Consider the following 53,955-nt stretch of genomic DNA (forward strand, 5'->3'; position numbering starts at 1 on the left):
AACCGTGCATTGGCCTCGGCCAGCCGCAAATAGGTCAGCGGCGAGGCGCTGCCGCCCGCCTGATCGCCGACCCCGGCGGCATAGCGCGCCTCGGCAACCTCGTTCATGCCCGCCGCATCGGCGATCAGTGCGCCGTGATAGCTGGCAAAGAGGGCATACCAGTCCGGCCCGTCCAGCGCATCGATCAGCGCCAGCGCGCCTTCCGTGTCGCCCGAACCGTGCAGCGCCCAGGCGCGCATGATGCCCGACATGAGCGTTTCGAGGTCGTTGCTGGCGCCCGACGACAGCAGCGCGTTCGCGTCCAGATAGCGGCTTTCGCGGACCGCATCGACCCCGAGCAGGAGCCGTGCGAGCCGCGCCGCGCCCGTATCGTCCTTGAGCGCTTCGCCATGCGGCACGGCCGCCTCGATCTGCCCGTCGGTGACGAGCGCGATCATCAGGTCGCGGCGCAGGCCCTGGTTGCCGGGATCGAAGCGCAACGCCTCGTCGAAGAAGCGCGCCGCCGCCGTGAAATCGTAGCGGTCGCGCGCGGCGTTCGCGGCAAGGAAGGCGCCGGCGAACGTGCGGGTCGGAGCATGAAAGCCGTTGGTGGCGGCGCTGGCCGGGTTCGGCAGCGTGGTGATCGTCATCGTGCCGGCGAGGGCGGCCGCGGCAAGGATGCGGGAAAGTCGTATCGCGGATGTCGTTTGGGGCAATATCAGGTCCATTGGCAGCGATTCACCCGCCAGCATGGCGCTTTTGTGGCTCTGCGGCAATCGCCGCTTACGGCAAAACCGCTAAGGGTTCGTGACCGCCGGCGCGCGGGCCGGTCAATTCAGCCGCGAGATACAGAAGTCGACGACCTCCAGAAGCGCCGTCTTCTGCGGGCCGGCCGGCATCGGCGCCAGCGCGTCGCGGGCGATCGCGCCGAAATGGCGGGCCCGCCCGATCGTGTCGGCAAGCGCGCCGTGACGGGACATCAGGCCGCGCGCCCGTTCGAGGCGTTCGTCGCCATTGTCGCCGTCCTCGAGGCTCTCGCGCCAGAAGATGCGCTCCTCGTCCGAGCCGCGACGGTAGGCCAGAAGGACCGGCAGGGTGATCTTGCCCTCGCGGAAGTCGTCGCCGACGTTCTTGCCCAGATCGTTGGCGTTGCCGCCATAGTCGAGCACGTCGTCCACGAGCTGGAAGGCAAGGCCGAGATTGAGCCCGTAGGACCGCAGCGCGGCACGCTCGTCGGCACCCATGCCGGCGACGATCGGCCCGACCTCGCAGGCGGCCAGGAACAGTGCGGCGGTCTTGGCCTTGATGACGGCCAGATAGTCGTCCTCGGTGGTCGACAGTTTCTTGGCCGCCGAAAGCTGCATCACCTCGCCTTCGGCGATGATCGCCGAGGCCGTCGAAAGCACGTCGAGCGCGTCCATTTCGCCGACATCGACCATCATACGGAAGGCCTGGCCGAGCAGGAAGTCGCCGACCAGCACGCTCGCCTGATTGCCCCAGATCATCCGGGCGGTCGGCTTGGAACGGCGTCGGTCGCTCTCGTCGACCACATCGTCGTGAAGCAGCGTCGCGGTGTGCATGAACTCGACGCTGGCGGCCAGCTTGATGTGCCCGTCGCCCTCGTAGCCGAACATCTCGGCGCTGGCGATCGTCAACATCGGCCGCAGCCGCTTGCCACCGGAATTGATCAGGTGGTTGGCGACCTCGGGGATCATCTTCACGTCCGAGCCGGCCTTGTCGAGGATGAGCTGGTTCACCCGTTCCATGCCGGGCCGCGCGAGCCCGATCAGACCGTCGATTCCGTTGTTTCTGGGCTGCTCGTCAAGCGAGACAACGACACCCATGGGACCCCTCCATTTTGGCCGGCACCCTATGGACTGGGCGACCGGCCGGCAAGCGGCGAATTGGCACGGGGCATGCCGCGATCGTCGCAGGGATGCTTGCCGCGCGGCGGTCATGGGCGTAACCAGAGCCGATGAAAGAACTGATGCGGTCCAACGACGTCGTCACGCTCTCCTTCGTCGAGGCCCTGATGCGCGACGCCGGAATCGGCGTAATGATCGCCGATCAGGCGATGTCGATCATGGAGGGCTCGATCGGCGCGATTCCGCGCCGCGTGCTCGTTGAAAGCGACCGCATCGAGCAGGCGCGGCGAGTCATGCGCGACGCGGGCTTGGGCCATGAGCTCTCCGGCTGACCGGTCGTTCCCGACGACGATCGACGCGTTCCACCGCGGCCGTTTCATGATCGTGCAGCCGGCCGAAGGGCATCATCGCGCCGGTCTCGACGCGATGCTGCTCGCGGCCACCGTGCCGGACGGCTTTGCGGGCCATCTCGCCGATCTGGGCGCGGGCGCGGGGGCGGCCGGCCTTGCGGTCCTGAGCCGCTGCGTCGATGCCACGGCCACGCTGGTCGATAACGACCCGGCAATGATCGCTTGCGCCCGTGAAACGCTCGCCCATCGGGACAATGCGGACTTCGGCGGGCGCGCGGCGATCCTCGACGCCGACGTCACGCTTGCGGGACGCGTCCGGACGGCGGCCGGACTTGGGCCCGACATGGCCGACCACGCGATCGCCAACCCGCCGTTCAACGATGCACGCGACCGGCAAACGCCGAAGGCCGGACGCGCGGCGGCGCATGTGATCGACGCGGGAACCCTGGCCGGCTGGATCAGGACCGCCGCCGCGATCGTCCGCCCGGGCGGACGGTTCGGCCTGATCGCCCGACCCACGATGCTCGGCGACATGCTCGGGGCGATGGAGGGCCGGTTCGGTGGCCTCGCCCTCAGGCCGGTCCATCCCCGGCCCGATGCGACCGCGATCAGGGTCCTTGTCGAAGGCGTCAAGGGCAGTCGGGCGCGGCTTGCGATGCTGCCGCCCGTCGTCCTGCATCCGCCCGGATCGGACACCGGTTTCACCGATGAGGCCGACGCGCTGATCAATGGTCGCGCGCACCTTCGGATGCGACCGTGATCATTCCTCGCGTTCGAGCGCGCGCCAGCCGATGTCGGAACGGCAGAACCCTTCCGGCCAGTCGATGGCCGCGACCGCTTGGTAGGCACGCGCTTGCGCTTCCCGCACCGAATTTCCCAGGGCCGTGACATTGAGAACCCGGCCGCCATTGGCGATCAGATCGGCGCCCTTGCGCGCCGTGCCGGCATGGAAGACGAGGACCGCGTCCATCGACGCGGCCTTGCCGAGACCGCCGATCACCGAGCCTTTCTCGGGTCTTTCGGGATAGCCGGGCGCGCACATGACGACGGTGAGCGCGGCCTTGTCGGTCCACTGCGCGTCCATCCCCGACAGATCGCCGTCCGCCGCCGCTTTCAGGAGCGGCAGCAGGTCGGAGGTCAAGCGGGGCATCAGGACCTGGCATTCGGGGTCGCCGAAGCGGACATTGTATTCGATCAGCTTGGGCCCCTCGGCGGTCACCATCAGCCCGGCATAGAGGACGCCCGTGAACGGACAGCCCATCTCGGCCATGCCGGCCAGCGTTGGCTCGATGATCTCGGCCATCACGCGGCGCTGCATCGCCTCATCGAAGATCGGCGCGGGCGAATAGGCGCCCATGCCGCCCGTGTTGGGGCCGGTGTCACGGTCGCCCACGCGCTTGTGGTCCTGCGCCGAGGTCAGCGGCAGCGCGGTCTTACCGTCGCACAGGCAGAAGAAGCTGACTTCCTCGCCCTCGAGGAATTCCTCGATCACCAACTCGGCGCCGGCATCGCCGAAAGCGCCCTCGAAGCAATCGTCGATCGCCGCCATCGCCTCTTCGGTCGTCATGGCTACGGTCACGCCCTTGCCGGCGGCGAGCCCGTCCGCCTTGATGACGATCGGCGCGCCCTGCGCACGGGCATACATCTTCGCCTTTGGTGCGTTGTTGAAGCGCTGATAGGCAGCGGTCGGGATCGAAAAGCGCGCACACAGATCCTTGGTGAAGCCCTTCGAGCCCTCAAGTTGCGCGGCCGCCGCCGAGGGCCCGAACACCGAAATCCCCGCCGCGCGAAGATCATCGCCGTGGCCGGCGACGAGCGGCGCCTCGGGGCCGATTATCACCAGATCGACTGACTGCAGCCGGCAGAAATCGATCACCGCGCGATGGTCGGCCACGTCGATCACCGCGTTGGTGGCGATCTCTTCTGTGCCCGGATTGCCCGGCGCGCAGATCAGCGCCGTGAGCGCCGGCGATGTCGCAAGCTTCCAGGCCAGCGCATGCTCGCGTCCGCCGCCGCCGATCAACAGAACGCGCATGTCGGTTCGTCTCCGCTCGATAGCCGTGGCCCGGCGCTACGCGGCGCTGTGGCACGGGTCAAGATCGGCGCACGGCGCTTGATTTTTGCCCACAGGGTTGCCACGAGGCGGCAATGGAAGATGTTCAGTCCAAGGGACGTCAGGGACGCGTTGCCGACGCGCCGTCGGGGCACTGGGTCTATGCCGCCCTGCCGCGCGTCGCCTGGCCCTATGCGCAGCTTGCCCGGTGGGACCGGCCGATCGGCTGGTGGCTGCTGCTGTGGCCGTGCTGGTGGGCGGCCGCGCTCGCCCCGTTCGGTCACGGCACCGCGACGCTGCCCGTGGCTGCGCAACTGCCCGATCCGTGGCACATGGCCCTCTTTCTGGTCGGCGCGATCGCCATGCGCGGCGCCGGCTGCACCTACAACGATCTGGTCGACCGCAACATCGACGATCAGGTCGCACGCACGCGCTCGCGGCCACTGCCCTCCGGCCAGGTCACGCCGTTTCAGGCCAAGGCGTTCCTCGTCGCCCAGGCGCTGGTCGGCTTCCTGGTGCTGATCCAGTTCAACGTCACGGCGATCTGGGTCGGCATCGCCTCGCTCGCGGTCGTGGCAATCTATCCGTTCGCCAAGCGCTTCACCGACTGGCCGCAGCTCTTCCTGGGTCTTGCCTTCTCCTGGGGCGCCTTCATGGGCTGGGTCGCCGTGCACGCCTCGCTCGGCGTGACGCCCTTCCTGCTCTATGCCGGCTGCATCCTGTGGACGATCGGCTATGACACGATCTACGCGCATCAGGACAAGGAGGACGACGCGCTCGTCGGCGTGCGCTCGACGGCGCGCCTGTTCGGCGACAAGACCAAGCCGGCGCTCCTGATCCTCTATGGCGGGATGGTGATCCTGCTGGCGGCGAGTTTCGCCAGCACGCAGGTGCCGATCATCGCCTATACCGGCCTGATCGCAGCCGGGCTGCACATGGCCAACCAGATCCGCGTTCTCGACATCGACGACGCGGACCAGTGCCTGGCCCTGTTCAAATCCAACACGGTCGTCGGCTGGCTGATCTTCGGCGGCCTCGTCGCCGGCTCGCTCTGGATGCTGGCGACCTGACCGTCAGATCGTCGGGTCGCGGGCGATGATCTCCTCGCCGTGCACCATCAGCCGGCAGCCCAGATTGCCCAGCCGCCGCCGCGCCAGAAAGCGCGGACGCCGTTCGGCGAACATCGAATGATGCCGACGCGGCTGCGGTTCATCGGACACGAGACCGCGGGCGCTTTCCTCGAGCGTGCGGGCGACGCCGTCCGCCTCGATCATCATCATCGGCAGGCCGAGAAGTTCCGACCAGACCTGCCAGTCCTTGGCGATGCCCGGCAGGTCGTAGCCGACGCTCAGCGGCACGCACAGTTCGGCATCTTCATGCAGCAGTTCGAGCGTGACGAGCGCATGTTCGGGGCCCGTCTCGGTGGCCCGGACCGCGACGCCCCGGAAGGCGCGCGCGGGAAGGGCGACATGCAGCGGAAGGCCGGACTGCTTGAGCGTCCGCTTCATCGTTGCGCCGCGCCGGTTGACGGTGATCGTCGTTTCGTCCCGGTCGTCGCGCGCCGCGTAGGACAGTTCCTGCGGAAGCCGGGCCGGGTCGAGCCGAAACTCGTGACCTGCCCAGGCCGGTTGTGCACCCATGCTCATGGTTGACGCCTCACCTGCTTGTCCTGAGAGCCGCCGGGCCTTTTTTGGCCTCTTGCGATCTCGGTCCCTGTTTGCCGGACGGCTTGTTTCTCCGTCTCGACTGCGGCCAGACTAGCCCAGCCCGGCCAAGCAAGCGCTAACAAGCGCGGTTAAGAAAAGATCGACGCGTCCGATGGTTAGCGGAATCCCACCGTCGTTCACCGGCTGGAAGGATTTGGCACAGCTTGACCGTTCCGGTCGCCCGTGCGAGGGCAGCAGCGTCTTCTCCGCACCCTGCCCCGACATGCCATGACCGCCCATACGACGATCGATGCGCAGCATCCGACCCGCTCCTTCCAGGGGCTGATCCTGACCCTGCACGACTACTGGGCCCGCCAGGGCTGCGCGATCCTGCAGCCCTACGACATGGAGGTCGGCGCCGGCACCTTCCATCCGGCGACGACCCTGCGCTCGCTCGGTCCGAAACCGTGGAAGGCGGCCTATGTGCAGCCCTCGCGGAGACCGACCGACGGCCGCTATGGCGAGAACCCCAACCGGCTGCAGCACTACTACCAGTATCAGGTGCTGCTGAAGCCATCGCCGCCTGACCTGCAGGAGCTTTATCTCGGTTCGCTCAAGGCGATCGGCATCGACCCGCTCCTGCACGACATCCGTTTCGTCGAGGACGACTGGGAAAGCCCGACGCTCGGCGCATGGGGCCTCGGCTGGGAGTGCTGGTGCGACGGCATGGAAGTGTCCCAGTTCACCTACTTCCAGCAGGTCTGCGGCATCGAATGCGCGCCGGTCTCGGGCGAACTGACCTACGGGCTCGAGCGGCTCGCCATGTACGTGCAGAACGTCGACAACGTCTACGATCTGAACTTCAACGGCGGCGAGGGTGACGACAGGATCACCTATGGCGATGTGTTCCTGCAGGCCGAGCAGGAATATTCGAGGCACAATTTCGAATATGCCGACACCGCCATGCTGATGCGCCATTTCGAGGACGCCGAAAAGGAGTGCCTGGCGCTGCTCGCCGCCGGCGCGCCCGGCGAAGGGTCCAACGATCGCCTGCACAAATGCGTGCTGCCGGCCTACGACCAGACCATCAAGGCCAGCCACGTCTTCAACCTGCTCGATGCGCGGGGCGTGATCTCGGTGACCGAGCGTCAGAGCTACATCTTGCGGGTGCGCGATCTGGCCAAGGCGTGCGGCGAGGCGTTCCTGAAGACAAGGGCCGGCGGCGCAAGCTGAGCCTCGCCTACGCCCGATTTCCCGATCGGATCACCAACAAAGGTGTGAACCGATGTGATCGGGCCGCGATCATCCGTCCCGACCCGCCTTCGTAAACGCTCGCATCGGCACGGGCTCGCCGCGCCGTCGCGATCACACACGGAGGACTACACCATGCGCAAGGTTCTGATTGGCGCCGCCGTTTCCATGGGCCTTCTGGCCGCACCGGCCCAGGCCGACAACATCGTCGAGGTCGCCCAGGGCGCCGGCACCTTCAACACGCTGCTCGCCGCCGCCGAAGCGGCAGGTCTTGCCGGCGCGTTGGTCGAAGGCGACAATCTGACCGTCTTCGCGCCCACCGACGACGCGTTCGCCGCGCTTCCCGAGGGCACCGTCGAAAGCCTGCTTCAGCCCGAGAACAAGGACCAACTCGCCGCGATCCTCAGCTATCACGTGCTGCCGCGCGAACTGGCCTCCAACCAGCTTCCGGGCCGCCAGATTCACATCCGCACGATCAAGTCCGGCGGCGACCGCCTCCTGGCGATCGAAAAGGACGCGCACACCGGCGCGGTCGTCGTCGATGGCGCCAACGTGGTCTCCGCCGACATCCGCGCCGACAACGGCATCATCCACGTCATCGACAAGGTGATGCTCCCGTCGAGCTGATTGCCTCTAGCATCCGCCGCATGACGCCCCGTCCGGTTCGCCGGGCGGGGTTTGTCGTGCACAAGCGGCGTGACTTGGACGCCGGCTTTGGCTAGTTTGCCCTCCAAATCGGGGCGAACCACCGGGGAGGCGCGCCATGTTCGGCGGCGGCACCATCACCGCAATCATCATCGTTGCGGTCGCTATCTATGCGATCGTCATCTACAACGCGCTCGTGCGGGCGCGGCAGATGGTCCAAGAGGCCTGGAGCGGCATCGACGTCCAGCTCAAGCGCCGGGCGGACCTGATCCCGAACCTGGTCGAGACGGTCAAGGGCTATGCCGGCCACGAAAAAGAGACGCTCGAGCGCGTCACCGAAATGCGCACCCGCGCCCAGAACGTGCCCTCCGACGACGTCGCCGGCCGCGCGGCTGCCGAGGGGCTGCTGAGCCAGGCGCTCGGCCGGCTGTTCGCGGTCGCCGAGAGCTACCCGGACCTGAAGGCCAACCAGAACTTCGCCGAGCTGCAGGAAGCGCTGGAGACGGTCGAGCGCGAAATCCAGATGGCGCGCCGCTACTACAACGGCTCGGCCCGGGAGCTGAACGTCAAGGTCGAGAGCTTTCCCTCCAACCTGGTGGCCAAATCGTTCAACTTCGTCCAGGCCGACTATTTCGAGCTTGAAGACCCGGGCGACCGCGCCGTGCCGCAGGTTGCCTTCGGCAACTGACAGATGGCCGTCGCGCCATTCGCTCCGGGACGTGCCGCCGCGCGCCTGTTCGCCGCGCTCGTCCTGTGGCTGTCGCTGGTGTGCGTTGCCGCGGCGCAGGAACGTATCCTTCTTTATGCGAGCGACGTGACGATCAACGCCGACGGCTCGCTCGATGTCACCGAGACGATCCGCGTCAACGCCGAGGGCAACCAGATCCGGCGCGGCATCTTTCGCGACTTCCCTTTGCGGGTCGAGGATCCGGACGGCCGCGAGGTGCTGGTCGGCTTCGAGGTGACCGGTGTCACGCGCAATGGTCGGCCCGAGCCCTACCGCGTCGAGCGCAGCGGGCGCGTCGCGCGCACCTATATCGGCCAGTCCGAAGTGTGGCTGGAGCCAGGCGTTCACACCTATGAGCTCAGCTACCGCACCGACCGGCAACTCCGCTTCTTTGAGGACTATGACGAGCTGTTCTGGAACGTGACGGGCAATGCCTGGGCGTTCCCGATCGAGCGCGCCCGAGCCACCGTGCGCCTGCCCGGCGACGCACAGATCGAGGATATCATCTGGTTCACCGGACCCTTCGGCGCCACCGAACGCAACGCGCGCGGTGCGGTCGTCGGCGACGGTTCGGTCGCCGAATTCGAGACCACCGCCCCGCTCGGCCGCTATGAAGGGCTGACCGTGGGCGTCGCCTTCGACAAGGGTGTCGTGCCCGAGCCGGCCGCCGGCGCCTACTTCTTTCGCGACTACGCCGGCGAAGTGATCGCCGTCATCGGCCTTGCCGGCGTGCTCGGCTTCCTCTTGTGGGCCTGGAACCGCGTCGGTCGCGATCCGCCGCGCGATATCGTCGTTCCGCGGTGGGACCTGCCCGACGACGTCTCGCCGGCGCTGACCCACTATATCGCCAACCGGGGCCTGCGCGGGCAGGGCTTCACCGCACTTTCGGCGGCCGCGCTCAATCTCGGCGTGAAGGGCTATCTCGAACTCGACAATGTCGACGGCACCATGACGATGCGGCGCACCGACCGGCCGCTGATGGGATCGCGCCTGCCGGTCGGCGAGCGGGCGCTGGCCGAACGCGTCTCGGCCGAGGGCGGCGCGCTGACCATCGACAGGGACAATGGCGAACGGGTCAAGACCATGGCCGACCGGTTCCGCAGCGCGATCGAGGGCGAGCACCGTTCGGTCTTCTATCGCGCCAATGTCGGCTATGTGATCGGCGGCATCGTCCTGTCCGTGATCGTCATCTTCGCGGCGCTGGCGATGAGCGGGCTGCCCGAGCCGGTGATCGCATCGCTGATCCCGGTCGCCTTCGTCGGTGTCGTGCTGACCATTCTTGGCGCGCAGGCCGCGCGCAGCTCCAGCCGCGGCGTATCCGGCCGGATCGCGCTCGCCGTTTTCGGGTTCGTCGCCATCGCGGTCACGGGCAATATCGGCGTGACGCTCGCCGCCGACCTCGGCTCGTTCATCACGCGTCCGCTTCTGGTGGGCGCGCTGGCGACGATCGTGATGGCCAACGTGCTGTTCTTCTTCCTGATGGGCGCGCCGACCGAACTGGGCCAGAAGCGGTCCGCCGAGGTCGAGGGGCTCAAGCGCTATCTGTCGGTGGCCGAGGAGGACCGGATGAACATGCTCGGCTCGCCCGACATGTCGCCGCAGCACTACGAGACGCTGCTGCCCTATGCGGTGGCGCTCGGTGTGGAAAAGCCCTGGTCGCGCGCGTTCCAGAAATGGCTGGCAACGGCCGCGGCGGCGGGCGTTGCCTCGGCCGTCGCCTACAGCGGACCGCGCTGGTATCGCGGCGATACCTTCCGCGCCGACCGGATCGGCGACCAGATGAGTTCGATCGCCGGCGATCTGTCCAGTTCGATGACCGCCGCGATGCCCGCGCCGAAATCCTCCTCGTCCGGCTTTTCCGGTGGCGGCGGCTTCTCCGGCGGTGGCGGCGGCGGTGGTGGTGGCGGCGGCTGGTGACAAGGCCGGTGCGGCTTGCTAATGCGCCGCACACAAACCGATCCGCAAAGCCTCACCCATGCCCGATCTTCTGCTCGAACTGTTCTGCGAGGAAATTCCCGCGCGCATGCAGCGCCGCGCCGCCACCCATCTGCGCGAGGCGGTCACCGGGGCGCTCGTCGATGCCGGGCTGACCTATGAGGGGGCACGGGAATACTGGACGCCGCGCCGGCTGACGCTGGACGTGCGCGGGCTGACCGCGCGGTCGGCCGACCAGACCGAGGAGCGCAAGGGTCCGCGCGTCGATGCGCCCGAAAAGGCGATCGCCGGCTTCCTGCGCGGGGCGGGACTGGCCTCGGTCGACGAGGCCGAGGTGCGCTCGGACCCCAAGAAGGGCGACTTTTACGTCGCCGTCATCCGTAAGCCGGGCCGCGACGCCGAGGCGATCATCGCCGAGGCGATGCCGAAGATCATCCGCGATTTTCCCTGGCCCAAATCGATGCGCTGGGGCGCGGCCTCCGCCGAGCCGGGCTCGCTCCGCTGGGTGCGGCCGCTGCAGTCGATCCTGTGCACCTTCGGCCCCGAGACCGAGGAGCCGACCGTCATCGACTTCGCCGTTGACGGGCTGCGCGCCGGCAATCTCACGCGCGGCCACCGGTTCCATGCGGGTGAAGCCTTCGCCGTGCGCCGGTTCGACGACTATGCCGCCGAACTCGAAAAGCGCTTCGTCATCCTCGATGCCGAACGGCGCAAGCAGATCATCGCCACCGACGCGCAGAACCTTGCCTTCGCCAACGGCATCGAACTGGTCGAGGACGACGCGCTGCTCGACGAGGTGGCCGGGCTTGTCGAATGGCCGGTGGTGCTGATGGGCGAGTTCGAGGAGGAGTTCCTCGAGATCCCCGACGAGGTGGTCCGCCTGACGATCAAGGCCAACCAGAAGTGCTTCGTGTGCCGCGACCCTTCGAGGCTCGCTTCGCTCGCACCTCAGGGTGAGGGAGAGAGCCTGCCTCATCCTGTGGTGCGGCCGCAGGCCGCCTCGAAGGGCGAGGCGGGTCTGACCAACAAGTTCATCCTCGTCGCCAACATCGCCGCCAGCGATGGCGGCGCCGAGATCGCGCGCGGCAACGGCAAGGTCGTGCGCGCGCGCCTGTCGGACGCGCTGCACTTCTGGTGCACCGACCAGACGAACCTGCCCGACCTCGAAAAGTACCGGCCTTCGGCCGAGACGTTCGGGCTCGACCTTGCAAAGCCGCTCGACCAGCGCATGGCCAAGCTCGACCATCTCGGCGTGACCTTCCATGCCGAACTGGGCACGCAGGGCGAGCGCGTGGCCCGCATCGCCGCGCTGGCCGAGGAACTGGTCGACGTGGTGGTGAGCCAGCACCCTCACCCTGAGGTGCGCGGCGACCTTCACCCTGACCCTTCGAGGCTCGCTGCGCTCGCACCTCAGGATGAGGCTGAAGGTCGGCAAGCCTCGAAGGGCGAGGGTGCGGCCCTGCATTCCCGCCATCTCGCCCGCCGCGCCGCGCATCTGGCGAAGGCCGACCTGACCACCGAGATCGTCGGCGAGTTTCCCGAGGTGCAGGGCGCGATGGGCGCGATCTATGCCGAACGCCAGGGCGAGCATCCCTCCGTCTGCATTGCCATCGAGGATCACTACAAGCCGCTCGGCCCGACCGACACGGTGCCGACCGATCCGGTCGCGATCGCCGTCGCGCTGGCCGACAAGCTCGACACGCTCACCGGTTTCTGGGCGATCGACGAAAAGCCGACCGGCTCCAAGGATCCCTACGCGCTCAGACGTGCGGCGCTGGGCGTGATCCGGATCGTGCTGGAAAACGGGATCAGGCTGCGGCTGCAACCAATCGGTCGCCGCGCCGCTTTTCGGCATGAGGAAAACATGGAGGGCATAGTTGGCCCAGGCCGCAATGCAATCGGCGACCTCCTCTCCTTCTTCCATGACCGGCTCAAGGTTTGGCTGCGCGATCAGGGCGCCCGGCACGATCTGATCGACGCGGTGCTGGCCGCGGGCGTTTCCCTCCCCCTTGAGGGGAGGGTCGCTGCGAGCGAAGCGAAGCAGCGGGGTGGGGGTGCCGGCGCTGTTCCCCCCACCCGGCCCGACGCTGACGCGCCGGTCCACCCTCCCCACGAGGGGGAGGGAGAAACGGCCGCCAACGACGACCTTCTCATCATCGTGCGCAAGGTCGAGGCGTTGCAGAGGCTGCTCGACAGCGAGACCGGCGCGAACCTGCGCGTCGGCACTGAACGGGCGCTCAACATCCTCGCCGCCGAGGAGAAGAAGGACGGGGCAGGGGCGTTCGATGGCCCGGTCGACCGGTCGCTTCTGTCAGAGCCGGCCGAAAGGGAGCTGGCCCATGTGATCGAAGCGGTCGGCGGCCATGTCGACGACCACGTCGCCCGCGAGGATTACGAGGGCGCCTTCGCCGCGCTCGCCGAGCTGCGGCCGGCGGTCGATGCCTTCTTCGATGATGTGATGGTCAACGCCGACGATGCGGCCGTGCGCGCCAATCGGCTGGCCCTGCTCGCCGGCCTTCGCGCGGTCACCCGCAAGCTCGCCGACTTTTCTAAGATCGCCGGATAAGGAAACGCCCGGCGGGCGAACTGGCCGGGCGCGATCGCGTCGGGTCGGTGTCGTTCAGCGCAGTTCGATGTCGCGGAAAATCTCTTCGCGTACCGCGTCCTCGACGAGGTTCTGCGGTGTCGGCGCCAGATCGAGTTCGCCGGACCGGGTCTCCTCTTCTTCCTGGCGGCCTTCCTCCATGCGCTGGTCGGACATGGCGGGCGGCCCGGAAAGGCCGAAATCGGCGCCCGGCCCGGTGATGACGACCGGTGCAGGGGCAGCCGCCGCGGTTTCCTCGGGCATTTCGCCTTCCGGCGGCGCGTCGAACTCGACGAACAGGACCGACGGAAGCGCGCTGTCCACATAGACGGTGTAGCCGGCGGTGGCCGGAGCGGCCGCGAAGGCGCACAATACGGTCCCGGCGACGAGAGCACAAAGACGGTTTTTCATGGAGCGCGATCCCGGTTTTCGTGTATCACCCGGCCGCAGACTATGAGCATGTGGTTGAGATGGTGTTGCCCCGCGTGGCTAACGAAGCGTTAATGAACTGGCCGCCCACCTCCGTTTCCGCGCCGATCGTGCCCGCCGATGCCGATGGCATTGCCAGCGCGGCGCGGCTCCTGGCGCGCGGCGGGCTCGTCGCCCTGCCGACCGAGACGGTCTATGGCCTCGCCGCCGACGCGACCAATGGTGAGGCAGTCGCGGCGATCTTCGAGGCCAAGGGCCGTCCACGCTTCAATCCGCTGATCTGTCACGTCGACGGACGCGCCATGGCGCGCACGATCGGCCTTTTCACGCCGCTGGCCGAACGGCTCGCCGAAGCATTCTGGCCCGGCCCGCTGACGCTGGTGCTGCCGCTCGCCGCCGAGGCGCGCATCCATCCGCTGGTCACCGCCGGGCTCGACACGGTCGCCGTTCGCATGCCCGCCGGGATCGCGCGCGACGTGATCGCCGCGCTCGGTCGGCCGCTCGCGGCCCCGAGCGCCAACCGGTCGGGCCGGATCAGCCCGACGACGGCGCGCGCCGTCGCCGAGAGCCTCGGCGAGCGGGTCGACCTGATCGTCGATGCCGGGCCGGCCCGCGTCGGATTGGAATCGACGATCGTGCGCATCGGGGACGACGCGCTGATCTGCCTGCGTCCGGGCGGGGTCCCGCTCGCCGAGATCGAGGCTGTTGCCGGCATGCCGGTCGAACGCGCCGCCGCGGATGCGGGCATCGCCGCACCCGGCATGCTGCGCTCGCACTACGCACCCGACATGCCGGTGCGGCTGAACGCGGCCGACGTTCGGGCCGGCGAGGCGCTGCTCGCCTTCGGGCCCGGGGCGATCGACGGCGCGGACAGGGCCGTCGCCGTCGCCAACCTTTCGCCGGCCGGTGATCCGGCCGAAGCGGCCGCCAACCTCTTCGCCATGATGGCGGAACTGAACGCGGCCCGCCCATCGGCCATCGCGGTGATGCCGATCCCTTCGGACGGGCTCGGCGAGGCGATCAACGATCGGCTCGCCCGGGCGGCCGCGCCGCGCAACGCGTCATGAACGAGGCGCTGCGCGACAGGTTCATCGCCATCGTCGGCGAAAAGAACGCGCTCGTCGCCGAGGCCGACGTCGCCCCGCATCTGCGCGAATGGCGCGGCTACTGGATCGGCCGGACGGCCGCGGTCCTCAAGCCCGCTTCGACCGCCGAGGTTTCCGCGATCCTCTCACTTGCCAGCGAAACCGGAACGCCGATCGTGCCCCAGGGCGGCAATACGGGCCTCGTCGGCGGTCAGATCCCCGACGATACGGGCCGCGCGATCGTGCTGTCGACGAGCCGGCTCGACCGCATCCGCGACATCGACACCGACGGCAACACGCTCACCGTGGAGGCGGGCGCCGTGCTGCAGACGATCCAGCAGGCCGCCGACGAGCAGGACCGGCTGTTCCCGCTGTCGCTCGGCGCGCAGGGCTCGTGCCAGATCGGCGGCAATCTGTCCTCCAACGCCGGCGGCACCGGCGCGCTCGCCTATGGCGTGGCCCGCGATCTGTGCCTGGGGCTCGAGGTCGTCCTGCCGACCGGCGAGGTGCTGGACGACCTCAACCGTCTCAAGAAGAACAACACCGGCTACGATCTGCGCGACCTTTTCATCGGCGCGGAGGGCACGCTGGGCGTCATCACCGCCGCCGTCCTCAAGCTGTTCCCCAAGCCGAGGGGCCGCGCCGCCGCGTTCGTCGCGGTGCCGTCGCCCGAAGCCGCGCTCGCTCTTTTCCGCGCCGCCCGCGCTGCGGCGGGCCCGTCGCTCACCGCGTTCGAACTGATGGCGCGGATGGGCATCGCCTTCACGCTGCGGCACGTTGCCGGCACGCGCGATCCGCTCGCCGCCCCGCACGACTGGTATGTGCTCATGGAGATTTCCTCGGGCCGGTCGGAGGAGGATGCGCGCGTCCAACTCGACGCGCTGGTCGAGGCGGGTTTCGAGCAGGGCCTCGTCCTCGACGGCACGATCGCCGAAAGCGAGGCGCAGCGGCTCGCGCTCTGGCACTTGCGCGAGTCCATGTCCGAGAGCCAGATTCCCGAGGGCGGCTCGATCAAGCACGACATTTCGGTGCCGGTGTCCTCGATTCCGGGCTTTCTTGAAAAGGCCGACCGCGCCGTGCTCGACATCGTGCCCGCCGCCCGTCTTTGCCCGTTCGGACACATGGGCGACGGCAATCTGCACTACAATGTCAGCCAGCCCGAGGGCTGGGACAGGCAGCGGTTTCTGGCGATGACCGGCGAGGTGACCGCGGCGGTGCACGCAATCGTCACCGAGATGGACGGATCGATCTCGGCCGAGCACGGCGTCGGTCAGATGAAGCGCGACAAGCTGGCCGAGGTGAAATCATCGGTCGCGCTCGATCTGATGCGGCGCATCAAGACGGCCTTCGACCCGGCCGGGATCATGAACCCGGGCAAGATGCTGTAGGGCTGCGGGACTATTCGTCCTCGCGCGCGGGGCGGTATTCGCCCGTCACCGGGTCCTTGACCAGCGTGCCGACGGCCTTGGTGCTGGCTTCCTTTTCGGCCCGTCGCACGCGCGCGGAGACCTTCTCGGCCTCGCGCACGAAGGCGCGGTAGCCCAGATAGCCGACCACGGCCACGGCGGCGAAGAACAGCAATTGGGGCATTGTCACCTCCGTCGGGCGGCTCACAGCCCGTACCGGTTCCAAAGAGCACGTTCCTCGAGGGCCGACAAGAGCCCGCCAGCGGCCTGCGCGGCGATCAGCCCCGGATCGGCATTGCCGAACCCCGTCACGCCGGGCTGCGGCCGCCGCCCAAACAGGCCGCGCGGCAGGGTGACGAGCTTGAGCTGCGCCTTGTCGCCGAACCGCTCGCGCACGAAGCCGCGCATGTCGCCGACATGGTCGATGAGGCCGAGCGCCTTCGCCTTCTCGCCGGCCCAGAAGCGCCCGGTGAACAGGTCAGGATCGTCGGCGAGCTTGCCGTCGCGGCGCTGCTTGACCAGATCGATGAACGTCTCGTGCACGTCGAGCTGCAGCGCCTTGAGGTGCTCGACATCCTCTTCCTTTTCCGGCTGGAACGGATCGAGCGTCGACTTGTTCTGGCCGGCCGTATAGACGCGCCGCTCGACGCCGATCTTGCCGATCGCCTCGTGAAACCCGAACCCGGCCGCGATGACACCGATCGAGCCGATGATCGAGGAAGGATCGGCGATGATCTCGTCGCCGGCGAGCGCGATCATGTAGCCGCCGGAGGCGGCAACGTCTTCGGCGAACACGAGCACCGGCTTTTTCTCTTCCTCGGCGAGGTCGCGGATGCGCTTGTAGATCAGCCGCGACTGGACCGGCGAGCCGCCCGGCGAATTCACGCTGATCGCCACCGCTGGCGCCCTCTTGATGGAGAAGGCGCGCTCCAGCGCGGTCGAGACAGCCGCCAGCGACAGGGCCGGCTGCAGCGGCGACCCGCCGGCCGAGATCATGCCGCGCAGGCGCACGACGGGAATGAGCGGTGTCGACTTCCGGTATCGCGCCGGCACGAGGCGCGTCAGCATGTTGGTCACGGCAGGCCCCATTTGAGGATCGACCGTTTATGTAAGCGGTGCGACCGCCGGTGCAATGGGCCGATTGCCTCGCGCCGCCGGACGGCGCACAATCGTTCTGCCGACGCGCGGAGGTGTCGCCGGGCCAGCCGGGAAATTGACGTTTACGTAAAAAGCATGTAGCGGATCGGAACCGCGCCGGCATCGCCGGTTCTCAGGGAGGCAGACATGTATCGCGCACCAGTCGACGACATTACCCATGCCCTCAAGGCCGTTTCGGGGCTCGGCGAGGCGATGGCCGCCGGCCGCGCCGGCGATCTTGGCGAGGACCTGATCGACGCGATCATGGAGGAGGCGGGACGCTTCGCCACCGACCGGATCGCGCCGCTGCATCTGCCCGGTGACCGGCAGGGAGCCCGGCTCGATGATGGCGACGTGACCATGCCGGCCGGCTGGGCGCAGGCCTATCGCGACTGGATCGAAGGCGGCTGGAACGCGCTTCCGGGACCTGAGGACCATGGCGGCCAGGGTCTGCCCATGTCGCTGGCCATGGCGGCAATGGAAATGTGGAACTCCGGCTCGATCGCCTTCGCCCTTTGCCCCACGCTGACTATGGGCGCGGTCGAGGCGCTCGAAAAGCACGCCACCGACGAACTGCGGGCGACATACCTCCAAAAGCTCGTTTCGGGCGAGTGGACCGGCACGATGAACCTGACCGAACCGCAGGCCGGCTCGGATCTGGGCGCGCTCAAGACGCGGGCCGAACCGGTCGGCGACGGCACCTATCGCCTGTTCGGCCAGAAGATCTACATCACATTCGGCGAGCATGACATGACGGACAATATCGTCCATCTCGTGCTCGCCCGCCTGCCCGACGCGCCGGCCGGCACGCGCGGCATCTCGCTGTTCCTGGTCCCGAAATTCCTGGTCAATGACGACGGCACGCCCGGTGCCCGCAACGACGTGTTCTGCAACGGGCTCGAGCACAAGATGGGGATTCATGCCTCGCCCACCTGCACGATGATCTATGGCGACGGCAAACATGGCGACACGCCCGGCGCGATCGGCTGGCTCGTCGGCGAGGAGAACCGCGGCCTTGCCTGCATGTTCACGATGATGAACAACGCCCGGCTCGCCGTCGGCATTCAGGGCGTCGCCGTCGCCGAGGCCGCCACCCAGAAGGCGGTCGCCTATGCCAACGAACGCACCCAGGGGCGTGCACCCGGCTGGGAGGGCGAGGGCATGAGCCCGATCGTTCATCACCCCGACGTCCAGCGCAACCTCCTGACCATGAAGGCGCTGACCGGCGCGGCCCGGGCGATCTGCTATGCCTGCGCCCATGCGCTCGACATGGCGCGAACCGGGACGGAGGAGGAGCAGCGCTTCTGGCATGAGCGCGCCAGCCTGCTGACCCCGATCGCCAAGGCGTTCTCCACCGACATCGGCTCCGAGGTCGCTTCGCTCGGCGTCCAGGTCCATGGCGGCATGGGCTATATCGAGGAGGCCGGCGCCGCCGTCTTCATGCGTGACGCGCGCATCGCCCAGATCTACGAGGGCACCAACGGCATTCAGGCGATCGATCTGGTCCAGCGCAAGCTGCCCCTGTCCGACGGCGCCTGCGTCGAGGCCTATCTCGAAGAACTCGACGGCGTGCTGGCGACGCTGCGCACCTCCAACGACACCCGTTTCGGCGAGGCCGGCCATTATCTCGAAACGGCGATGGCCGATCTGCGCGCGGCGACCGAATGGCTCGTCGGCAGGATGGCCGAAGGCGACAAGCAGGCCGTGCTCGCCGGCGCGACACCCTACCAGCACCTGTTCGGCCTGACCGCCGGCGGGGTCTATCTGGTCAAGGGCGCGCTCGGCGCGGCCAACGGCGTCGACCGCGCTTCGATCGCGCGCTTTTACGCCGAGAACCTCGTCGGTCAGTCGGGCGCGCTGCGCGACCGGGTCGAAAAGGGCGCGGCAAGCCTTGCGGCGGCCGGCGAAGCGCTGGTGGCGTGAGATGAGCGCGCAGCCCGACACGTCCGATGCGCACATCCTCGTTTCGCGCGAAGGCGCGATCCAGATCGCCCGCTTCAATCGCCCCGACAAGAAGAACGCCATCACACGGGCCATGTATGCCGACCTGAACAGGGCGCTCGGCGACGGCGAGACTGATGATGCGGTGCGCTGTCACGTCATTCTCGGCCAGCCCGGCGCCTTCACCTCGGGCAACGATCTGGCCGATTTCCTCGCCTTTGCGACCACCGGCGAGATGGGCACCGAGGTTCTGGACCTGCTGCGATTGCTGCCGAGACTGCAAAAGCCGCTGGTCTCCGGCGTCGACGGTCTCGCCATCGGCATCGGCACGACGCTGCACATGCATTGCGATCTGACCCTTGCGACCGAACGGTCGGTGTTCAAGACGCCGTTCGTCGATCTCGGTCTGGTCGCCGAAGCCGGATCGAGCCTTCTCGCCCCGGCAATGATGGGCCATCAGCGCGCCTTCGCGCTGCTCGCCTTGGGAGAGGACTTCACCGCCCGTCAGGCGGCCGATGCCGGGCTGATCTGGAAGATCGCGGACGAGGCGGCGCTCGAGGGCGAGGTGATGGCGACGGCCGACCGGCTCGCCGCCAAGCCGCCCGAAGCGCTGGCGCTGACCAAGCGGCTGCTGAAGGGCGATCGCGGCCCGCTGGAAGCCCGCATCGCCGAGGAGGCCGAACTGTTCGCCGACCGGCTGAAATCGGACGAGGCCCGCGCCGCGTTCATGGCCTTCATGGCGCGCAAGGTTTCGTAATCAGCGGCGTCGTCAGCCGGCCCGCTCCAGTAGCGCCACCACCTCCACATGCGGTGACCACAGGAACTGGTCGAACGGCGTGAGCGAAACGATCCGGTAGCCGCCGTCCATCAGGATGCGAAGATCGCGCGCCAGCGTGGCGGGTTCGCACGAGACCGCGACCACCCTTTCGACCGACGAGGTGGCGATCTGCCTTGCCTGCGCCTCCGCGCCCGCGCGCGGCGGGTCGAAGACGAGCCCGTCGAACCGGCCCAGTTCGCGCGCAGTGACCGGGCGCGTGAACAGGTCGCGCCGTTCCGTCGTCACCTGGCGGAGCCTTTCGCCGGTCGCCATGCGCCAGCCCGCATCGAGCGCTGTGAGCGCCGATGCGTCCGCCTCGACGGCATGCACGGCGGCAAGGCGGGAGAGCGGCAGGGCAAAGGTCCCGCAGCCGGAAAAAAGGTCCGCGATCGCTTTGCCACCGGAGATGTGCGCGATGACTTGTTCGCGCATCGCCGCCTCCGCCGCCGCGCTCGCCTGCAGGAAACCGCCGGGCGGCAGCGGCACGGCGATCCCGTCGAAGCGGACGATCGGCTTGCGCGTTTCGGCCAGCACTTCCCCCTGCACGGCCAGGCGCGCCAGATTGGCCTTGAGGGCGATGCCGATCGCCGCCTGACGCCCTTCATCGGTCAGCCGAAAGCCGGAGCCGACCGCGACATCGAGCCCGGTTTCGGTGACCGTGACGGTGACCGGCACCGGCCTGGCGCGCGCGCCCATCACCGGCAGCAGGGCACGGCCCAGCGCCTTGAGCGCCCCGCGCGCCCGGATCAGGACCGGAACGACCACATGGCATTCGGCGATATCCACGACGGCATGGCTGCCGGCCTGCTGGAAACCGAACAGGACGCCCTCGGGTCGCCGGAGCATCGAGAACGTCGCCCGGCGTCGGCTGCACGGTGCGCCCGGCACGAGCGGGTCAACCGCGATGTCCAGACCCTGTCGCGCCAGCGCGTCGACAACCTTCTGGCGCTTCCAGGCGCGATAGGGCTCGTCCGCCCAGTGCTGCAGCTTGCAGCCGCCGCAGACCGCAAAATGCCGGCATGGCGGGACGACCCGCTCGGGCGAGGGCGTGAGAACCTCGACATCGACCGCGCGGGCACCGTCCAGGTCGGCGCGCACGGTCTCGCCGGGCAGCGCGCCGGGCACATGGACGGCCTGGCCGTGACGTTCGGCGACCCCGTCGCCTTGCGCGCCCATGGCCGTGATCGTCAAGGTCTCATCCATCCTTGATGCCCCAGAGCAGGAACTCGGCATTGCCGTCGCCGCCCCTGATCGGCGAGGGAACGAGCGCCCGGCGGCTCCAGCCGGACTGCGCGTCGAGCCATGCGCCCAGATCGTCGGCGGCGGCCGCCGCGTCGTCTGCTGAGACGAGCCCGCCCTTGCCGATCCGGTCGCGGCCGACCTCGAACTGCGGCTTGACGAGGGCGACCAGATGCGCGCCCGGCGCGGCGAGATCGAGCGCCGGGGGCAGGGCGAGCTTGAGCGAGATGAAGCTGACATCGCTGACGATCAAGGCCGGCGCATCACCGCCAAGATGCGCGGCGGTCAGGTCGCGGGCATTAAGCCCTTCGGTCAGATGCACGCGCGCATCGGCGCGGAGCGCGGCGTCCATCTGGCCATGGCCGACATCGATCGCGTGAACCTTCGCCGCGCCTTTCTCGACAAGCACCTGCGTGAACCCGCCGGTCGACGCGCCGATATCGAGGCAGACCGCCCCGGCCACCGGCACGGCCCACTGATCAAGCGCCACCTTCAGCTTGAGCGCCGCCCGCGACACGTAGCCGGAGGCGGGATCGTCGATGGCGATGTCGGCGCCTGCATCGCAGATCCGTCCCGGCTTGGTCACCGTGACGCCGTCGACCCGTACCGCCCCGCGCAGGATCGCATCGCGCGCCCGGGCCCGCGTCGGAAAGGCGCCGCGCGCCACCAGGAGCCGGTCGAGCCGGTCGCGCCGGTCATGGTCGTTGTCGATCATGCCGCCTCATTGCCGAGACGGCCGGCCAAGGCAAGCGCTACCAGCGTTCGCCATTGTCGGCGAGAACGGTGCCCTGATAGACGATGCGAACCGGCCGGTCCGGCATCGGTCGCGCGACCGGCTCGCCGATCAGCAAGAACAGCGGCCCGCTGAACGGTGCCATGGGCTCCAGCTCGGGCAACAGAGCGGTGCGCGCGCTCGTGTCCGTCGGAACCGAGTGGGTGGCCGTCCGGTCGTGGTCGCCGAACCGGTCGGTGACCGGCTTGATCGCGCCACGCATGTCGCCAAGACGCGCAACGAGCCGCTCGGTGGCCGCGCCGTCAAGCTCGGCACCGATCGCCGCGCCGGTCATGCCGACCAGCAACCAGGCGATCGTCGCCACCAGCCATGTCGCCGCATTCCGCGCCATCGTGCGCCCCTTTGCCAACCCGGGGGACACAGATAGCCGCAGCGTGTTGAAACGGCGCAAAGGAACGCGGTGAAAAAGCCTTCAACCGGGACGGTTAAGGCAAGGAAAACAGTGTCGTTGGCGGCCGCTACGGCAGCGGAATGAACTCTTCCTCGTCGCCCGGCACGATGTCGAACCGGCCGGACTTCCATTCCTGCTTGGCCTGCTCGATGCGCTCGCGCGACGAGGAGACGAAGTTCCACCAGATATGGCGCGGCGAGCCGATCGAGGCGCCGCCGAACACCATGAAACGTCCGCCGGTCTCCGAGCGCACGACGATCTGGTCGCCCGGCCGGAACACCAGAAGCTGGTCCTCGCCGAACCGGTCGCCGAGGATGTCGATCACCCCGTCTGTGATGTAGATCGCCCGTTCTTCGGTTTCGGCCGGGATTTCGATCTCGCCGCCCGCCTCCAGCGAGACGTCGACATAGAGCGTCTCGGCGAACTGGGTGACCGGCGAGGTCACGCCATGGAAAGAGCCGATCAGCACGCGGGCCCGCGCCTTGCCGCCGTCGATCACGCCCATACTGTCGGCGGCCGTGTTCTCGAACGCCGGCGCGATCTCCTCATGCCCGTCGGGCAGGGCGAGCCAGGTCTGAAGGCCCGACATGCGCCGGTTCGTCGATCGCAGTTCCTCCGGCGAGCGCTCGGAATGAACGATCCCGCGTCCCGCCGTCATCAGATTGATGTCGCCGGGCGCGATCACCATTTCCGTGCCCAGCGAATCGCGATGCCGGATCGTGCCGTCGAACAGGTAGGTCACCGTCGACAGGCCGATATGCGGGTGCGGGCGCACGTCGATCGCCTCGCCCGGCCTGAACACCGCCGGCCCCATCCGGTCAAAGAAGATGAACGGGCCGACCAGCTTGCGCTGGCGCGAGGGCAGGGCGCGCCGCACCTGGAACCCGCCGATATCCTTGGCATTGGGAATGATCACCGCTTCGAGCGCATCGCAGGCGCGCGCGTCTCCGGGCTTGGGGTCGGGACCGGGAAAAAAGCTCATGGCGCACCTGCCTTGTCGGAATGGATGCGAGCAAGATAGCCGCTGCGCCGCCGATTGCCATCCATGCGCACGGCAACGCTGCGTTCACTCAAGCCGTACCGTTCACTCGCCCAGCGGCTCGGTCCCGGTCGGCTGGCCGTCGCGTCCGGTCTTGATCTTCTCGATCTTCAGTTCGGCCGCCTTGAGCAGCGTGTCGCAGCGCGCGCGCAGCGCCTCGCCGCGTTCGTAGATAGCAATGCTCTCCTCGAGCGCCACATCGCCGCGTTCGAGCCGGTCGACGATCTCCTCGAGCGCCGCCAGCGCCTTTTCGAACGGCAGCTCGTTGACGTCGGCGTTCTTGTCGGTCTCGGTCATGATCATCCCCACATCAGGCGCTGGATATGCGTGCCGGCCGAGGCGGCCAGGCCCTGCAGGTCATAACCGCCTTCGAGCACGCTGACGAGCCGGTTGTCCGCATGCCGCCCCGCCGCCTCGATCAGCCGGCCCGTCGCCCAGTCGAAATCGTCCTCGACGAGGTTGAGGTTGGCGAGGGGATCGCGGTGATGGGCATCGAAGCCGGCCGAGATGACGATCAGGTCGGGCCTGAACGCATCGATCGCGTTGAGCACGCGTGATTTGAACGCCTCGCGGAACGCCTCGCCCGCATCGCCGGGCGACAGCGGCGCATTGCAGATCGTGCCGTGGGCGCCGGTCTCGCCCTTGGCGCCCGTGCCCGGATAGAGCGGCATCTGGTGCGTCGAGCAGTAGAGCACGCTCGCATCGTCCCAGAAGATGTCCTGCGTGCCGTTGCCGTGATGGACGTCCCAGTCGACGATGGCGACCCGTTCGGCGCCGTGGGTGCGCTGTGCATGGCGTGCGGCGATGGCGGCCGTGTTGAACAGGCAGAACCCCATCGCCGTTTCCTTCTCGGCGTGGTGGCCGGGCGGCCGTGCGGCCACGAAGGCATTGTCGAAGCTGCGATCGAACACGCCGTCGACGGCGGCCATTGCCGCGCCGATGCCGTGCAGTGCCGCTTCCATGGATTTCGGGCCGGCGACGGTGTCGGCGTCGATCCGCGCGAGCCCCTCTTCGGGAATCTGCGCCTTGACCTTGTCGAGGAAGCTTTCGGGATGGGCGAGCAGCACGGCGCTTTCGTCGGCGCGCGGCGCCTCGACACGGTCAAGCGTGGCGAACGCGTCGGCGGTCAGCGCTTCCTCGAGCGCCCGCAGCCGGTCGACCCGCTCGGGGTGGCCGGGCGGCGTGACATGCTCCTTGAAGATCGGGTGCTCGAAATAGCGGGTGACCATGGCCGCAAGGTAGGCATTCGCGCGGGTTCACGCCAGCGGTGCATGGCAAGGGGGCTGCTTTTCCACCGCCGATCAGGCCGGCTGCGCGGCTCCGTCCCCGAAGTCCTCGCCATTGGCCCGCAGTTCGGCAAGGGCGGGCGTTGCCCGGTTCAGCCGCTCCTCCCAGCGCGGGTCGGGTGCCTGTCCGTCGATCCGCGCGAAATAGACGCTCATTAATGCGCAGACCGCGAACGGCTCGAGCAGCACATGCAGGACGAAGATCGTCACCACGGCCGAACCGATCAGCCCGTACATCTGAACCGGGCCTTCCAGACCGCCGAGCGCCAGCGCCACCGGTCCCGCCACCACCGCGAAGACGGCGATGCCCGCCACCGCAAGGAAGAGTGTCAGCCAGGCGGCGTTGCGCAGCATCGCGCCGCCGTTCTGCGTATAGAGCACCACCGCATCGGCAGAGGCCTTCCAGGGATTGGCGCTTTTCGTGCGCAGGTTCTGCGCCAGAACGATCTCGTCGACATAGCCGATGGCGACATCGGCGATCGCCTGGACGATGCCGAACACCGCGCGCAGGCCCGGCATGAAGCCGCCAATGCGCTGCATCGTCTGGCCGATACCGGCGAGCGCCGCCTTGATGAGCTGGTCGAGCGCGAACAGGACGCTCGCCTCGGCGAACCGTTCACGCACCTGGCCCCAGCCATAGGCGAGCTGCGATGCGCCGGCCGGCAGTGTCCCATGGTCGAACAGCCGCACCATCACCGCGACATGCGCTGCCTTGACCATGTAGAGCGAATATTCGCGCAGGATGCGCAGCACGAGCCCGCCGAACGCCATGCCCCCGAATGCGCCGAAGATGCCGCTCTGCATCGGCGCGACCGTCTCGAACAGCAGCGGCAACGTCTGGTGGCCGATGATGCCGCCTGAAACGGTCATCACCAGGAAAACCATGGCGAACAGCCCGTAGACCGCCACCCTGAGCAGCAGGAACGGCCAGGTACGCGCGACGATCCCGGCGGCTTTCGGAATGCTGAAGTCCCAGAGCATGGCGGCAACCTCCTGCCGTCATCTGGGCGAAAAGGGGCTAAGGATCGATGACCAGGAGCGCGCCATCTTCGGTTGCGGTTACCAGACGGTTGCCAAGCGCGACGATCGCCTTGTCGACGGCTCCGGGCAGGGCGATGTCGCCGCCCCCGCCGAACACCGCGCGAAGGGTCCGGCGATCCTGGGAGGGAATGTAGAGTTCGGTACCGCCTCCGGTCTGCATGAGCGCGGAAAGCCCCAGTTTCCGCGAGCCGACGACGTGGTTGGAAAGGCCGCGCGCGACATCGCTGCGCTCGCGCACCGTGCCGTCGGTCGCCATGGTCAGGAAGAAAAGGCGGCCGCCGATATGCGGCGTGCGCACGCCGACGATCGTGCTTCCATCCGACCTTTCGCCGGCAACCTGCGCCGGCACGATCGCGGCGATGTTCAGCCAGCGGTTCGGACGGCCGATCTCGCCGGACGCGGCGATCTCGCTCAGTTCGGTTCCGCGCAGGCCGTAGAGGGCGACTGCGGCGCCGCCGGTCTGCGACGCGCGGATCGTGACCACTTCATTGGAGCCGTCGCCGTCGAGGTCGACGATGCGCGGGGTGATGTCCTCGAAGACCAGCGCCTCGTCCAGAACGAGTTCGACGCGCGTCCCGTCGGTGGTCTCGACGACGAGCGAGCCGCCCTCGATGGCGTCGCCGAGGACGCCGTGGCCGTAACGGTCGGTCGGCCGGCCGTACCAGGCCCGTCGGATGTCTCCGCTGGCCGCAGTGGCGACGAAACCGTCGGGCAGGGCGCCTTCCGGCGCGCGTTGCGGCAGGCCGCGAATGACGTCGGGCGTGGCGCAAAGCCCGCCCGGGCAGTCGCCCTGCTCGAGCCGCACGGTGCCGCGTTCGGTTTCCGCATAGGTGCCGCGCGGCGTCTGCACGATCGCGGTGACCGCGCCCTCGGTGGCAATCTCGGTGACGCTCTGCGCGTCGGCGGCGGTGGTCGATACCAGAACCAGCAGGGCACAGAGCAGCCGCTTCATCAGCTCTCCAGCCGCTCGGTCGAAGCGATGGCGATCCCGAACCCCTCCACACCGACATAGCGGCGCTCGCGCGTCGCATAGAGCCGGATCGAGGCGATGCCCAGATCGCGCAGGATCTGGGCGCCAAGACCGATCTCACGCCACTGGCTCTCGCGTTCGCGCGCTTCGGCATGCTCTTCGGTGAGCGGTCTTGCGCTGTGATGGGCGACGCCCACCGAGCCCTCGCGCAGATAAACGACAACGCCGCGTCCGTGCTCGGAGACCATGCGCTCCAGAATGGCGACGGGGTCCCGGCCAGGGCCGAACACATCGTCGATGACGCTTTCAAGATGCAGCCGCACCGGCACGTTCTCGCCATCGCGCACGTCGCCGGCGACGATCGCCAGATGCTGCATCGGGTCCCAGGGCAGCCGATAGGCATAGGCCGTCGCCGGGCCGGCGGCCGTCTCGACGCGGCTCTCCTCGATCCGCTCGATCAGCGTCTCCTGGCGCTGGCGATAGGCGATCAGGTCCGCGACCGTCACGTGCCGGAGCCCGTGCGTCTCGGCAAAGCCCGTTACCTGCGGCCCGCGCATGACGGTACCGTCATCGTTGACCAGTTCGCAGATCACGCCGACCGGCGGCAGTCCGGCCAGCCGGCACAGATCGACCGCCGCCTCGGTATGGCCCGAGCGCATCAGAACGCCGCCCTCGCGCGCGACCAGCGGAAAGATGTGGCCCGGCCGGACAAAATCGGCCGCCCCGGCATTGGGGTTGGCGAGGTTGCGCACGGTCAGCGTGCGGTCGTCGGCGGAAATGCCGGTCGTCGTGCCATGCCTGTAGTCGACCGAAATGGTGAACGCGGTGGCGTGCGGCGCATCGTTCTCGGCCACCATCGGCTGCAGATTCAGCCGCTTGGCTTCGTCGGGCGGCATCGGCGCACAGACGATGCCGGACGTATGACGGACGATGAAGGCCATCTTCTCGGGCGTCGTGTGGACCGCCGCAACGATCAGGTCGCCTTCGTTCTCGCGCCCGTCATCGTCCATGACGACGACGATCTCGCCGCGTTCGAAAGCGCGCAGCGCCTCAACGACTTTCGCCTGATCGTAGGCCATCAAACCCGTCCCGTCTGGCCGCGATGGCGCAGATAATGATCGGCGATCGCGCAGGCGACCATCGCCTCGCCGATCGGCACCGCGCGGATGCCCACGCACGGATCGTGTCGGCCCTTCGTCTGCACGTCGACCTCCACACCGTCCTTCGTCACCGATTTCGTCGGTGTCATGATCGACGAGGTCGGCTTGACCGCAAAACGCGCCACCACCGGCTTGCCGGTCGCGATGCCGCCCAGCACGCCACCGGCCTTGTTGGACAGGAACACCGGCCGGCCATCGTCGCCGATGCGCATCTCGTCGGCATTGTCCTCGCCGCGCAGCCGCGCCGCCTCGAACCCGTTGCCGATTTCGACGCCCTTGACGGCGTTGATCGACATCAGGTGCGAGGCGATGTCCTGGTCGAGCTTTGCGTAGATCGGCGCGCCAAGGCCGGCCGGCACGCCGGTCGCGACCACCTCGATGATCGCGCCGACCGACGAGCCATCCTTGCGGATCGCGTCCAGATAGGCGGCGAAACGGTCGACGGCGTCGGCGTCGGGCGAAAAGAACGGGTTGCGGCCGACTTCCTCCCAGTCCCAGTTCGACCGGTCGATATCCTCGGTGCCCATCGCGACCAGCGCGCCGCGCACCTCGAGGCCCGGCACGACCTTGCGCGCAAGTGCGCCGGCGGCAACGCGCGCCGCCGTCTCGCGCGCCGACGAGCGTCCGCCCCCGCGATAATCGCGCAGCCCGTATTTCGCATCGTACGTGAAATCGGCGTGGCCGGGCCGGTAGCGCGCCTTGATGTCCGAATAGTCCTTGGAGCGCTGATCGGTGTTCTCGATCATCATCGAGACCGGCGTGCCGGTGGTGATCAGCGTGTCGGGATCGTCCTCGTCGGGGATGATGCCCGAAAGCACGCGCACCGCGTCCGCCTCGCGCCGCTGGGTGGTGTATTTGGACTGACCGGGCTTGCGCCGGTCAAGGAAGGTCTGGATCTCCGCCGCCGTGAAGCGGATGCCGGGCGGGCACCCGTCGACGACGCAGCCGAGCGCCGCCCCGTGGCTTTCGCCCCAGGTGGTCACGCGAAAAAGGTGGCCGAATGTGTTGTGCGACATCGAGCGTTTCCCGGTCCATCGCGGCTTGTAGACAAAGGTGACGCGAATGCAAGGCGACCATGTCTTCGGGCGGTCAGCGCAGCCACCCGGCCCGTTCGCCGTCGAACCTGTAGACATTGTCCTGCGGCACGTGTCCGCGAACCGCGCTGTCGCCGTCGATGCCCTCGATCAGGTGCCGCGTGCCGCGGATGATGCCACCATGGGTGACGATCACGCTGGGCGCGGCGAGGCGTTCGAGGAAGCCGCGCACCCGTTCGGTCGCCATCGCATAGCTTTCGCCGCCCGGGGCGACGAAGCTCCACTTGTCGGCGGCGCGCGCGGCGACGAGATCGGGATGATCGGGCTCCAGTTCAGCGAGCGTGAACCCTTCCCAGTCGCCGAACGTCACCTCCATCAGGTCACGGTCGACATCGTAGGCGTGCGCATCAAGACCCAGCGCCTCGCGCAGCGTCTGCATGGTCGTGCGCGTGCGCGACAGCGGGCTCGCCACGAAACGCCAGCCGGCCCAGTCGGCGCGCTCGGCACGCAACAGGTCCGCATAGGCCGCCGCCTGCCGCAGGCCGCGCGCATTGACGGGAATGTCCATCTGGCCCTGAAAACGCTGCGCGCGATTCCAGTCCGTCTCGCCGTGGCGGATCATGTAGAAGGGATGGGCAGGTTTCATCGCGTGGCCGGAGGCCTGCTTTGTTGGGTTTGCGCCTGCACTACTGCTTGGTGATGTCGGGAGCGTCGACCGCTTTCATGCCGACGACGTGATAGCCGCTGTCGGCATGGTGCACCTCGCCGGTCACCGATCGGGACAGGTCGCTGAGAAGATAAAGGGCCGCGTCGCCCACCTCCTCGATCGTCACCGTCTTGCGCAGCGGCGAATTGTACTCGTTCCATTTCAGGATGTAGCGGAAGTCGCCGATCCCGGAGGCCGCGAGCGTCTTGATCGGCCCGGCCGACAGGGCGTTCACGCGCACCTTGTCCGGGCCCAGATCGACGGCGAGGTAGCGCACGCTTGCCTCCAGCGCCGCCTTGGCAACGCCCATCACGTTGTAGTGCGGCATGACCTTCTCGGCGCCGTAATAGGTCAGCGTCAGGATCGAGCCGCCATTGGACATCAGCGGCGCCGCGCGGCGGGCCAGTTCGGTCAGCGAATAGACCGATATGTCCATCGTGCGCAGGAAATTGTCGCGGCTGGTATCGACGTAACGGCCCGTCAGTTCGTCCTTGTCCGAAAAGGCGACGGCATGCACGAGGAAATCGAGCCGCCCCCAGGTCTTTTCGAGATGCTCGAACACCGCGTCCAGCGATGCCGGTTCGGTGACGTCCAGATGGCCGGCGACCAGCGCGTTCAGTTCGTCGGCGAGCGGCTCGACGCGGCGCTTGAGCGATTCGCCCTGATAGGTGACGGCCAGTTCGGCACCGTGCGCGGCGCAGGATTTGGCGATGCCCCAGGCCACGGACCGGTTGTTGGCAAGGCCGATCACCAACCCGCGCTTGCCCTTCATCAGGCCTGAACCCATGCTCATGAGGCCACTCCGATCCGCCCGCTGCAACGCCGGCGCATATCGCACAGCGCCGGGAGCGCTTCAAGGCGAAACGGCGCCGTCGCGGTGCGCGGTCAGGTGCCCGCCTTCTGGCTGGCATAGAGCGCTTCGAGCTTCTCCCGGTCGGCCTCGTCGAGCATGACCTGCACGACGGCGTAGAGATCGCCCCGCTTTCCAGCCTTGTCCGGAAGGCCGCGGCCGGGCACGCGAAGGGTCTGGCCCGACGAGGTCCAGGGCGCGATCTTGACCGCGATCTTCCTGCCTTCGGGCGTTTCGATGGTCGCCTTGCCGCCCGTCACGGCGGTGCCCAGATCGACCGGCGCATCGAGATAGAGGTCGCGGCCGTCGATCCTGACGCCCGGCTGGGTCCTGATGCGCACCTTTGCGAGCACATCGCCGCGATGGCCCGCCGGGCCCGTCTCGCCCTGGCCCTTGAGCCGGATCACCTGGCCATTTTCGACGCCCTTGGGAAGCTGCACGGCGACCGTGCGCCCGTCCTTGAGGGTCAACTTGACCTTGCCGGCGACGATCGCGTCGGCCACGGGCACGTTCAGCGTCACCTCGATGTCGCGCCCCTTGGTCGGCTGCGCCTGACGCGCGCCCGGATGGGCGCCCGCGACGGGATCGCCGAAGATGTCGTTGATGTCGGCGCCGGTGAAGGTGCGGCTCGTGCGGCCGCCCTGGGGCCCGCCGAAGGCGCCGCCGAACACTGTCTTCAGAATGTCCTCGGCGTCGAACCCGCCGGCGCGCGCCTGGCTGCGTGCGCGGCCCCCGAACAGGTCCTCGAACCCGTCGGCGCCGGTGAAGCCGTCACCGCCCGGGTAGCCGTGGAACCGCTCGTTGCCCTCGGCGTCGATCTCGCCGCGGTCAAAGCGTTTGCGTTTTGCCTCGTCGCCGACGATCTCGTAGGCGCGCGAGACCTCCGCGAAACGCTCCTTGGCCTTCGCGTTGTCCGGATTGGCGTCCGGATGGTATTTCTTCGCCAGTTTGCGGAAGGCGGACTTGATCTCCGCCGCGCTCGCCGTCTTGGAGACGCCGAGCACCGCATAAGGATCGCGCATCAATCCCTCCAGATGTCACATGTTGTCTTGGGATATGGGTGAGGCCGCGCGCGTATTCCAGCCTTTGGGGACCGCGTGCCTATTCGACCGCGGCGTCCGCGCCGTGCGGGGCGAGCGACCGGGTCCACCATCCCGAGCGCGGATCAAGGCACACTTCGCCGTCGTAGAGGAAGACGCCGTCATAGGCGTTTCGTGTCGCCGAAAAGCGTCGGCACGTCTGCCCGGCGATTTCGGTCTGGCGAATATCGGTCACCGTGCCGGACGATCCGGTCGCCGCGCTTGCCCAGGGCAGTGCGCCGCCGTCAAGTTTTCGCAGATCGGCGGTGGTGACGGCGAGGCGGATCGTGTCCTCGTCGATCAGCCGGTCGGTCTGGCCGGCATCGCCGGTGCGGCCCGGAGCGAACGGATCGACCGCGATGGACGGCGAGGGCTGGGCCATCGAGATGGCGTTGGTGGTCATCGCGTCGTCGATCGCGTTGCCGCCGACCGCGCACCCGCCAAGGGAGACGATCGCGGCCAAACAGGCAAGGATGCGCGGCGGCGTCGCGTCGCGCTTGACAGCACGCGCCCGCACACCGAACTTCACTTTGACTGTACCCAAGGCGGTCAACGCCGCACCCCGATAAACCCGTACCGAGACGAATCATGGCCCAAGCCCGGTTAACAGACAGTGATCTCGAGGCGGCGGTCGACCCGTTCGGACTGTTTGCGCAATGGCTCGCCGAAGCAGAACGGAGCGAACCGAACGATCCGAACGCGCTGTCGCTTGCCACCGTTGATGCGGACGGCCTGCCCAATGTGCGCATGGTGCTGCTGAAGGGGTTCGACGAGCGCGGATTCGTCTTCTACACCAATTTCGAGAGCCAGAAGGGCACCGAACTGCTCGGCTCGATGAAGGCCGCCATGTGCTTTCACTGGAAGTCGCTGCGGCGGCAGGTGCGCGTGCGCGGCCCGGTCAGCGTGGTCAGCGACGAGGAGGCGGATGCCTATTATGCCTCGCGCCCGCGCGGCAGCCGAATCGGAGCCTGGGCGTCGCACCAGTCGCGCCCGCTCGAAAGCAAGTTCGCGCTCGAAAAGGAAGTGGCGCGATATACCGCCAAGTACGCGATCGGCGAGATACCGCGCCCGGCGCACTGGTCGGGCTTCCGCCTGTCGCCGACCTATGTCGAGTTCTGGAAGGACGGCAAGTTCCGCCTGCACGACCGTTTCGTCTTCACCCGGGACGGGGAAGGTGCGCCCTGGACGACGGCGCGCTTCTACCCGTGAGCGAGATGAAGACACGGCCGACCGACGCGTCGGTCGAGGCCTTCATCGCATCGGTGGACAATGCCGGCCGGCGCGAGGATGCCCTTGCGTTGCTGCCGATCATGAACCGCGTCACCGGAACGCAGCCGCACATGTGGGGCGACAGCCTGATCGGCTACGGCGAATACGCCTACAGCCGCGCCGACGGCAGCCGCCACCGCTTCTTCCTGACCGGATTTTCTCCGCGCAAGGCCAACCTCGTCGTCTACCTGATGGCGGGCGTCGGCCAGCACGCCGGGAAACTCGCCCGGCTCGGCCGGCACAAGCACTCCTCGTCGTGCCTCTATTTAGGTCGTCTCAGGTCGGTCGACCTTGACGTCCTCGCCGAACTGGTCGCCGACGATCTCGCGATCATGCGCCAGCGCTATCCCGAGCACACGCTTTGAGCGCCGGACCGATCAGCTCTTGAGGCGATAGCCGGTCTTGAAGATCCACCACACGATGGTGATGCAGATCGACAGGAACACGATGATCGCGGCGATCGAGATCATCGGGTTGACGTCGGATATCTCGTAGAAGCTCCAGCGGAAGCCGCTGACCAGATAAAGAACCGGATTGAACAGTGTCACCCTCTGCCAGAACTCGGGCAGCATCTCGATCGAATAGAAGCTGCCGCCCAGGAACACCAGCGGCGTGATCACCAGCAGCGGCACGATCTGGAGCTGTTCGAACCCCTCCGCCCAGATGCCGATGATGAAGCCGAGCAGCGAGAATGTGGTCGCCGTCAGCACCAGGAAGAACAGCATCCAGAACGGGTGCGCCACCTGCAGATCGACGAACAGCGTCGCCGTGGCGAGGATGATCGTGCCCAGGATCAGGGATTTGGTCGCCGCCGCCCCAACATAGCCGCACAAGATCTCGAACGTGGAGACCGGCGCCGACAAGAGCTCGTAGATCGTGCCCGTGAACTTCGGAAAGTAGATGCCGAAGGCCGCATTCGACACGCTCTGGGTCAGAAGCGACAGCATGACGAGGCCGGGCACGAGGAACGCGCCGTAGGAGACGCCGTCGATCTCGCCCATCTGCCGGCCGATCGCCGCGCCGAACACGACGAAATAGAGCGAGGTCGACAGCACCGGCGAGACGACGCTCTGGCCGAGCGTGCGCCACATGCGTGCCATCTCGTAGGTGTAGATCGCCCAGATCGCGGTGCCGTTCATGCGTCGTCCCTCACTAGCCCGACGAAGATGTCCTCGAGCGAACTCTGCCTTGTGGATAGGTCGGCGACGCGGATGTCCGCCTCGGCGAGTCCGGCCAGAAGGCGCGTGATGCCGGTACGCTCGGCGGCCGTGTCATACTCGTAGGTCAGCGTGCAGCCATCGTCGGCCAGCGTCAGCGCGTCGGCGAACTCGGCGAGCCGGTCCGGCACCCGGCTGATCGGCGAATTGAGCTCGAGGCGCAGCGACTTGCGGCCGAGCTTCGTCATCAGCCGGTCCTTCTCCTCGACGACGATGATCTCGCCCTTGTTGATGACGCCGATCCGGTCGGCGATCGCCTCGGCCTCTTCGATGTAATGCGTCGTCAGGATGATGGTCACGCCCTGCGCGCGAAGGGCCTCGACGACCGCCCACATGTCCTTGCGCAGTTCAACATCGACGCCGGCCGTCGGCTCGTCCAGGAACAGGATGCGCGGCTCGTGTGCGAGCGCCTTGGCGATCAGCACGCGCCGCTTCATGCCGCCCGAAAGCTGCATGATCTTGCTGTCCTTCTTGTCCCAGAGAGACAGGTCCCTGAGCACCTTTTCGATATGGGCGGGGTTCTTCGGCTTGCCGAACAGCCCGCGCGAGAACGAGACCGTCGCCCAGACCGTTTCGAACGCATCGGTCGTCAGTTCCTGCGGCACCAGACCGATCATCGAGCGGGTCTGCCGGAAATCGTCGATGATGTCGTATCCGGCGACCGTGACGGTTCCCGAACTGGGCGTGACGATCCCGCAGATCGCCGAGATCAGCGTCGTCTTTCCTGCGCCGTTGGGGCCGAGCAGGGCGATGATCTCGCCGTCATGGATGTCGAGGTCGACGCCCTTGAGCGCCTCAAATCCACCCTTGTATGTCTTGGTCACCGATCGGGCGGAAATCAGGACGGGTCGCGCGCTGGACATGGAGCCTGCCGGGGTTGGACTGCGCTGCGCACATAGACCGTTTCAGGGCCAATGCAACCCGTGGGCGACCCGCTGTCCGCCGTTCGCTTCGGCCGGCGGTTGCACTGACCCGGCCAGACGCACTATTGAAGGACATGCAATCCCCCTGATGCGGCTGCGCGAAATCGTTCGCGCGAGGCGTGCCGACCGGCCGCTCCCGATCCGGCCCGTCCGGGCCGACGCGCCGCTCGCACCGATGGCGCTGCGTCAGTCACCGTCACGCGCATGTCGCATTGGGGCGCGTATTGCGCGTTCAAAGCGCCACATAAGGCGATAGCCCAGCAAGGAGTTACCGGCATGATGTCCCCATTTGCACAAGGCGCGGCGGCCGAGGCCACGCAGGCCGACATGGATGACACGCTGGGCGGCCGCATCGTTTCGGCGCGCGAGGCGGCCGGCCTGACCACCGCGCAGCTCGCCCGGCGCCTCGGTGTCAAGTCGGCGACGCTGCAGAACTGGGAGACCGATCGCTCCGAGCCGCGGTCCAACAAGCTGTTCATGCTCGCCGGGCTCCTCAACGTCTCGCCGACATGGCTGATCAACGGGCTGGGCGCCGCCCCGAGCGACGAAATCGCCGCGAACGGCGATCAGGCCGCGCTTCGCGAACAGCTCATCGACATGCGCAATCAGCTCGAACGGCTCGGCGACAGCATCGACCGGGCGCTCGCCCAGATCGACGCCGGCTGATCGATCCGGCTTCGACGCGGCAGGTCTTCCAGCCGCTCACACCGGCTACATCACTGAAAAATGACGCCGTTTTACGGTTCCTTAAGCTCGCCCGCCTAGCGTTTGCTCGACGGGGACAACTGCCGGCGCCACACAGCGTCCGGCACGCGGGACGTGTGCTGCCGCGCAGGGACGTTCCCAAAGCCGCGGGTGGTGCGCCAACCGGTGCCCGCCCCCGGGATCGTAGGGCTAGGTGGGCGGTATGGCCGGCAAGGGCAAGAAGAAGGATGGCAAGGAGGCGCCGAAGTCAGGTTCGGGTGGCCTTATCGTCGTCATTCATACAGCCTGCGCCACGCTGACCGTCCTTTCGGGCGCCATCCTGGCTGCGGGCGCCCTCAACCTCGGCCCCGCCGGCTTGGTGGACATGATCCACGCGCTGGCCTTCGTGCCGATCGGGCTTATCGTCGTCTGCGGCCTCGCCACCGTCTTCCTCGCATCGTCGGTGCGCGCCTTCGAGGCGCGCCAGTTCGACGCCAAGCTCGAAGAACTCGAGCAGCGCATGGGCACGCGCGTCGCCGAAGCGATCGAGAAGGTCGATACCCATGTCGGCGACGACTATCAGGCCGTGCGCGAGCACAACAAGGTTCTTCAGGAAAAGCTCGAGGCGTTCCAGAAGGCCGAGCGCGACAAGATGACCGAAGAGATGGAAAAGCTTCGCGCGCTCAACGGCGAACTCGAGGAACAGATCAAGCGCTGGGCAATCGGTTCGGTCGACCAGATGGTCTCCGAGACCGGCTCGGAGGGCATAAAGGTCGCATAGGGTGCAACAGGAAGTCCGCCACGAGTTCGGACCACGTTCGAAGGCAAGCACATCATGTCCAACCAGGTGACAGCGAAGAAGGCTGCGGCGCCCAGCCGTCCATCCCCGCGACCCAGCGATCCCTACACGCTGGCCGCCGAGGCGCTCGAATATGCAAGGCAGCACGAAACGCCGCCCGAGCCCGAGACGTTCAAGGTCTGGTACACCTATGCGGCCGGATCGAGCCTGGTGCTCAACGAACGCATCGAGGCACTGATCGCCGACGGCGCCAAGCCGAGCGTCTACGACATGACCGCGCTGAACGGCGAGATCATCGAGGGCGGGCCCGCCGGCCCCGATCCGGAGATCGAGGCCAACGAGAACCTGCAAAGGGAGATGGACGAGGTCCAGTCCTTCATCCGCTCCTACCTGCAGACGACCGAACGCTACGAAGGCGCGATCGACAGCACCACCAAGTCGCTCAGCAAGGCCTCGACCGCCGACGAGGTTGAGATGGTCATCGCGCTGATGATCCGCGAGAACCAGCGGATCAGGGCGCAGACCCAGCAGCTCTCGGCGAGCCTTCGCGAGACGCAGGAAGAGATCGTCCGCCTGCAGGACAAGCTCACCCAGTCGCGCAAGGCCGAGATGCAGGACCCGATGACGGGCCTGAACAACCGGCGCTACTTCCAGCACGCCATCGCCTCGGCGGTGGTGCATGCCCAGGCCAACGACGCGCCGCTCAGCTTCGCCATCGCCGACATCGATCATTTCAAGCAGGTCAACGACCGGTTCGGCCACCAGATCGGCGACGAGATCCTCAAGTTCGTCGGCACCTACATCGCCAGCAAGATCAAGGACCACGGCACGGTCAGCCGCTACGGGGGCGAGGAATTCGCCATCATCCTGCCCGACATCACCACCGAGACGGCCCGCGCGCTGCTCGAGGACATCAAGGACGGCATCGCCGGCGCGCGGCTCGTCACCTCCAAGACCAACAAGCCGATCGGCTCGGTGACGGTCTCGTTCGGCGTGTCGGGGCTGATCGAGGACGACAATATCGAGACGCTCTTCGAGCGCGCCGACAAGCAGCTCTACGAAGCCAAGAGCGCGGGCCGCAACAAGGTCCGGTGAGGGCGCGCGCCCGTCTGCCGCAGGCTTGACCTCGGTCAACGACCGGGCGGGCGATGCCGCGCACGATCGCCGGCATTGCCACCCGGGAAGAAGACATGGCCTTCGACGGACTGATCACGCGCCTGAACATGCTGTTCTCCGAGATGGAGAACCAGCCCCAGGACGCGCACGAGCTGCTTTTCCAGATCCACGCCGAACTTGAGCAGATGCGGGCCGAGGGCCTGCCGCTGCCGCAGGATCTCGTCGATCTGGAACGACGCCTCGAGGAGGAATTCGCCGCGCGCGGCATGGAGCGGCCCGCGGGCTGATCGATCAGCCGAAACGCGCATGCCTGTCCCGGCGATGGCCGAGCCATGTCAGGGCGAAAAAGCCGGCCGAGAACGCGGCAAGGGCAATGACGCTTTCTTGCGGGAAGGGATGATCGCCGACCGCCGCCCATGCCAGTTCGCCCATGTGCCGCGTTGGCGTGAAGAAAGAGACCGCCTCGACCGCAGCCGGCAGTGACGCGGGCGGTACCCAAAGCCCGCCCAGATAGGCAAGCGGAAGATAGACCAGATTGGCAACGCCCACGACCGACCGGGAGCCGGCCCAGTAGCCGAGCGCCGTGCCCATGAAGGTGGCCGGTACGCCGGCGATGAGGCAGACGCCGAGCAGCCGCCAGAGCGCGTCCGGATCAAGCCTCACACCGGCAAGAACCTGTGCGGTCGCAAGAACGAGCAGCACGGCCGCCATGGCAAAGGCGGTGGCGGTGACGAGCTGTGCGATCCAGGGCTTGAGCGGACCGGCGGGCAGGGTGCGTTGCCACAGGGCGAAAGCGCTTCTGCGATCCTCGGCGATCGACACGCCGAACTGGAAGAAGGCCACCCCCAGCACGCCGTAGACCGCAAAGGAGGCCAGGACGTAAGCCGCGATCGGGCCCTCGCTGGCGCGCATGCCGAAGAAGCCGTAGAGCATGGCCGGAAACAGGATCGTCGGAATCCAGAAGCCGGGCAGCCGGATCAGGCGCTTGAACGCAAATGAGAGATTGGCGGCAAGGACCGTCATCGCTCCGTCTCCTCCTGATTCAGCCGCGCGATCGTGTCCTTCAAGTCGAGCGGGATGACGTGCAGGTTGGCGACCCGCGGCTCGGTAGCGATCAGTTCGCGCACAAGCCCGTCGCTGTCGGCGCTCACGATCTGCCAGCGTCCGTCGCCGTATCGGGCGTCGGCGGCGCGGCCCGATGGCGTGGCGCCCTCGGGCAGGTCGAAGCTGATCCGGCAATGGCCGGCGCGCCGGCGGATGTCATCGAGCGTGCCCTCGAGGACCACCCGGCCACGATCGATCATCACGATCCGGTCGCAGACCTGCTCGATCTCGTCCCAGTGATGCGAGGTCAAAAGCAGGCTGCCCCCGGCTTCCACATAGGCACGGGCATGGGCCTTGAACATCTCCTGCCCGTCCGTATCGAGCCCGGCGGTCGGTTCGTCGGCGAACACAAGCGCCGGATTGCCGACAAAGGCCAGAGCCAGCGCGAGGCGTCGCGTCTCGCCACCGGAAAAGCCGCCCATGCGTCGATCGATCAGCCGTCCAAGGCCGAACGTGGCGACGAGGTCGCTGACCTTCTGGGGCCGGTCGAAGTGCGCGGCCGCAAAGGTGAGCACTTCGCGGGGCGACATCTGTTCCGGGAAGTCGGTGTTCTGCGGCGTGACTCCGATGTGGCGGCGCGCCGCAATCGAGCCCGCTGGAACGCCGAAGATGTCGGCCTTGCCCGTGTCGGCCCGTCTCAGCCCCTGCAGGATTTCCAGAGCCGTCGTCTTGCCGGCACCGTTGGTGCCGACGAGGCCGAGCGCCTCGCCCCGGTGCAGGTCCAGCGAAAGGTCGGACAGCGCCTCGATCCGGCCGATGCGCTTGCCGATTGCCCGGGCGCTGATCGCCGGAGCCGACCCGCATTGGCTGGTTCTCGCGTCCATGGCCATCTCCATGCAAGCATTGACGGCATGCCCTGATCACCGCGTTGCGTGGCACTTCAAGACCGACTACGTGAACGGCATGGACAAGTTCGCGAACGACGGGCCGTTGGCGTTCACGCTGCGCGAAATGCACGGGCTTTCTCGCTCCGCCCGCTTCTGGGCCGTACTCGCGGGCATCATCGCCGTTCTCGGGCTCGCCGGTCCGTTCGACAGTTTCGGCACCATGTCGCTCGCCGAGCGAACGTTCTATTGGGCGCTCGTCGTCATCGGCAGCTTCGCGGTCGGATTGTTCGTCTCGATGCTGACGACGGTCTCCGTCGAGGGGGCCGGCCTGCCTGCCCCGGTGGCGTTGCTGCTTGGATCACTGCTCGCGGCGTTGCCGATCGCCGCCTATAACGGTCTTGTTCAGGCAGTCTTCTTCCGCAGCGGCCTTCCGGCCGAATTCATCGAGGTGCTGCCTTATGCGCTGGTGATCTCGGTGATCGTCGCCTTTACCTATCGCTATGCGCGCGGCGACGATCCCGAACCGGCCGCGATTGGTCCGGGCGAGGGGGCGCCGGTTTCCTCGGCCGTGCTGGAGAAGCTGCCGCAGCGGATCGGAAAAGACGTCATCTGCGTGCAGGCGCAGGACCATTATGTGAAGGTGACGACGCCGCTGGGTTCGGCGCTTGTCCTGATGAAGCTCAGCCATGCCGAGCGCGATCTGGCAGCGCTCGATGGGCTGCGCGTGCACCGGTCCTGGTGGGTGCGCAAACGCCACGCGAACCGGTTGGCGCGCGCCGACGGCAAGCTGTTCATCGAGACGACGGACGGCGCAACCGTTCCCGTTGGCCGGAAGTATCGCGAGCAGGTTCTGGCGCTGTTTGAAGCCGGCTGAACGAGGCCGCGGGCTCCGTGCCGCCCAGGCCTTCAGCCGGCCTCCGTTCCGCCGACCGTCATCTTGTCCATCCGAAGATGGGGCTGGCCGATGCCCACCGGCACGCCCTGACCGGCCTTGCCGCAGGTGCCGATGCCGTTGTCGAGCGCAAGGTCGTTGCCGATCATCGACACGCGGTGCATCGCGTCCGGGCCGTTGCCGATCAGCATGGCGCCCTTGATCGGGTAGGCCACTTTACCGCGCTCGATCTTGTAGGCCTCGGTGCAGGCGAAGACGAACTTGCCGGAGGTGATGTCGACCTGGCCGCCGCCGAACGAGACCGCGTAGATGCCGTCGTCGACCGAGGCGATGATCTCCTCGGGCGTCTTGTCGCCTGCAAGCATGTAGGTGTTGGTCATGCGCGGCATCGGCACGTGGGCATAGGATTCGCGGCGTCCGTTGCCGGTCGGCTTCATGCCCATCAGCCGCGCGTTCTGCCGGTCCTGCATGTAGCCAACCAGTTTGCCGTCCTCGATCAGCACGTTGTAGCCCGAAGGCGTGCCCTCGTCGTCGATGGTCAGCGAGCCGCGGCGGGCTTCGATCGTGCCGTCGTCGACCACGGTGACGCCCTTGGCGGCGACCTGTTCGCCCATCAGCCCGGCGAACGCCGACTGCTTCTTGCGGTTGAAATCGCCTTCAAGGCCATGACCGACCGCCTCGTGCAGCATCACGCCGGGCCAGCCATTGCCGAGCACGATGTCGAACGTGCCGGCGGGCGCGGGACGGGCCTCCAGATTGACGAGCGCCTGCCGAAGCGCGTCGTCGGCCGCCGACTGCCAGCTCTCGGTGGCGATGAAGTCGCCGAATGACTGCCTGCCGCCCATGCCGTGCGAGCCGGTTTCCTGACGGTCCCCGTCGCCGACGATGACCGACACGTTGACGCGCACGAGCGGCCTGATGTCCTGGGCGAAGTGGCCGTCGGCGCGCAGGATCTCGACCATCTGCCACGAGGCGGCGAGCGAGGCGGTCACCTGCCGCACCCGGTCGTCCTTGCCGCGCAGATAGGCGTCGATCTTCTCGAGCAGCTTGACCTTGGCTTCGAAGCTCGGCTCGCCGATCGGGTTGCCGTCGCCATAGAGCTTGGCGTTGGTGCGGGGCGGGGCGTCCGAATAGGTGCCCGAATGGCCGGCCGTCACGGCGCCGATCGCGCTCGATGCGCGCAGGAGCGCCGCTTCGGAGAACGAGTCCGATTCGGCATAGCCCACCGCCTCGCCCGAGACCGCGCGCAGCCCGAAGCCCGAGGCGGTGTTGAACGAGCCGGTCTTCAGCCGACTATTGTCGAAGACGAGCGTCTCGGCTTCGCGATATTCGGCGAAAAGTTCGCCGTCATCGGACTTCGCCAGCGCATCGGCGACGAGCGCGCGCACGCGATCCTCGGAGACGTCGAAACGGGAAAGTAGGCCGGTCTGCATCGGTACGCCTTTCGCAATCGGGATATTGCACCCGACATAAGGCGTCGGCGCGGCGGTTTCGAGGGCCGGGGCTTGGTCCGGATCAGGGAAGCGCCTCGAACCCTTCGGAAAAGCCGGCCAGATCGACGGGGATGCCGATGCCTTCCTCGGGCGTGTCGAACACGGTGAAGGTGGCCTCGCTGCCCGCCTTCAGGCTTTCCAGAAGCTGGTCCTCGAGGATCACCTCGGCATAACAACCGTCGGCGAAGCAGCGCACGAAATAGGCGCGGCCCATGTCGTTGCCGTCGATGTGCAGGCCGAGCCCGTTGGGCAGCAGCACGCCGAGCGGCACCTGGATGCGCAGGATCTGCGCGGTCCGGTCGGCCGTCTTGAAGGCGACCACCGACAGGCCGAGTTCGGGCCGGTCGTCGGCGACAACGTTCTGGATCAGCACGCACTGCTCGTTGGTGGCGCCGGCGGGCGTCGAACAGCGCAACTGCCACCAGCCATATTCGCCGCGCACGGTGTCCTGCTGGGCCGAGGCGGGCGCGACGAACGCGGCGGCAGCCAGCGAAAGCGTGAGCAACATGGCCGGAACGATACCGGCGCGGCGGGAGATGAAGCGGAAAATCATCACGGGCAGGTCCTGCTCGGGATCGCGAATCAACACGTGGCCCCGTTTTACGATGGGCGGGCGCCAAATGATATGGCGCGGCGCGATCACAAACGCGGCTTGAGGGCGAAAACATGGCGAGCCGGGCGATCGGACCGCCTGGTTCGCCGGGCCGGCGCCCGGACCCAGCTGCGTGATCCCCCACAAGCGCTGAATTGCCGCACGAATAGACCACTGTCGCAGTTGCGGGCGCGAGGCTAATATGGTTCTACGTCGCCAATCGCACGGGGGCCACAGAGCTCCGGCCGGGAATTTTGGGAGACACAACGTGTTGAAGAAGACGTTGAGCCGCTTGGGCGCGGCCGCCATCGCAACCAGCGCAACGCCGATCGCCGCCATGGCGGCTCAGCCCGAAGAGTGGCAGATGGGCTTTCAGCGCGCGGCCACCGACGTCATGGAGCAGATCATCTGGTTCGAGCGCTACACGCTCGTCTTCCTCGTTCCGATCGTCCTGCTCGTTCTGGGGCTTATCGCCTGGGTGCTGATCCGCTACCGGGCCAGCCGCAACCCGGTGCCCTCGCGCACCAGCCACAACACGACCATCGAGATCATCTGGACGGTTGGTCCGATCGTGATCCTGCTGCTGCTCGCGGTTCCCTCGTTCCAGCTTCTGACCAAGCAGTATTCGCCGCCGAGCGAGCCCGAGATCACGGTCAAGGCGACCGGCTATCAGTGGTACTGGGGCTACGAGTACCAGACCGACGATGGCGAGGAGATCGTCTTCGACCAGTTGCTCCTGCGCGACATCGATCGCGAACAGCAGCAGAAGCAGGATCTGGACATCTATCCGCGTCTGCTCGCCGTCGACAACGAACTGGTCGTGCCCGTCGACACCACAGTGCGCGTGCTGGTTACCGCCGCCGACGTGCTTCATTCCTGGGCCGTGCCGGCCTTCGGCGTGAAGATGGACGCGGTGCCCGGACGGCTGAACGAGACCTGGTTCCGCGCCAACGAGGAGGGCCTCTACTACGGCCAGTGCTCGGAGCTGTGCGGCAAGGACCACGCGTTCATGCCGCTGGCCGTGCGCGTCGTCAGCCGCGCCGAATTCGAGGAATGGACGACGCTGGCGCGTCAGGATCTCGGCGAGGCGAACCGCACCCTGATCGCCCGCATCGAGGCGCGCCGCAAGCTGGCCGAACTGGCCGAATGAATTGAACGTCTGAGCACTTTTCAGGAGCCATTTGATGTCGGACGCTGTCGCACACGACGCCCATGACGACCACGGAGCCCCCAAGGGTTTCGTCGCTCGCTGGCTGTTCTCCACCAACCACAAGGATATCGGCACGCTCTACCTGATCTTCGCGATCATCATGGGCGTTGTCGGCGGTTTCCTTTCGGTGATGATGCGTTGGGAACTGGCCGAGCCGGGCATCCAGATTTTCCACGGCCTGGCCTCGATGGTCTATGGCGTCGAGGGCGACGCCGCGATCGACGCCGGCAAGCAGATGTACAACGTGTTCACCACCGGTCACGGCCTGATCATGATCTTCTTCATGGTCATGCCGGCGCTGATCGGCGGTTTCGCCAACTGGATGGTGCCGATCATGATCGGCGCGCCGGACATGGCGTTCCCGCGCATGAACAACATCTCCTTCTGGCTGCTGCCGCCGGCGGCGATCCTGCTGTTCATCTCCATGTTCATGCCGTCCTCGCCCGGCGCCCACGGCGTCGGCGGCGGCTGGACCATCTATCCGCCCTATTCGACCACCGGCCAGCCCGGACCGGCCATGGACTTCGCGATCCTGTCGATCCACATCGCCGGCGCCTCGTCGATTCTGGGCGCGATCAACTTCATCACCACCATCTTCAACATGCGCGCGCCGGGCATGACCCTGCACAAGATGCCGCTGTTCGCCTGGTCGGTGCTGATCACCGCCTTCCTGCTGCTGTTGTCGCTGCCGGTTCTCGCCGGTGCGATCACGATGCTGCTGACCGACCGCAATTTCGGCACGGCCTTCTTCGATCCGGCCGGCGGCGGTGACCCGATCCTGTTCCAGCACCTGTTCTGGTTCTTTGGCCACCCCGAGGTCTACATCCTGATCCTGCCGGCCTTCGGCATCATCAGCCACATCGTGTCGACCTTCTCGAAAAAGCCGATCTTCGGCTATCTGGGCATGGCCTACGCGATGGTCGCCATCGGCGTCGTCGGCTTCATCGTCTGGGCTCACCACATGTACACGGTCGGCCTGTCGCTCGACACGCAGCGCTACTTCGTGTTCGCCACCATGGTCATCGCCGTGCCCACCGGCATCAAGATCTTTTCGTGGATCGCGACCATGTGGGGCGGCTCGATCGAACTGCGCACGCCGATGCTGTGGGCGATCGGCTTCATCTTCCTGTTCACCGTGGGCGGTGTGACGGGCGTTCAGCTCGCCAATGCCGGCCTCGACCGGGCCTTGCACGACACCTATTACGTGGTCGCGCACTTCCACTACGTGCTGTCGCTGGGTGCCGTGTTCGGCATCTTCGCGGCCTGGTACTACTGGTTCCCGAAGATGTTCGGCTACATGTACAACTCGACGGTCGCCCGGCTGCACTTCTGGGTCACCTTCATCGGCGTGAACCTGATCTTCTTCCCGCAGCACTTCCTGGGTCTGGCCGGCATGCCGCGCCGCTACATCGACTATCCGGAAGCCTATGCGGGCTGGAACATGGTCTCGTCCTGGGGATCGTACATCTCGGCCATCGGCGTGCTGATCTTCCTTTACGGCGTGTTCGAGGCCTTCGCCCGCAAGCGCGAGGCCGGGGCGAACCCCTGGGGTGAAGGTGCGACGACGCTCGAATGGACGCTGTCCTCGCCGCCGCCCTACCACCAGTGGGAACAGCTTCCGCGCATCAAGTAGGCACGGGACAGAATGGCGGGATGGCGCGGCCGCGCCGTCCCGCGAAACCGAAGAGCCGGGCAACCGGCCACCGCCGGCCGACCTGGCCGGCCAAACGATTGGGACAGGGGCTGCCGCATGGCGCTCGTTGACAACATCGAAGCCGCAGAGCCGCGCATATCAGAAGCGACACCGCGCGACTATTTCGACCTGCTCAAGCCGCGGGTGATGTCGCTGGTCGTCTTCACCGCTCTGGTCGGCATGCTGGTCGCGCCGGGCGCGATCAACCCGTTCATCGCCGCCGTCGCGATTCTCGCCATTGCGGTGGGGGCGGGCGCGTCCGGCGCGCTGAACATGTGGTATGACGCCGATGTCGACGCGGTCATGAGCCGCACGGCCAGGCGGCCCATCCCGTCCGGCCGCGTCGGTCGCGACGAAACGCTGGTCTTCGGCCTCGTCCTGTCGGTGCTTTCGGTGATGACGCTCGGCCTCATCACCAACTGGGTGGCCGGCGGCCTTCTCGCCTTCACCATCTTCTTCTACGCCGTCATCTACACGATGTGGCTGAAGCGGACGACGCCGCAGAACATCGTGATCGGCGGCGCGGCCGGCGCGTTTCCGCCGATGATCGGCTGGGCCGCGGTGACCGGCACGCTGACGCTCGAATCGGCCGTTCTGTTCATGATCATCTTCCTGTGGACGCCGCCGCACTTCTGGGCGCTCGCCCTGTTCAAGCTGCGCGATTACGAGATCGCCGGCATGCCGATGATGCCAAACGTTGCCGGCGAGCGCTCGACCAAGCGCCAGATGCTGGTCTATTCGGTGCTGCTCGCGGCCTTTGCCGTGCTGCCCTGGCCGCTCGGCTTCGCCGGTCCCGTCTACGGCGCGGCGGCGATACTGCTCGGCGCCAACTTCATCCGTCATGCGGTGGCGGTGTGGCGCATGGCCGACGGCGACGCGACGATGGTGCCGGCAAAGCGCCTATTCGGCTTCTCGCTGACCTACCTGTTCGCGATCTTCGCGGTCCTTTTCGTCGAAACCGTCCTCATGCGGGTGCTGGCGTGAACGCGATGGCCGAAGACCGCAAGACCGTCGAACTCACCGAGGCCCAGCAGAAGGCCCGTCGCAAGCGCTCGATCGCCATCGCGCTGTGCCTGGCCGCCTTCGTCGTCATCTTCTATGTGGTGACCGTCATCAAGCTCGGTCCCGATGTCATCAACCGGCCACTCTAGGAAAGCCATGAGCACCGCCAACCCGACCCGCCAGCAGGACAGCAAGCATCGCTCCAACGTGCGCATCGCCGCGCTGTGTCTTGCATTCTTCGCGGGTATGGTCGGGCTCGCCTACGCCTCGGTGCCGCTCTATGAACTGTTCTGCCGTGTCACCGGCTATGGCGGCACCACGCAGGTCGCCGACACATCGCCCGTCCAGGTGCTCGACAAGACGATCAATGTGCGTTTCGACGCCAACACGGGCGCCGGGCTGGGCTGGGAGTTCAAGCCCGTCGACCGGCAGGTCACGCTGAAGATCGGCGAGTTGAAGCAGGTCGCATACACCGCGCGCAACTGGCGCGAGATGGCCTCGACCGGGTCGGCGACGTTCAACGTCACGCCGCAGGCGGCCGGCGCCTACTTCAACAAGATGGAATGCTTCTGCTTCACCGAGACGACGCTGGAACCGGGCGAGCAGATGGACATGCCGGTGGTCTTCTTCATCGACCCGGCCATCGTCGACGCCAAGGAACTCAAGGACGTGTCGACCATCACGCTGTCCTACACCTTCTTCAAGATCGACGCGCCGGCCGAAACCGCCGACGCAGGCGCCGACGCGCCCGTCGAGATCGAAATCAATCCGGACGCCGAAGAGGCCGTCCGCAACGACAATCGGGGATGACTGACATGGCCGATACCCACGCCAAGAACCATGACTATCACATTCTGGAGCCCAGCCCCTGGCCGCTGATCGGCGCCATCGGGGCGCTGGTGATGGCGATCGGCGCCATCGGCTGGATGCAGGCGGGGCAGGGCAACGAGTTCTCGTTCCTCGGCATTCCCATGGCCAATCCTTGGACGTTCCTGATCGGGCTACTGATCGTGCTCTACACCATGTTCGGCTGGTGGTCGGACACGGTGCGCGAGTCGCTTCAGGGCCACCACACCCGCGTTGTGTCCCTGCACCTGCGCTACGGCATGATCATGTTCATCGCCTCGGAGGTGATGTTCTTTGCGGCATGGTTCTGGGCGGTGTTCGATGCCAGCCTTTTTTACGGCGAGGCCCAGCAGGTCGGCCGCATGGAATACACGGGCGGCCAGTGGCCCCCGGCGGGTCTGGAAGTGCTCGATCCGCTGCACCTGCCGCTCTACAACACCGTCATCCTGCTGCTGTCGGGCACGACGGTCACCTGGGCGCACCACGCGCTTCTGCACAATGATCGCGATGGCCTGAAGATGGGCCTGTGGCTGACGATCCTGCTCGCCATCCTGTTCACCTGCGTGCAGATCTACGAGTTCGCCGTCGCGCCCTATTCCTTCTCGGGATCGCTTTATGGCGCGACCTTCTTCATGGCGACGGGCTTCCATGGCTTCCATGTCTTCGTCGGAACGATCTTCCTGATCGTGTGCCTGGTACGGGCCTATGCGGGCCATTTCACGCCGCAGAAGCATTTCGGCTTCGAGGCCGCGGCCTGGTACTGGCACTTCGTCGACGTCGTCTGGCTGTTCCTGTTCTTCGTCGTCTATGTCTGGGGAACCTGGGGCGCGCCGATCTATCACCACTGATCGGTTTGGCACCAAGAACCGGGGCGGTCGTGGAAGCGCGGCCGCCCCTTGTCTATCTGAGGTTCGATGAGCGCACCGACCAAGACCGATGAGCCCGACCAGGACCGCCGCTTTCCGTGGCTGGTCGTCGTGTGCGCGCTGCCGGTGCTCGCCGTGCTTGTCATGCTCGGCAACTGGCAGGTTCAGCGGCTCGCGTGGAAGCAGGACCTGCTCGCGACGATCGAGGCGCGGCTCGATGCGGCGCCGGTCCCGGCCGCCGGGATCGCCGGTCTGGTGTCGGCAGGCGATGACATCCGTTACCGCCCCGTCGAGGCGAGGGGCACCTTCGCGCACGAGCGGGAGCAGCATTTCTTCGCCACCCACAATGGCGCCTCGGGCTACTATCTCTACACGCCGCTCGAGATGGAAGGCGACGAGGTCGTCTTCGTCAATCGCGGCTTCGTGCCGTTCGATCTCAAGGAGCTGGAGAGACGGCCCGAAAGCCTCACCGAAGGCCCTGTGGCCGTCACCGGTCTGGCGCGCGAGAGGCTGGACGGAAAGCCCTCCTTCATCGTGCCCGATAATGATCGGGAAAAGAACATCTACTACTGGAAGGACTGGAACCTGATGGTGGACCGCGCCGGCTACGCGCCGGACGATGTGCTGCCGTTCTTCATCGACGCGTTCGAGGACGAGGTGGCCGGCGGCTGGCCGATCGGCGGCGTCACCCGCATCGACCTGCCCAACAACCATCTGCAGTATGCGGTGACCTGGTACGGTCTGGCCGTGACGCTGGTGATCGTGCTTGGCGCCTTCGTCTGGCGGCGGAGGCGCTGATCTTCACACGCCGTCGGCGGCGACCCGACGCGCCATCCATTCGATGAAGCTCACCCGCGTCATGTTCCGGCGCTTTGCTTCCTCGTCGATGAAGGCAGCGACCCCCTCGTCGAGGGTCAAGTTCGCCCGAACCGTACGACCGGTCAGACGAATGAGCGGCACGAGCACGAGGGATGAACCTTTGGGAACGATGACGGCCTCCGGCGGCGTGGGCTCCGCGATCGCCAGGCCGTCCGCTTCCATCTCCAGGACATAGTCGCGCAAGGCTTCCTCGGCATTGAGAAGCGCCTCATCGATCGTCGCTCCCATCGCCACGACACCGTCCAGATCCGGGAAGGCGACGCCATAGGCGCCCCTCTTGCCATCTATGAGCGCGGGATATCGCATCGCCCCTTTCCCTGTCCTCAATTCCAGTTCGCCTTCTTCGAGATGCTGCGCAGAACACCGGGCGACAGCGTCTTGTGCCGAGGAACGGTGATGATGCCCTTGATGTGCGGGTGGCGGTAGATGTCGTGACCCGCCCCGTGCCGCGCCAGATACCAGCCTTCGGCTTTCAGCCTCCGAACGACGTCGGACGTCCGATTATCCACCCATCACTCCTCCGTGCATATATATGCACCTGTTCATGAGCGCCGCAAGGCGATAGTCTGCCATGGGTTGAGGTCCGCCGCCTTGACACCGGCATTCAAACCCTCGACATCTCTGCCATGAACGTCCACGCCACCAAACCGCCGCTGACGATCCGCCTGTGCGAGCCGCGCGGCTTCTGCGCGGGCGTCGACCGGGCGATCCAGATCGTCGTGCTGGCGCTCAAGAAGCACGGCGCACCGGTCTATGTCCGCCACGAGATCGTGCACAACAAGTTCGTCGTCGAGGCGCTGCGCGAGCGCGGCGCGGTGTTCGTCAAGGAGCTTGGCGACATCCCCCCCGAACACACGGACCGGCCGGTCGTCTTCTCCGCCCATGGGGTGCCCAAATCCGTGCCGGCCGACGCCGAGGCCCGCAACCTTCTCTATCTCGACGCCACCTGCCCGCTCGTTTCAAAGGTGCACAAGCAGGCCATGCGGCACCAGCGTCTGGGCCGGCACGTGCTGCTGGTCGGCCATGCCGGCCATCCCGAGGTGGTCGGCACGATGGGGCAACTGCCCGAGGGCGCCGTCACGCTTGTGGAGACCGCCGAACAGGTCGCCGGCCTTCAGGTGCCGGACGAGGACAATCTCGGCTTTGTCACCCAGACCACGCTGTCAGTGGACGACACCGCCGACGTCATCGCCGCGCTTCGCGAGCGGTTTCCGGCGCTCGCCGCACCGTCTTCGGACAGCATCTGCTATGCGACCACCAACCGTCAGGAGGCGGTCAAGCAGGCCGCGCTGGGCACCGACATCTTCCTGATCGTCGGCGCGCCGAATTCGTCCAATTCCATGCGGCTCGTCGAGGTCGCCAAGCGGCACGGCGCCGCCGACTCCATGCTGATCCAGCGCGCCGCCGACATCGACTGGAACCGCATCGGCAATGCGGCGACGATCGGCATGTCGGCGGGCGCCTCGGCCCCAGAAATCGTCGTCGAGGAGATCATCGACGCCTTGCGCGAAAGGCGCAACGTGACCGTCGATATCGCCCTGACCGCCGAGGAAACCGAGATGTTCCCGGTCATGCGTTCGCTGCGGGACACGCCGCTGACCGGCGACGACATGGCCTTCCTGAACGGCACCGGCAACTGACGGGCAGGGCCGCTTGGCTGTCTACACAGATATCTCCGAAGACCAGCTTCGCGCATTCCTGAAGCCTTATGGCGTCGGCGAGCTTCTGTCCTACAAGGGCATCGCCGAGGGCGTCGAGAACTCCAACTTCGCCGTGCACACGCGCGGCGGCCAGTTCATCCTCACGCTCTACGAGAAGCGCGTCCGGCGCGAGGATCTTCCCTATTTCCTCGGCCTTATGGAGCATCTGGCGACCAAGGGCATCTCATGCCCCCTGCCGGTGCGGCGCGCCGACGGCGAGATGCTGGGCGAACTGGCCGGCCGGCCTGCGGCTATGGTCACCTTTCTCGAGGGCATCTGGATGCGTCGCCCGACGCCGGTCCACTGCGCCGGCGTCGGCGCGGGCATGGCGGCGATGCACCTGGCCGGCGCCGACTTTGGCATCCGCCGCCGTAACGGGCTGACGCTGCAGGACTGGCGACCGCTTTGGAAAGACTGCCTGGATGCGCATCCGGCGATGGAGGCGGGCCTTGCCGATGAGACCGAGGCGCTTCTTGCGCACCTCGAACGGGGTTGGCCCGGCGGGCTGCCGGAGGGCAACATCCACGCCGACCTGTTTCCGGACAACGTCTTCTTTCTGGGCGATGAATTGTCGGGCATCATCGACTTCTACTTCGCCTGCACCGATGCGCTCGCCTACGACGTCGCGGTCGCACTCAATGCATGGTGCTTCGAGCGCGACCATTCCTTCAACATCACCAAGGGCAAGGCGCTTCTCGATGCCTATCACGCCGTGCGGCCGCTGACCGCACCGGAGATCGAGGCCCTTCCGACCCTTGCGGCCGGCGCGGCGCTGCGGTTCATGCTGACCCGGCTCTATGACTGGGTGACCACGCCGGAGGGCTCGCTCGTGGTCAAGAAGGACCCGGACGAATACGTCCGCAAGATGCGCTTTCATCAGACGATCGGCTCGGCGTCCGAATACGGTCTCGACACCGCACTGCGCGCGACGGGTTGAACCATGGCCGAGGCCAAGCGCATCACCATTCACACCGATGGCGCCTGTTCGGGAAATCCGGGTCCCGGCGGGTGGGGGGCGATCCTGGAATGGAACGGCACCCGCAAGGAGCTTTCGGGCGGCGAGGCGAAGACGACCAACAATCGCATGGAACTGACCGCCGCGATCCGGGCCCTGGAAGCGCTCAAGGGCGGCCCGCACACCGTCGAACTCTACACCGACTCCAACTACGTCAAGGACGGCATTTCGGGCTGGATCCACGGCTGGAAGAAGAACGGCTGGAAGACGGCCTCCAGGAAGCCGGTCAAGAACGCCGAACTGTGGCAGGCGCTCGATGCGGCGACGCGGCGCCATGATGTGCGCTGGCACTGGCTGAAGGGCCATGCCGGCCATGAACAGAACGAGCGCGCCGACGAACTCGCCCGCGAGGCGATGAAGCCGTTCAAGGCGCCAAAAGCCGAAAAAGAGGAAGCCACACGCGATGACTGAGCCGAACCGGCCGCCGGGCACGCCCGCCCAGCGCTACGCCGCCTACGCGCTGATCGGCGCGGCCATCGGCGCGATCGCCGTGTGGTTCGTCGCCGATGCGGTATCGCTTGCCACGCTCGGATCGGGCCTGGCGGGCGGGGCGGTCGCAGGGGTTATCGCCGGCTTCGTCCGCACCCGCGCCGGGCTCGATCGCTGATGCGGCCGGCGGCCTATGCCGCCGTCGCCGAACCCGCTTCGTCGAGTTGCTGCAGCATCCGCGCGGCACCGGAGATCTCGGCTTCGCCCGGATTGTCCTCGACATTGAGGGATTTGACGACACCGTCCTCGACCAGCATCGAATAGCGCTTCGTGCGCACGCCCAGGCCAGCCGCCGACAGGTCGGCATCCATGCCGATCGCTCTGGTGAACGCGCCGTCCCAGTCGGCCAGAAAGCCGATCTTGTCCATCCCGCCCGACTGCTCGGCCCATGCCTTCATGACGAAGGGGTCGTTCACGGAGACGACCGCGATTGCGTCGACACCCTTGGAGAGGATTTCGTCGCGATTGTCGAGATAGCCGGGCAGATGGTTGAGCGTGCAGGTCGGCGTGAACGCTCCGGGCACGGCAAAAAGCACGACCGTCTTGCCGCCGAAGATGTCGGGCGTCTCGACATTGGCGGGGCCGTCGGCGTCGACGGTCTTGAGCGTCATTTCCGGCAGTTTATCGCCGATCGCGATGGTCATCTGATCATCCTCTCCTGAGTGTTTGGGACCTGATGTAAATAGGCGCCCGACGGCGCCGATAAAGAGCCCGAAAGCCGGGCACGATCAACGCTCTAGCCTCCCCGTCCGGCGATGTGGAGCGCGTGCGTCCGCTCGCGGGTATGATCGCCCGCGCTGACCGTGACGATCGCGTCGACCGTGCGCGCGGCCATACCGGACTTGACTGGTTCGAGCGCGAAGCGCGTCCGGCCTTTGGCACGTTCGACGACGCGCGGCGGCTTGAACTGCGTGCCGTCCGGTGCGTGCACGAACAGCGACGGCGGCGAGCCGACGGGGTGGGAAACGGTGACCAGCGCATGCCCGGCCGGCGGGTCGGGCTCGACCGTGACCTCGAGCGCGTCCGAAGCATCGGGCGGCAGCGCCGCATGGGCCGTTTCGACGCGCATGGCATCGAGCGTGGAGCCACTGGCGTAGTCGACATCGAGCCTGAAGTCGGCCTGCACCGGGATGCAGATGTCCTCGCAGATGCCCATGAAGACGCTTGCCACCAGCCTCGCCCTGCCGTTGGCCGTGCGCTTGAGCGTGAAGGGCAGGGCGACCGGCCGGTCATAGCCGGCGAAATCGCCGTAGGGGTTCTCGATCCACACCGGGGCGGGGTAATGGATGATCGGATCGGCCAGGCCCGCGCTGCCCGCAACGTTCATCTGCGGCGGAATGCCGGACGATCCCGGATCGCGCCAGTATGTCTTCCAGCCGGGCTCCAGCCGCACCTCGATCACCCCGCGCAGGTCGGCATCACCCCTTTGCGGCGGGGCGACAACGAGCCGAACGTCGCCGCCGACCGTGTCGAACCAGTCGGTCGACTGGGCGAGGGCCTGGCCAGCGACTGCCGCCATGAAGGGCAGCGCGACAAGGGCGCCGAGAAGCGTGGTGCAGCGGGTCATGATCAGGGTATGGCCGGCGGCCGCGGGCCGATCAACTCGCATCGTTTCGCGGCCGCGTCACAGGTTCGTGATCGTCCGAGCCCGCCCGGCGCGGAAACAAAAGCCGGCGGCGGGACTTCTCATTTGGCCCACCGCTGCTACGCTGAAAGGATGAACATGCTCAAGCAGCGCGATCAACGTTCCGAGACCGGCCAGTTCGAGGGCCGGTTCCTCGTCGCCATGCCGGGCATGAACACGTCGATCTTCGCCGAGTCGGTTGTCTATCTGTGCGCCCACAGCGAGGAGGGCGCGATGGGCTTTCTGCTCAACAAGCCCGCCACGATCACCCTTTCGG

General features: G+C 67.0%; 62 protein-coding genes (2 of these 62 cut by a window edge). 31 read left to right on the forward strand and 31 right to left on the reverse strand.

Annotated features, from left to right (window positions below):
• Window positions 1-629: the 5' end (the start) of a tetratricopeptide repeat protein gene (locus E0E05_RS04590; RefSeq protein ID WP_158629272.1), read on the reverse strand. It extends 1,117 nt beyond the left edge of the window; only the first 629 of its 1,746 coding nucleotides appear in the window; the start codon lies at window positions 627-629; its stop codon lies off the left edge, out of view.
• Window positions 630-809: 180 nt separating this feature from the next.
• Window positions 810-1,823, reverse strand: coding sequence for a polyprenyl synthetase family protein (locus E0E05_RS04595; RefSeq protein ID WP_131615648.1), 1,014 nt, complete (start codon window positions 1,821-1,823; stop codon window positions 810-812).
• Between the two features lie 131 nt (window positions 1,824-1,954).
• Here E0E05_RS04595 and E0E05_RS04600 point away from each other — a divergent pair, with 131 nt between their 5' ends.
• Both E0E05_RS04600 and E0E05_RS04605 read left to right on the forward strand, forming a co-directional pair.
• Window positions 1,955-2,176, forward strand: a complete 222-nt coding sequence (locus E0E05_RS04600) for a putative signal transducing protein (protein ID WP_039722864.1) — start codon at window positions 1,955-1,957, stop codon at window positions 2,174-2,176.
• Window positions 2,160-2,954: a tRNA1(Val) (adenine(37)-N6)-methyltransferase gene (locus tag E0E05_RS04605; protein WP_131615649.1), complete on the forward strand. Its 795-nt coding sequence runs from the start codon at window positions 2,160-2,162 to the stop codon at window positions 2,952-2,954. The genes E0E05_RS04600 and E0E05_RS04605 overlap by 17 nt, the downstream gene beginning before the upstream one ends.
• Here E0E05_RS04605 and purD read toward each other — a convergent pair whose 3' ends face one another.
• Complete coding sequence (gene purD, locus E0E05_RS04610; RefSeq protein WP_131615650.1) at window positions 2,955-4,229, reverse strand: phosphoribosylamine--glycine ligase; 1,275 nt, start codon at window positions 4,227-4,229, stop codon at window positions 2,955-2,957.
• Window positions 4,230-4,342: 113 nt separating this feature from the next.
• Here purD and ubiA point away from each other — a divergent pair, with 113 nt between their 5' ends.
• Window positions 4,343-5,317 carry a 4-hydroxybenzoate octaprenyltransferase gene (ubiA, locus tag E0E05_RS04615; RefSeq protein ID WP_131615651.1) on the forward strand — a complete coding sequence of 325 codons (975 nt, stop codon included), beginning with the start codon at window positions 4,343-4,345 and terminating at the stop codon, window positions 5,315-5,317.
• Between the two features lie 3 nt (window positions 5,318-5,320).
• On the opposite strand, the gene E0E05_RS04620 is transcribed toward ubiA, so the two are convergent.
• The gene (locus tag E0E05_RS04620) at window positions 5,321-5,893 is read right to left on the reverse strand and encodes a DUF6101 family protein (RefSeq protein WP_131615652.1); all 573 of its coding nucleotides are present in this window, start codon (window positions 5,891-5,893) and stop codon (window positions 5,321-5,323) included.
• 288 nt (window positions 5,894-6,181) lie between these two features.
• Between E0E05_RS04620 and E0E05_RS04625 the strand changes: the two genes are divergently transcribed.
• The 5 genes from E0E05_RS04625 (at window position 6,182) to glyS (ending at window position 13,017) form a co-directional block, all read left to right on the forward strand.
• A complete protein-coding gene (locus E0E05_RS04625) occupies window positions 6,182-7,126 on the forward strand; it encodes a glycine--tRNA ligase subunit alpha (protein WP_131615653.1) in 945 nt (314 codons plus the stop codon).
• 153 nt (window positions 7,127-7,279) lie between these two features.
• Window positions 7,280-7,771: a fasciclin domain-containing protein gene (locus E0E05_RS04630; RefSeq protein ID WP_131615654.1), complete on the forward strand. Its 492-nt coding sequence runs from the start codon at window positions 7,280-7,282 to the stop codon at window positions 7,769-7,771.
• A gap of 136 nt (window positions 7,772-7,907) precedes the next feature.
• Window positions 7,908-8,477 carry a LemA family protein gene (locus E0E05_RS04635; RefSeq protein WP_131615655.1) on the forward strand — a complete coding sequence of 190 codons (570 nt, stop codon included), beginning with the start codon at window positions 7,908-7,910 and terminating at the stop codon, window positions 8,475-8,477.
• 3 nt (window positions 8,478-8,480) lie between these two features.
• The gene (locus E0E05_RS04640) at window positions 8,481-10,433 is read left to right on the forward strand and encodes a DUF2207 domain-containing protein (protein ID WP_131615656.1); all 1,953 of its coding nucleotides are present in this window, start codon (window positions 8,481-8,483) and stop codon (window positions 10,431-10,433) included.
• Between the two features lie 58 nt (window positions 10,434-10,491).
• A complete protein-coding gene (gene glyS, locus E0E05_RS04645; RefSeq protein WP_131615657.1) occupies window positions 10,492-13,017 on the forward strand; it encodes a glycine--tRNA ligase subunit beta in 2,526 nt (841 codons plus the stop codon).
• 54 nt (window positions 13,018-13,071) lie between these two features.
• On the opposite strand, the gene E0E05_RS04650 is transcribed toward glyS, so the two are convergent.
• The gene (locus tag E0E05_RS04650; RefSeq protein WP_131615658.1) at window positions 13,072-13,446 is read right to left on the reverse strand and encodes a hypothetical protein; all 375 of its coding nucleotides are present in this window, start codon (window positions 13,444-13,446) and stop codon (window positions 13,072-13,074) included.
• A gap of 92 nt (window positions 13,447-13,538) precedes the next feature.
• On the opposite strand from E0E05_RS04650, the gene E0E05_RS04655 reads away from it, so the two are divergent.
• Together E0E05_RS04655 and E0E05_RS04660 are read left to right on the forward strand one after the other, a co-directional pair.
• A complete protein-coding gene (locus tag E0E05_RS04655) occupies window positions 13,539-14,531 on the forward strand; it encodes an L-threonylcarbamoyladenylate synthase (protein ID WP_131615659.1) in 993 nt (330 codons plus the stop codon).
• A complete protein-coding gene (locus tag E0E05_RS04660) occupies window positions 14,528-15,937 on the forward strand; it encodes an FAD-binding oxidoreductase (RefSeq protein ID WP_131615660.1) in 1,410 nt (469 codons plus the stop codon). Before E0E05_RS04655 ends, E0E05_RS04660 begins: the two co-directional genes overlap by 4 nt.
• A gap of 10 nt (window positions 15,938-15,947) precedes the next feature.
• Here the strand turns inward: E0E05_RS04660 and E0E05_RS04665 are convergent, their stop codons facing one another.
• Window positions 15,948-16,139, reverse strand: a complete 192-nt coding sequence (locus E0E05_RS04665; RefSeq protein WP_131615661.1) for a hypothetical protein — start codon at window positions 16,137-16,139, stop codon at window positions 15,948-15,950.
• A gap of 20 nt (window positions 16,140-16,159) precedes the next feature.
• Window positions 16,160-17,032, reverse strand: coding sequence for a S49 family peptidase (locus tag E0E05_RS04670; protein WP_244597936.1), 873 nt, complete (start codon window positions 17,030-17,032; stop codon window positions 16,160-16,162).
• A 207-nt stretch (window positions 17,033-17,239) separates the two neighbouring features.
• On the opposite strand from E0E05_RS04670, the gene E0E05_RS04675 reads away from it, so the two are divergent.
• Window positions 17,240-19,015, forward strand: coding sequence for an acyl-CoA dehydrogenase family protein (locus E0E05_RS04675; protein WP_131615663.1), 1,776 nt, complete (start codon window positions 17,240-17,242; stop codon window positions 19,013-19,015).
• 1 nt (window position 19,016) lies between these two features.
• Window positions 19,017-19,790 (forward strand): crotonase/enoyl-CoA hydratase family protein, encoded by a 774-nt coding sequence (locus E0E05_RS04680; protein WP_131615664.1) that lies wholly within the window; start codon window positions 19,017-19,019, stop codon window positions 19,788-19,790.
• A gap of 12 nt (window positions 19,791-19,802) precedes the next feature.
• Here E0E05_RS04680 and E0E05_RS04685 read toward each other — a convergent pair whose 3' ends face one another.
• The 14 genes from E0E05_RS04685 to E0E05_RS04750 form a co-directional block, all read right to left on the reverse strand.
• Window positions 19,803-21,053 (reverse strand): class I SAM-dependent RNA methyltransferase, encoded by a 1,251-nt coding sequence (locus E0E05_RS04685; RefSeq protein WP_131615665.1) that lies wholly within the window; start codon window positions 21,051-21,053, stop codon window positions 19,803-19,805.
• On the reverse strand, window positions 21,046-21,804 hold the full coding sequence (locus E0E05_RS04690) for a TlyA family RNA methyltransferase (protein WP_131615666.1): 759 nt from the start codon (window positions 21,802-21,804) through the stop codon (window positions 21,046-21,048). The genes E0E05_RS04685 and E0E05_RS04690 overlap by 8 nt, the downstream gene beginning before the upstream one ends.
• 37 nt (window positions 21,805-21,841) lie before the next feature.
• Entirely contained in the window at window positions 21,842-22,213 is a 372-nt protein-coding gene (locus tag E0E05_RS04695) for a hypothetical protein (RefSeq protein WP_131615667.1), read from the reverse strand.
• A gap of 127 nt (window positions 22,214-22,340) precedes the next feature.
• Entirely contained in the window at window positions 22,341-23,255 is a 915-nt protein-coding gene (locus E0E05_RS04700) for a pirin family protein (protein WP_131615668.1), read from the reverse strand.
• 102 nt (window positions 23,256-23,357) lie between these two features.
• Window positions 23,358-23,615, reverse strand: a complete 258-nt coding sequence (locus tag E0E05_RS04705; protein WP_192900439.1) for an exodeoxyribonuclease VII small subunit — start codon at window positions 23,613-23,615, stop codon at window positions 23,358-23,360.
• Window positions 23,612-24,541, reverse strand: coding sequence for a histone deacetylase family protein (locus E0E05_RS04710; RefSeq protein WP_131615670.1), 930 nt, complete (start codon window positions 24,539-24,541; stop codon window positions 23,612-23,614). The genes E0E05_RS04705 and E0E05_RS04710 overlap by 4 nt, the downstream gene beginning before the upstream one ends.
• 72 nt (window positions 24,542-24,613) lie before the next feature.
• A complete protein-coding gene (locus E0E05_RS04715) occupies window positions 24,614-25,579 on the reverse strand; it encodes a hypothetical protein (protein WP_131615671.1) in 966 nt (321 codons plus the stop codon).
• A gap of 37 nt (window positions 25,580-25,616) precedes the next feature.
• Window positions 25,617-26,591: a hypothetical protein gene (locus E0E05_RS04720; protein WP_131615672.1), complete on the reverse strand. Its 975-nt coding sequence runs from the start codon at window positions 26,589-26,591 to the stop codon at window positions 25,617-25,619.
• The gene (gene ribB, locus E0E05_RS04725; RefSeq protein WP_131615673.1) at window positions 26,591-27,688 is read right to left on the reverse strand and encodes a 3,4-dihydroxy-2-butanone-4-phosphate synthase; all 1,098 of its coding nucleotides are present in this window, start codon (window positions 27,686-27,688) and stop codon (window positions 26,591-26,593) included. The genes E0E05_RS04720 and ribB overlap by 1 nt, the downstream gene beginning before the upstream one ends.
• Window positions 27,688-28,785 (reverse strand): chorismate synthase, encoded by a 1,098-nt coding sequence (gene aroC, locus E0E05_RS04730; protein ID WP_131615674.1) that lies wholly within the window; start codon window positions 28,783-28,785, stop codon window positions 27,688-27,690. Before aroC ends, ribB begins: the two co-directional genes overlap by 1 nt.
• A gap of 73 nt (window positions 28,786-28,858) precedes the next feature.
• Window positions 28,859-29,449, reverse strand: a complete 591-nt coding sequence (locus E0E05_RS04735; protein ID WP_131615675.1) for a histidine phosphatase family protein — start codon at window positions 29,447-29,449, stop codon at window positions 28,859-28,861.
• A 40-nt stretch (window positions 29,450-29,489) separates the two neighbouring features.
• A complete protein-coding gene (gene fabI, locus E0E05_RS04740; protein ID WP_131615676.1) occupies window positions 29,490-30,302 on the reverse strand; it encodes an enoyl-ACP reductase FabI in 813 nt (270 codons plus the stop codon).
• 92 nt (window positions 30,303-30,394) lie between these two features.
• Window positions 30,395-31,381 (reverse strand): DnaJ C-terminal domain-containing protein, encoded by a 987-nt coding sequence (locus E0E05_RS04745; protein WP_131615677.1) that lies wholly within the window; start codon window positions 31,379-31,381, stop codon window positions 30,395-30,397.
• 79 nt (window positions 31,382-31,460) lie between these two features.
• Complete coding sequence (locus tag E0E05_RS04750) at window positions 31,461-31,955, reverse strand: RT0821/Lpp0805 family surface protein (protein WP_131615678.1); 495 nt, start codon at window positions 31,953-31,955, stop codon at window positions 31,461-31,463.
• Window positions 31,956-32,026: 71 nt separating this feature from the next.
• On the opposite strand from E0E05_RS04750, the gene pdxH reads away from it, so the two are divergent.
• Entirely contained in the window at window positions 32,027-32,647 is a 621-nt protein-coding gene (pdxH, locus tag E0E05_RS04755) for a pyridoxamine 5'-phosphate oxidase (RefSeq protein ID WP_131615679.1), read from the forward strand.
• A gap of 5 nt (window positions 32,648-32,652) precedes the next feature.
• Complete coding sequence (locus E0E05_RS04760; RefSeq protein ID WP_210215757.1) at window positions 32,653-33,072, forward strand: DUF1801 domain-containing protein; 420 nt, start codon at window positions 32,653-32,655, stop codon at window positions 33,070-33,072.
• Between the two features lie 12 nt (window positions 33,073-33,084).
• On the opposite strand, the gene E0E05_RS04765 is transcribed toward E0E05_RS04760, so the two are convergent.
• Window positions 33,085-33,846, reverse strand: a complete 762-nt coding sequence (locus tag E0E05_RS04765) for an ABC transporter permease (RefSeq protein WP_131615681.1) — start codon at window positions 33,844-33,846, stop codon at window positions 33,085-33,087.
• On the reverse strand, window positions 33,843-34,787 hold the full coding sequence (locus E0E05_RS04770) for an ABC transporter ATP-binding protein (protein WP_131615682.1): 945 nt from the start codon (window positions 34,785-34,787) through the stop codon (window positions 33,843-33,845). The genes E0E05_RS04765 and E0E05_RS04770 overlap by 4 nt, the downstream gene beginning before the upstream one ends.
• Window positions 34,788-35,123: 336 nt before the next feature.
• Between E0E05_RS04770 and E0E05_RS04775 the strand changes: the two genes are divergently transcribed.
• The 4 genes from E0E05_RS04775 to E0E05_RS04790 all read left to right on the forward strand — a co-directional run bounded on the left by E0E05_RS04775 (window position 35,124) and on the right by E0E05_RS04790 (window position 37,733).
• Entirely contained in the window at window positions 35,124-35,513 is a 390-nt protein-coding gene (locus E0E05_RS04775; protein ID WP_428977595.1) for a helix-turn-helix domain-containing protein, read from the forward strand.
• A 241-nt stretch (window positions 35,514-35,754) separates the two neighbouring features.
• A complete protein-coding gene (locus E0E05_RS04780; protein WP_131615683.1) occupies window positions 35,755-36,312 on the forward strand; it encodes a hypothetical protein in 558 nt (185 codons plus the stop codon).
• Window positions 36,313-36,366: 54 nt separating this feature from the next.
• Window positions 36,367-37,425 (forward strand): GGDEF domain-containing protein, encoded by a 1,059-nt coding sequence (locus tag E0E05_RS04785; RefSeq protein WP_131615684.1) that lies wholly within the window; start codon window positions 36,367-36,369, stop codon window positions 37,423-37,425.
• A gap of 95 nt (window positions 37,426-37,520) precedes the next feature.
• Entirely contained in the window at window positions 37,521-37,733 is a 213-nt protein-coding gene (locus tag E0E05_RS04790; protein ID WP_131615685.1) for a hypothetical protein, read from the forward strand.
• A gap of 4 nt (window positions 37,734-37,737) precedes the next feature.
• On the opposite strand, the gene E0E05_RS04795 is transcribed toward E0E05_RS04790, so the two are convergent.
• Window positions 37,738-38,469 carry an ABC transporter permease gene (locus tag E0E05_RS04795; protein ID WP_131615686.1) on the reverse strand — a complete coding sequence of 244 codons (732 nt, stop codon included), beginning with the start codon at window positions 38,467-38,469 and terminating at the stop codon, window positions 37,738-37,740.
• On the reverse strand, window positions 38,466-39,374 hold the full coding sequence (locus E0E05_RS04800; protein ID WP_131615687.1) for an ABC transporter ATP-binding protein: 909 nt from the start codon (window positions 39,372-39,374) through the stop codon (window positions 38,466-38,468). The genes E0E05_RS04795 and E0E05_RS04800 overlap by 4 nt, the downstream gene beginning before the upstream one ends.
• A gap of 79 nt (window positions 39,375-39,453) precedes the next feature.
• Here E0E05_RS04800 and E0E05_RS04805 point away from each other — a divergent pair, with 79 nt between their 5' ends.
• Window positions 39,454-40,251 carry a LytTR family DNA-binding domain-containing protein gene (locus tag E0E05_RS04805; RefSeq protein WP_158629273.1) on the forward strand — a complete coding sequence of 266 codons (798 nt, stop codon included), beginning with the start codon at window positions 39,454-39,456 and terminating at the stop codon, window positions 40,249-40,251.
• A gap of 32 nt (window positions 40,252-40,283) precedes the next feature.
• On the opposite strand, the gene tldD is transcribed toward E0E05_RS04805, so the two are convergent.
• Complete coding sequence (tldD, locus tag E0E05_RS04810; RefSeq protein ID WP_131615689.1) at window positions 40,284-41,702, reverse strand: metalloprotease TldD; 1,419 nt, start codon at window positions 41,700-41,702, stop codon at window positions 40,284-40,286.
• An 82-nt stretch (window positions 41,703-41,784) separates the two neighbouring features.
• Entirely contained in the window at window positions 41,785-42,315 is a 531-nt protein-coding gene (locus tag E0E05_RS04815) for an invasion associated locus B family protein (protein ID WP_131617895.1), read from the reverse strand.
• A 376-nt stretch (window positions 42,316-42,691) separates the two neighbouring features.
• Between E0E05_RS04815 and coxB the strand changes: the two genes are divergently transcribed.
• The 7 genes from coxB to E0E05_RS04845 all read left to right on the forward strand — a co-directional run bounded on the left by coxB (window position 42,692) and on the right by E0E05_RS04845 (window position 48,769).
• Window positions 42,692-43,504: a cytochrome c oxidase subunit II gene (gene coxB / locus E0E05_RS04820; protein ID WP_244598045.1), complete on the forward strand. Its 813-nt coding sequence runs from the start codon at window positions 42,692-42,694 to the stop codon at window positions 43,502-43,504.
• A 34-nt stretch (window positions 43,505-43,538) separates the two neighbouring features.
• A complete protein-coding gene (ctaD, locus tag E0E05_RS04825) occupies window positions 43,539-45,197 on the forward strand; it encodes a cytochrome c oxidase subunit I (protein WP_131615691.1) in 1,659 nt (552 codons plus the stop codon).
• A gap of 117 nt (window positions 45,198-45,314) precedes the next feature.
• Window positions 45,315-46,241 carry a heme o synthase gene (locus E0E05_RS04830; protein ID WP_131615692.1) on the forward strand — a complete coding sequence of 309 codons (927 nt, stop codon included), beginning with the start codon at window positions 45,315-45,317 and terminating at the stop codon, window positions 46,239-46,241.
• A gap of 5 nt (window positions 46,242-46,246) precedes the next feature.
• A complete protein-coding gene (locus E0E05_RS17465; RefSeq protein ID WP_192900440.1) occupies window positions 46,247-46,408 on the forward strand; it encodes a hypothetical protein in 162 nt (53 codons plus the stop codon).
• A gap of 7 nt (window positions 46,409-46,415) precedes the next feature.
• Window positions 46,416-47,069, forward strand: a complete 654-nt coding sequence (locus E0E05_RS04835) for a cytochrome c oxidase assembly protein (RefSeq protein WP_131615693.1) — start codon at window positions 46,416-46,418, stop codon at window positions 47,067-47,069.
• 5 nt (window positions 47,070-47,074) lie between these two features.
• Window positions 47,075-47,953 carry a cytochrome c oxidase subunit 3 gene (locus E0E05_RS04840; protein WP_131615694.1) on the forward strand — a complete coding sequence of 293 codons (879 nt, stop codon included), beginning with the start codon at window positions 47,075-47,077 and terminating at the stop codon, window positions 47,951-47,953.
• Between the two features lie 66 nt (window positions 47,954-48,019).
• The gene (locus tag E0E05_RS04845) at window positions 48,020-48,769 is read left to right on the forward strand and encodes an SURF1 family protein (RefSeq protein WP_131615695.1); all 750 of its coding nucleotides are present in this window, start codon (window positions 48,020-48,022) and stop codon (window positions 48,767-48,769) included.
• A 3-nt stretch (window positions 48,770-48,772) separates the two neighbouring features.
• Here the strand turns inward: E0E05_RS04845 and E0E05_RS04850 are convergent, their stop codons facing one another.
• Complete coding sequence (locus E0E05_RS04850) at window positions 48,773-49,156, reverse strand: type II toxin-antitoxin system HicB family antitoxin (RefSeq protein WP_131615696.1); 384 nt, start codon at window positions 49,154-49,156, stop codon at window positions 48,773-48,775.
• A 17-nt stretch (window positions 49,157-49,173) separates the two neighbouring features.
• Entirely contained in the window at window positions 49,174-49,359 is a 186-nt protein-coding gene (locus tag E0E05_RS04855; protein ID WP_072041235.1) for a type II toxin-antitoxin system HicA family toxin, read from the reverse strand.
• A 117-nt stretch (window positions 49,360-49,476) separates the two neighbouring features.
• Here E0E05_RS04855 and ispH point away from each other — a divergent pair, with 117 nt between their 5' ends.
• The 4 genes from ispH to E0E05_RS04875 are packed head-to-tail and all read left to right on the forward strand — an operon-like array spanning window position 49,477 to window position 52,172.
• A complete protein-coding gene (ispH, locus tag E0E05_RS04860; RefSeq protein ID WP_131615697.1) occupies window positions 49,477-50,490 on the forward strand; it encodes a 4-hydroxy-3-methylbut-2-enyl diphosphate reductase in 1,014 nt (337 codons plus the stop codon).
• A gap of 13 nt (window positions 50,491-50,503) precedes the next feature.
• Window positions 50,504-51,487: a homoserine kinase gene (locus E0E05_RS04865; protein WP_131615698.1), complete on the forward strand. Its 984-nt coding sequence runs from the start codon at window positions 50,504-50,506 to the stop codon at window positions 51,485-51,487.
• Window positions 51,488-51,490: 3 nt separating this feature from the next.
• The gene (gene rnhA, locus E0E05_RS04870; RefSeq protein ID WP_131615699.1) at window positions 51,491-51,976 is read left to right on the forward strand and encodes a ribonuclease HI; all 486 of its coding nucleotides are present in this window, start codon (window positions 51,491-51,493) and stop codon (window positions 51,974-51,976) included.
• Entirely contained in the window at window positions 51,969-52,172 is a 204-nt protein-coding gene (locus tag E0E05_RS04875; protein ID WP_039722897.1) for a hypothetical protein, read from the forward strand. Before rnhA ends, E0E05_RS04875 begins: the two co-directional genes overlap by 8 nt.
• Before the next feature lie 13 nt (window positions 52,173-52,185).
• Here E0E05_RS04875 and E0E05_RS04880 read toward each other — a convergent pair whose 3' ends face one another.
• Window positions 52,186-52,698: a peroxiredoxin gene (locus E0E05_RS04880; protein WP_131615700.1), complete on the reverse strand. Its 513-nt coding sequence runs from the start codon at window positions 52,696-52,698 to the stop codon at window positions 52,186-52,188.
• 92 nt (window positions 52,699-52,790) lie between these two features.
• The gene (locus E0E05_RS04885; RefSeq protein WP_158629274.1) at window positions 52,791-53,621 is read right to left on the reverse strand and encodes a protein-disulfide reductase DsbD domain-containing protein; all 831 of its coding nucleotides are present in this window, start codon (window positions 53,619-53,621) and stop codon (window positions 52,791-52,793) included.
• Window positions 53,622-53,771: 150 nt separating this feature from the next.
• Here E0E05_RS04885 and E0E05_RS04890 point away from each other — a divergent pair, with 150 nt between their 5' ends.
• Window positions 53,772-53,955, forward strand: partial view of a YqgE/AlgH family protein gene (locus tag E0E05_RS04890; protein ID WP_244597938.1) — the beginning only. The gene runs 425 nt beyond the window's last position; 184 of the gene's 609 nt are visible here — the first part of the coding sequence; it begins with the start codon at window positions 53,772-53,774; its stop codon lies off the right edge, out of view.

It is taken from the genome of Roseitalea porphyridii (genome assembly GCF_004331955.1).
In the GTDB taxonomy this organism is placed as follows: domain Bacteria; phylum Pseudomonadota; class Alphaproteobacteria; order Rhizobiales; family Rhizobiaceae; genus Roseitalea; species Roseitalea porphyridii.

Bases quoted from the DNA above. Each gene is read 5' to 3' on its own strand.
- E0E05_RS04595 (WP_131615648.1), bottom strand. From the start codon at position 1,823: ATGGGTGTCGTTGTCTCGCTTGACGAGCAGCCCAGAAACAACGGAATC.
- E0E05_RS04600 (WP_039722864.1), top strand. From the start codon at position 1,955: ATGAAAGAACTGATGCGGTCCAACGACGTCGTCACGCTCTCCTTCGTC.
- E0E05_RS04605 (WP_131615649.1), top strand. From the start codon at position 2,160: ATGAGCTCTCCGGCTGACCGGTCGTTCCCGACGACGATCGACGCGTTC.
- purD (WP_131615650.1), bottom strand. From the start codon at position 4,229: ATGCGCGTTCTGTTGATCGGCGGCGGCGGACGCGAGCATGCGCTGGCC.
- ubiA (WP_131615651.1), top strand. From the start codon at position 4,343: ATGGAAGATGTTCAGTCCAAGGGACGTCAGGGACGCGTTGCCGACGCG.
- E0E05_RS04620 (WP_131615652.1), bottom strand. From the start codon at position 5,893: ATGAGCATGGGTGCACAACCGGCCTGGGCAGGTCACGAGTTTCGGCTC.
- E0E05_RS04625 (WP_131615653.1), top strand. From the start codon at position 6,182: ATGACCGCCCATACGACGATCGATGCGCAGCATCCGACCCGCTCCTTC.
- E0E05_RS04630 (WP_131615654.1), top strand. From the start codon at position 7,280: ATGCGCAAGGTTCTGATTGGCGCCGCCGTTTCCATGGGCCTTCTGGCC.
- E0E05_RS04635 (WP_131615655.1), top strand. From the start codon at position 7,908: ATGTTCGGCGGCGGCACCATCACCGCAATCATCATCGTTGCGGTCGCT.
- E0E05_RS04640 (WP_131615656.1), top strand. From the start codon at position 8,481: ATGGCCGTCGCGCCATTCGCTCCGGGACGTGCCGCCGCGCGCCTGTTC.
- glyS (WP_131615657.1), top strand. From the start codon at position 10,492: ATGCCCGATCTTCTGCTCGAACTGTTCTGCGAGGAAATTCCCGCGCGC.
- E0E05_RS04650 (WP_131615658.1), bottom strand. From the start codon at position 13,446: ATGAAAAACCGTCTTTGTGCTCTCGTCGCCGGGACCGTATTGTGCGCC.
- E0E05_RS04655 (WP_131615659.1), top strand. From the start codon at position 13,539: ATGAACTGGCCGCCCACCTCCGTTTCCGCGCCGATCGTGCCCGCCGAT.
- E0E05_RS04660 (WP_131615660.1), top strand. From the start codon at position 14,528: ATGAACGAGGCGCTGCGCGACAGGTTCATCGCCATCGTCGGCGAAAAG.
- E0E05_RS04665 (WP_131615661.1), bottom strand. From the start codon at position 16,139: ATGCCCCAATTGCTGTTCTTCGCCGCCGTGGCCGTGGTCGGCTATCTG.
- E0E05_RS04675 (WP_131615663.1), top strand. From the start codon at position 17,240: ATGTATCGCGCACCAGTCGACGACATTACCCATGCCCTCAAGGCCGTT.
- E0E05_RS04680 (WP_131615664.1), top strand. From the start codon at position 19,017: ATGAGCGCGCAGCCCGACACGTCCGATGCGCACATCCTCGTTTCGCGC.
- E0E05_RS04685 (WP_131615665.1), bottom strand. From the start codon at position 21,053: ATGGATGAGACCTTGACGATCACGGCCATGGGCGCGCAAGGCGACGGG.
- E0E05_RS04690 (WP_131615666.1), bottom strand. From the start codon at position 21,804: ATGATCGACAACGACCATGACCGGCGCGACCGGCTCGACCGGCTCCTG.
- E0E05_RS04695 (WP_131615667.1), bottom strand. From the start codon at position 22,213: ATGGCGCGGAATGCGGCGACATGGCTGGTGGCGACGATCGCCTGGTTG.
- E0E05_RS04700 (WP_131615668.1), bottom strand. From the start codon at position 23,255: ATGAGCTTTTTTCCCGGTCCCGACCCCAAGCCCGGAGACGCGCGCGCC.
- E0E05_RS04705 (WP_192900439.1), bottom strand. From the start codon at position 23,615: ATGATCATGACCGAGACCGACAAGAACGCCGACGTCAACGAGCTGCCG.
- E0E05_RS04710 (WP_131615670.1), bottom strand. From the start codon at position 24,541: ATGGTCACCCGCTATTTCGAGCACCCGATCTTCAAGGAGCATGTCACG.
- E0E05_RS04715 (WP_131615671.1), bottom strand. From the start codon at position 25,579: ATGCTCTGGGACTTCAGCATTCCGAAAGCCGCCGGGATCGTCGCGCGT.
- E0E05_RS04720 (WP_131615672.1), bottom strand. From the start codon at position 26,591: ATGAAGCGGCTGCTCTGTGCCCTGCTGGTTCTGGTATCGACCACCGCC.
- ribB (WP_131615673.1), bottom strand. From the start codon at position 27,688: ATGGCCTACGATCAGGCGAAAGTCGTTGAGGCGCTGCGCGCTTTCGAA.
- aroC (WP_131615674.1), bottom strand. From the start codon at position 28,785: ATGTCGCACAACACATTCGGCCACCTTTTTCGCGTGACCACCTGGGGC.
- E0E05_RS04735 (WP_131615675.1), bottom strand. From the start codon at position 29,449: ATGAAACCTGCCCATCCCTTCTACATGATCCGCCACGGCGAGACGGAC.
- fabI (WP_131615676.1), bottom strand. From the start codon at position 30,302: ATGAGCATGGGTTCAGGCCTGATGAAGGGCAAGCGCGGGTTGGTGATC.
- E0E05_RS04745 (WP_131615677.1), bottom strand. From the start codon at position 31,381: ATGCGCGATCCTTATGCGGTGCTCGGCGTCTCCAAGACGGCGAGCGCG.
- pdxH (WP_131615679.1), top strand. From the start codon at position 32,027: ATGGCCCAAGCCCGGTTAACAGACAGTGATCTCGAGGCGGCGGTCGAC.
- E0E05_RS04760 (WP_210215757.1), top strand. From the start codon at position 32,653: ATGAAGACACGGCCGACCGACGCGTCGGTCGAGGCCTTCATCGCATCG.
- E0E05_RS04765 (WP_131615681.1), bottom strand. From the start codon at position 33,846: ATGAACGGCACCGCGATCTGGGCGATCTACACCTACGAGATGGCACGC.
- E0E05_RS04770 (WP_131615682.1), bottom strand. From the start codon at position 34,787: ATGTCCAGCGCGCGACCCGTCCTGATTTCCGCCCGATCGGTGACCAAG.
- E0E05_RS04775 (WP_428977595.1), top strand. From the start codon at position 35,124: ATGATGTCCCCATTTGCACAAGGCGCGGCGGCCGAGGCCACGCAGGCC.
- E0E05_RS04780 (WP_131615683.1), top strand. From the start codon at position 35,755: ATGGCCGGCAAGGGCAAGAAGAAGGATGGCAAGGAGGCGCCGAAGTCA.
- E0E05_RS04785 (WP_131615684.1), top strand. From the start codon at position 36,367: ATGTCCAACCAGGTGACAGCGAAGAAGGCTGCGGCGCCCAGCCGTCCA.
- E0E05_RS04790 (WP_131615685.1), top strand. From the start codon at position 37,521: ATGGCCTTCGACGGACTGATCACGCGCCTGAACATGCTGTTCTCCGAG.
- E0E05_RS04795 (WP_131615686.1), bottom strand. From the start codon at position 38,469: ATGACGGTCCTTGCCGCCAATCTCTCATTTGCGTTCAAGCGCCTGATC.
- E0E05_RS04800 (WP_131615687.1), bottom strand. From the start codon at position 39,374: ATGGACGCGAGAACCAGCCAATGCGGGTCGGCTCCGGCGATCAGCGCC.
- E0E05_RS04805 (WP_158629273.1), top strand. From the start codon at position 39,454: ATGGACAAGTTCGCGAACGACGGGCCGTTGGCGTTCACGCTGCGCGAA.
- tldD (WP_131615689.1), bottom strand. From the start codon at position 41,702: ATGCAGACCGGCCTACTTTCCCGTTTCGACGTCTCCGAGGATCGCGTG.
- E0E05_RS04815 (WP_131617895.1), bottom strand. From the start codon at position 42,315: ATGATTTTCCGCTTCATCTCCCGCCGCGCCGGTATCGTTCCGGCCATG.
- coxB (WP_244598045.1), top strand. From the start codon at position 42,692: ATGGCGGCTCAGCCCGAAGAGTGGCAGATGGGCTTTCAGCGCGCGGCC.
- ctaD (WP_131615691.1), top strand. From the start codon at position 43,539: ATGTCGGACGCTGTCGCACACGACGCCCATGACGACCACGGAGCCCCC.
- E0E05_RS04830 (WP_131615692.1), top strand. From the start codon at position 45,315: ATGGCGCTCGTTGACAACATCGAAGCCGCAGAGCCGCGCATATCAGAA.
- E0E05_RS17465 (WP_192900440.1), top strand. From the start codon at position 46,247: ATGGCCGAAGACCGCAAGACCGTCGAACTCACCGAGGCCCAGCAGAAG.
- E0E05_RS04835 (WP_131615693.1), top strand. From the start codon at position 46,416: ATGAGCACCGCCAACCCGACCCGCCAGCAGGACAGCAAGCATCGCTCC.
- E0E05_RS04840 (WP_131615694.1), top strand. From the start codon at position 47,075: ATGGCCGATACCCACGCCAAGAACCATGACTATCACATTCTGGAGCCC.
- E0E05_RS04845 (WP_131615695.1), top strand. From the start codon at position 48,020: ATGAGCGCACCGACCAAGACCGATGAGCCCGACCAGGACCGCCGCTTT.
- E0E05_RS04850 (WP_131615696.1), bottom strand. From the start codon at position 49,156: ATGCGATATCCCGCGCTCATAGATGGCAAGAGGGGCGCCTATGGCGTC.
- ispH (WP_131615697.1), top strand. From the start codon at position 49,477: ATGAACGTCCACGCCACCAAACCGCCGCTGACGATCCGCCTGTGCGAG.
- rnhA (WP_131615699.1), top strand. From the start codon at position 51,491: ATGGCCGAGGCCAAGCGCATCACCATTCACACCGATGGCGCCTGTTCG.
- E0E05_RS04875 (WP_039722897.1), top strand. From the start codon at position 51,969: ATGACTGAGCCGAACCGGCCGCCGGGCACGCCCGCCCAGCGCTACGCC.
- E0E05_RS04880 (WP_131615700.1), bottom strand. From the start codon at position 52,698: ATGACCATCGCGATCGGCGATAAACTGCCGGAAATGACGCTCAAGACC.
- E0E05_RS04885 (WP_158629274.1), bottom strand. From the start codon at position 53,621: ATGACCCGCTGCACCACGCTTCTCGGCGCCCTTGTCGCGCTGCCCTTC.